This window comes from Qipengyuania oceanensis (genome assembly GCF_009827535.1).
GTDB classification, from domain to species: domain Bacteria; phylum Pseudomonadota; class Alphaproteobacteria; order Sphingomonadales; family Sphingomonadaceae; genus Qipengyuania_C; species Qipengyuania_C oceanensis.
In genome coordinates, this window is sequence record NZ_WTYN01000001.1 from 1704765 (window position 1) to 1756473 (window position 51709).

General features: G+C 65.1%; 66 protein-coding genes (2 of these 66 only partly in view). 28 read left to right on the forward strand and 38 right to left on the reverse strand.

Features of this window, described 5'->3' with window-relative positions; genetic code table 11:
- The 4 genes from GRI48_RS08140 to GRI48_RS08155 form a co-directional block, all read left to right on the forward strand.
- Window positions 1–632 carry the 3' portion of a LytR/AlgR family response regulator transcription factor gene (locus GRI48_RS08140; RefSeq protein WP_160673832.1) on the forward strand. Its footprint begins 166 nt before the window's first position, so only the last 632 of its 798 coding nucleotides appear in the window; its start codon lies beyond the left edge, outside the window; its stop codon occupies window positions 630–632.
- Complete coding sequence (gene nadC, locus GRI48_RS08145) at window positions 632–1492, forward strand: carboxylating nicotinate-nucleotide diphosphorylase (RefSeq protein WP_160673835.1); 861 nt, start codon at window positions 632–634, stop codon at window positions 1490–1492. Before GRI48_RS08140 ends, nadC begins: the two co-directional genes overlap by 1 nt.
- Window positions 1493–1562: 70 nt before the next feature.
- Window positions 1563–1982, forward strand: coding sequence for a hypothetical protein (locus GRI48_RS08150; protein WP_160673838.1), 420 nt, complete (start codon window positions 1563–1565; stop codon window positions 1980–1982).
- Between the two features lies 1 nt (window position 1983).
- Entirely contained in the window at window positions 1984–2691 is a 708-nt protein-coding gene (locus tag GRI48_RS08155) for a ribonuclease T2 family protein (RefSeq protein ID WP_160673841.1), read from the forward strand.
- Here the strand turns inward: GRI48_RS08155 and tadA are convergent.
- Window positions 2688–3143: a tRNA adenosine(34) deaminase TadA gene (gene tadA / locus GRI48_RS08160; RefSeq protein ID WP_160673844.1), complete on the reverse strand. Its 456-nt coding sequence runs from the start codon at window positions 3141–3143 to the stop codon at window positions 2688–2690. The genes GRI48_RS08155 and tadA overlap by 4 nt on opposite strands.
- Before the next feature lie 148 nt (window positions 3144–3291).
- Here tadA and rpmB point away from each other — a divergent pair, with 148 nt between their 5' ends.
- Window positions 3292–3582: a 50S ribosomal protein L28 gene (gene rpmB / locus GRI48_RS08165; protein ID WP_160673847.1), complete on the forward strand. Its 291-nt coding sequence runs from the start codon at window positions 3292–3294 to the stop codon at window positions 3580–3582.
- A 13-nt stretch (window positions 3583–3595) separates the two neighbouring features.
- Here the strand turns inward: rpmB and GRI48_RS08170 are convergent, their stop codons facing one another.
- The 4 genes from GRI48_RS08170 to xseA are packed head-to-tail and all read right to left on the reverse strand — an operon-like array spanning window position 3596 to window position 7341.
- Window positions 3596–4615, reverse strand: coding sequence for an esterase-like activity of phytase family protein (locus tag GRI48_RS08170; RefSeq protein ID WP_160673850.1), 1020 nt, complete (start codon window positions 4613–4615; stop codon window positions 3596–3598).
- Window positions 4616–4666: 51 nt separating this feature from the next.
- Window positions 4667–5566 carry a M23 family metallopeptidase gene (locus GRI48_RS08175; protein ID WP_337190792.1) on the reverse strand — a complete coding sequence of 300 codons (900 nt, stop codon included), beginning with the start codon at window positions 5564–5566 and terminating at the stop codon, window positions 4667–4669.
- A gap of 59 nt (window positions 5567–5625) precedes the next feature.
- Window positions 5626–5829 (reverse strand): DUF2093 domain-containing protein, encoded by a 204-nt coding sequence (locus GRI48_RS08180; RefSeq protein WP_160673856.1) that lies wholly within the window; start codon window positions 5827–5829, stop codon window positions 5626–5628.
- Between the two features lie 24 nt (window positions 5830–5853).
- Window positions 5854–7341, reverse strand: a complete 1488-nt coding sequence (gene xseA, locus GRI48_RS08185) for an exodeoxyribonuclease VII large subunit (RefSeq protein ID WP_160673859.1) — start codon at window positions 7339–7341, stop codon at window positions 5854–5856.
- On the opposite strand from xseA, the gene purD reads away from it, so the two are divergent.
- Window positions 7340–8632 carry a phosphoribosylamine--glycine ligase gene (gene purD, locus GRI48_RS08190; protein ID WP_160673862.1) on the forward strand — a complete coding sequence of 431 codons (1293 nt, stop codon included), beginning with the start codon at window positions 7340–7342 and terminating at the stop codon, window positions 8630–8632. The two genes, xseA and purD, sit on opposite strands and share 2 nt — an antisense overlap.
- Here the strand turns inward: purD and GRI48_RS08195 are convergent.
- On the reverse strand, window positions 8629–9417 hold the full coding sequence (locus tag GRI48_RS08195) for a COG4705 family protein (RefSeq protein WP_237451767.1): 789 nt from the start codon (window positions 9415–9417) through the stop codon (window positions 8629–8631). The two genes, purD and GRI48_RS08195, sit on opposite strands and share 4 nt — an antisense overlap.
- A 109-nt stretch (window positions 9418–9526) precedes the next feature.
- Here GRI48_RS08195 and GRI48_RS08200 point away from each other — a divergent pair, with 109 nt between their 5' ends.
- Window positions 9527–10024, forward strand: coding sequence for a helix-turn-helix transcriptional regulator (locus GRI48_RS08200; RefSeq protein ID WP_160673868.1), 498 nt, complete (start codon window positions 9527–9529; stop codon window positions 10022–10024).
- A gap of 89 nt (window positions 10025–10113) precedes the next feature.
- The gene (locus GRI48_RS08205) at window positions 10114–10485 is read left to right on the forward strand and encodes a hypothetical protein (protein WP_160673871.1); all 372 of its coding nucleotides are present in this window, start codon (window positions 10114–10116) and stop codon (window positions 10483–10485) included.
- A 7-nt stretch (window positions 10486–10492) separates the two neighbouring features.
- Here the strand turns inward: GRI48_RS08205 and GRI48_RS08210 are convergent, their stop codons facing one another.
- On the reverse strand, window positions 10493–11488 hold the full coding sequence (locus GRI48_RS08210) for an adenosine kinase (protein ID WP_160673874.1): 996 nt from the start codon (window positions 11486–11488) through the stop codon (window positions 10493–10495).
- Window positions 11489–11607: 119 nt separating this feature from the next.
- Here GRI48_RS08210 and GRI48_RS08215 point away from each other — a divergent pair, with 119 nt between their 5' ends.
- Both GRI48_RS08215 and GRI48_RS08220 read left to right on the forward strand, forming a co-directional pair.
- Window positions 11608–12312 (forward strand): EI24 domain-containing protein, encoded by a 705-nt coding sequence (locus GRI48_RS08215; protein WP_237451769.1) that lies wholly within the window; start codon window positions 11608–11610, stop codon window positions 12310–12312.
- The gene (locus tag GRI48_RS08220) at window positions 12309–12740 is read left to right on the forward strand and encodes a hypothetical protein (protein WP_160673877.1); all 432 of its coding nucleotides are present in this window, start codon (window positions 12309–12311) and stop codon (window positions 12738–12740) included. Before GRI48_RS08215 ends, GRI48_RS08220 begins: the two co-directional genes overlap by 4 nt.
- Here GRI48_RS08220 and GRI48_RS08225 read toward each other — a convergent pair.
- The 11 genes from GRI48_RS08225 to GRI48_RS08275 all read right to left on the reverse strand — a co-directional run bounded on the left by GRI48_RS08225 (window position 12737) and on the right by GRI48_RS08275 (window position 20395).
- Complete coding sequence (locus GRI48_RS08225) at window positions 12737–13093, reverse strand: HesB/IscA family protein (RefSeq protein ID WP_160673880.1); 357 nt, start codon at window positions 13091–13093, stop codon at window positions 12737–12739. The genes GRI48_RS08220 and GRI48_RS08225 overlap by 4 nt on opposite strands.
- Window positions 13093–13614 (reverse strand): SUF system Fe-S cluster assembly protein, encoded by a 522-nt coding sequence (locus GRI48_RS08230; protein ID WP_160673883.1) that lies wholly within the window; start codon window positions 13612–13614, stop codon window positions 13093–13095. The genes GRI48_RS08225 and GRI48_RS08230 overlap by 1 nt, the downstream gene beginning before the upstream one ends.
- A gap of 10 nt (window positions 13615–13624) precedes the next feature.
- Window positions 13625–14812, reverse strand: a complete 1188-nt coding sequence (locus GRI48_RS08235) for an aminotransferase class V-fold PLP-dependent enzyme (protein ID WP_160673886.1) — start codon at window positions 14810–14812, stop codon at window positions 13625–13627.
- Window positions 14809–15561, reverse strand: coding sequence for a SufD family Fe-S cluster assembly protein (locus GRI48_RS08240; RefSeq protein WP_160673889.1), 753 nt, complete (start codon window positions 15559–15561; stop codon window positions 14809–14811). The genes GRI48_RS08235 and GRI48_RS08240 overlap by 4 nt, the downstream gene beginning before the upstream one ends.
- Window positions 15558–15980 carry a hypothetical protein gene (locus GRI48_RS08245; RefSeq protein ID WP_160673892.1) on the reverse strand — a complete coding sequence of 141 codons (423 nt, stop codon included), beginning with the start codon at window positions 15978–15980 and terminating at the stop codon, window positions 15558–15560. Before GRI48_RS08245 ends, GRI48_RS08240 begins: the two co-directional genes overlap by 4 nt.
- Complete coding sequence (sufC, locus tag GRI48_RS08250; protein WP_160673895.1) at window positions 15980–16729, reverse strand: Fe-S cluster assembly ATPase SufC; 750 nt, start codon at window positions 16727–16729, stop codon at window positions 15980–15982. Before sufC ends, GRI48_RS08245 begins: the two co-directional genes overlap by 1 nt.
- 9 nt (window positions 16730–16738) lie before the next feature.
- The gene (locus GRI48_RS08255) at window positions 16739–16939 is read right to left on the reverse strand and encodes a hypothetical protein (RefSeq protein WP_160673898.1); all 201 of its coding nucleotides are present in this window, start codon (window positions 16937–16939) and stop codon (window positions 16739–16741) included.
- Entirely contained in the window at window positions 16932–17441 is a 510-nt protein-coding gene (locus GRI48_RS08260; protein WP_160673901.1) for an endonuclease domain-containing protein, read from the reverse strand. The genes GRI48_RS08255 and GRI48_RS08260 overlap by 8 nt, the downstream gene beginning before the upstream one ends.
- Complete coding sequence (gene sufB, locus GRI48_RS08265; RefSeq protein WP_160673904.1) at window positions 17438–18934, reverse strand: Fe-S cluster assembly protein SufB; 1497 nt, start codon at window positions 18932–18934, stop codon at window positions 17438–17440. Before sufB ends, GRI48_RS08260 begins: the two co-directional genes overlap by 4 nt.
- A complete protein-coding gene (locus GRI48_RS08270; RefSeq protein ID WP_160673907.1) occupies window positions 18931–19341 on the reverse strand; it encodes an SUF system Fe-S cluster assembly regulator in 411 nt (136 codons plus the stop codon). The genes sufB and GRI48_RS08270 overlap by 4 nt, the downstream gene beginning before the upstream one ends.
- Before the next feature lie 103 nt (window positions 19342–19444).
- Window positions 19445–20395, reverse strand: a complete 951-nt coding sequence (locus GRI48_RS08275; RefSeq protein ID WP_160673910.1) for an AraC family transcriptional regulator — start codon at window positions 20393–20395, stop codon at window positions 19445–19447.
- Between the two features lie 205 nt (window positions 20396–20600).
- Between GRI48_RS08275 and GRI48_RS08280 the strand changes: the two genes are divergently transcribed.
- From GRI48_RS08280 to GRI48_RS08290, 3 genes are all read left to right on the forward strand, one after another.
- Window positions 20601–21629 (forward strand): quinone-dependent dihydroorotate dehydrogenase, encoded by a 1029-nt coding sequence (locus GRI48_RS08280; protein WP_160673913.1) that lies wholly within the window; start codon window positions 20601–20603, stop codon window positions 21627–21629.
- Between the two features lie 10 nt (window positions 21630–21639).
- Entirely contained in the window at window positions 21640–23364 is a 1725-nt protein-coding gene (gene ggt, locus GRI48_RS08285) for a gamma-glutamyltransferase (protein ID WP_160673916.1), read from the forward strand.
- 84 nt (window positions 23365–23448) lie between these two features.
- Entirely contained in the window at window positions 23449–25251 is a 1803-nt protein-coding gene (locus GRI48_RS08290; RefSeq protein ID WP_160673919.1) for an AMP-dependent synthetase/ligase, read from the forward strand.
- A gap of 6 nt (window positions 25252–25257) precedes the next feature.
- Here the strand turns inward: GRI48_RS08290 and GRI48_RS08295 are convergent, their stop codons facing one another.
- From GRI48_RS08295 to GRI48_RS08305, 3 genes are all read right to left on the reverse strand, one after another.
- Window positions 25258–25785, reverse strand: a complete 528-nt coding sequence (locus tag GRI48_RS08295) for a hypothetical protein (protein WP_160675572.1) — start codon at window positions 25783–25785, stop codon at window positions 25258–25260.
- Between the two features lie 63 nt (window positions 25786–25848).
- Entirely contained in the window at window positions 25849–26856 is a 1008-nt protein-coding gene (gene thiS / locus GRI48_RS08300) for a sulfur carrier protein ThiS (protein ID WP_160673922.1), read from the reverse strand.
- A gap of 17 nt (window positions 26857–26873) precedes the next feature.
- Window positions 26874–27245 (reverse strand): MerC domain-containing protein, encoded by a 372-nt coding sequence (locus GRI48_RS08305; RefSeq protein WP_160673925.1) that lies wholly within the window; start codon window positions 27243–27245, stop codon window positions 26874–26876.
- Window positions 27246–27347: 102 nt separating this feature from the next.
- On the opposite strand from GRI48_RS08305, the gene GRI48_RS08310 reads away from it, so the two are divergent.
- The 4 genes from GRI48_RS08310 (at window position 27348) to rpsI (ending at window position 30408) form a co-directional block, all read left to right on the forward strand.
- Complete coding sequence (locus GRI48_RS08310) at window positions 27348–28409, forward strand: COX15/CtaA family protein (protein ID WP_160673928.1); 1062 nt, start codon at window positions 27348–27350, stop codon at window positions 28407–28409.
- A 68-nt stretch (window positions 28410–28477) separates the two neighbouring features.
- Entirely contained in the window at window positions 28478–29227 is a 750-nt protein-coding gene (locus GRI48_RS08315; RefSeq protein ID WP_160673931.1) for a hypothetical protein, read from the forward strand.
- Window positions 29228–29410: 183 nt separating this feature from the next.
- The gene (gene rplM, locus GRI48_RS08320) at window positions 29411–29890 is read left to right on the forward strand and encodes a 50S ribosomal protein L13 (RefSeq protein WP_160673934.1); all 480 of its coding nucleotides are present in this window, start codon (window positions 29411–29413) and stop codon (window positions 29888–29890) included.
- Window positions 29890–30408 carry a 30S ribosomal protein S9 gene (gene rpsI / locus GRI48_RS08325; protein ID WP_160673937.1) on the forward strand — a complete coding sequence of 173 codons (519 nt, stop codon included), beginning with the start codon at window positions 29890–29892 and terminating at the stop codon, window positions 30406–30408. Before rplM ends, rpsI begins: the two co-directional genes overlap by 1 nt.
- Window positions 30409–30493: 85 nt before the next feature.
- On the opposite strand, the gene GRI48_RS08330 is transcribed toward rpsI, so the two are convergent.
- The 3 genes from GRI48_RS08330 to GRI48_RS08340 form a co-directional block, all read right to left on the reverse strand.
- A complete protein-coding gene (locus GRI48_RS08330) occupies window positions 30494–30691 on the reverse strand; it encodes a hypothetical protein (RefSeq protein ID WP_160673940.1) in 198 nt (65 codons plus the stop codon).
- Between the two features lie 126 nt (window positions 30692–30817).
- On the reverse strand, window positions 30818–31678 hold the full coding sequence (locus GRI48_RS08335; protein ID WP_160673943.1) for a metallophosphoesterase family protein: 861 nt from the start codon (window positions 31676–31678) through the stop codon (window positions 30818–30820).
- Window positions 31678–32526, reverse strand: a complete 849-nt coding sequence (locus GRI48_RS08340) for a diacylglycerol kinase family protein (RefSeq protein ID WP_160673946.1) — start codon at window positions 32524–32526, stop codon at window positions 31678–31680. The genes GRI48_RS08335 and GRI48_RS08340 overlap by 1 nt, the downstream gene beginning before the upstream one ends.
- 302 nt (window positions 32527–32828) lie before the next feature.
- Between GRI48_RS08340 and GRI48_RS08345 the strand changes: the two genes are divergently transcribed.
- Window positions 32829–33125, forward strand: coding sequence for a UrcA family protein (locus GRI48_RS08345; RefSeq protein WP_160673949.1), 297 nt, complete (start codon window positions 32829–32831; stop codon window positions 33123–33125).
- Between the two features lie 145 nt (window positions 33126–33270).
- Here the strand turns inward: GRI48_RS08345 and GRI48_RS08350 are convergent, their stop codons facing one another.
- From GRI48_RS08350 to GRI48_RS08360, 3 genes are all read right to left on the reverse strand, one after another.
- Window positions 33271–34005: a LytR/AlgR family response regulator transcription factor gene (locus GRI48_RS08350; protein WP_160673952.1), complete on the reverse strand. Its 735-nt coding sequence runs from the start codon at window positions 34003–34005 to the stop codon at window positions 33271–33273.
- Entirely contained in the window at window positions 33998–35218 is a 1221-nt protein-coding gene (locus tag GRI48_RS08355) for a sensor histidine kinase (protein ID WP_160673955.1), read from the reverse strand. Before GRI48_RS08355 ends, GRI48_RS08350 begins: the two co-directional genes overlap by 8 nt.
- Before the next feature lie 75 nt (window positions 35219–35293).
- Window positions 35294–36820 (reverse strand): fumarate hydratase, encoded by a 1527-nt coding sequence (locus GRI48_RS08360; protein WP_160673958.1) that lies wholly within the window; start codon window positions 36818–36820, stop codon window positions 35294–35296.
- A gap of 153 nt (window positions 36821–36973) precedes the next feature.
- On the opposite strand from GRI48_RS08360, the gene GRI48_RS08365 reads away from it, so the two are divergent.
- Genes GRI48_RS08365 through GRI48_RS08380 form a run of 4 tightly spaced genes read left to right on the forward strand, consistent with a single transcriptional unit; the run spans window position 36974 to window position 39994 of the window.
- Entirely contained in the window at window positions 36974–37573 is a 600-nt protein-coding gene (locus GRI48_RS08365) for a protein-L-isoaspartate O-methyltransferase family protein (protein WP_160673961.1), read from the forward strand.
- Window positions 37561–39057, forward strand: a complete 1497-nt coding sequence (locus GRI48_RS08370; RefSeq protein ID WP_237451771.1) for a TolC family outer membrane protein — start codon at window positions 37561–37563, stop codon at window positions 39055–39057. The genes GRI48_RS08365 and GRI48_RS08370 overlap by 13 nt, the downstream gene beginning before the upstream one ends.
- A gap of 32 nt (window positions 39058–39089) precedes the next feature.
- A complete protein-coding gene (locus tag GRI48_RS08375) occupies window positions 39090–39611 on the forward strand; it encodes a DUF2497 domain-containing protein (RefSeq protein ID WP_160673964.1) in 522 nt (173 codons plus the stop codon).
- Window positions 39608–39994: a (2Fe-2S) ferredoxin domain-containing protein gene (locus GRI48_RS08380; protein ID WP_160673967.1), complete on the forward strand. Its 387-nt coding sequence runs from the start codon at window positions 39608–39610 to the stop codon at window positions 39992–39994. Before GRI48_RS08375 ends, GRI48_RS08380 begins: the two co-directional genes overlap by 4 nt.
- Here GRI48_RS08380 and GRI48_RS08385 read toward each other — a convergent pair.
- On the reverse strand, window positions 39991–40284 hold the full coding sequence (locus tag GRI48_RS08385; RefSeq protein WP_160673970.1) for a hypothetical protein: 294 nt from the start codon (window positions 40282–40284) through the stop codon (window positions 39991–39993). The two genes, GRI48_RS08380 and GRI48_RS08385, sit on opposite strands and share 4 nt — an antisense overlap.
- 84 nt (window positions 40285–40368) lie before the next feature.
- Between GRI48_RS08385 and GRI48_RS08390 the strand changes: the two genes are divergently transcribed.
- Genes GRI48_RS08390 through xth form a run of 3 tightly spaced genes read left to right on the forward strand, consistent with a single transcriptional unit; the run spans window position 40369 to window position 42012 of the window.
- Window positions 40369–40827, forward strand: coding sequence for a CBS domain-containing protein (locus GRI48_RS08390; protein ID WP_237451773.1), 459 nt, complete (start codon window positions 40369–40371; stop codon window positions 40825–40827).
- A 31-nt stretch (window positions 40828–40858) separates the two neighbouring features.
- On the forward strand, window positions 40859–41188 hold the full coding sequence (gene erpA, locus GRI48_RS08395) for an iron-sulfur cluster insertion protein ErpA (protein ID WP_160673973.1): 330 nt from the start codon (window positions 40859–40861) through the stop codon (window positions 41186–41188).
- 38 nt (window positions 41189–41226) lie between these two features.
- Window positions 41227–42012 carry an exodeoxyribonuclease III gene (gene xth / locus GRI48_RS08400; RefSeq protein ID WP_160673976.1) on the forward strand — a complete coding sequence of 262 codons (786 nt, stop codon included), beginning with the start codon at window positions 41227–41229 and terminating at the stop codon, window positions 42010–42012.
- Window positions 42013–42053: 41 nt separating this feature from the next.
- Here the strand turns inward: xth and GRI48_RS08405 are convergent, their stop codons facing one another.
- From GRI48_RS08405 to GRI48_RS08450, 10 genes are all read right to left on the reverse strand, one after another.
- Window positions 42054–42731 carry a cell wall hydrolase gene (locus GRI48_RS08405; RefSeq protein WP_160673979.1) on the reverse strand — a complete coding sequence of 226 codons (678 nt, stop codon included), beginning with the start codon at window positions 42729–42731 and terminating at the stop codon, window positions 42054–42056.
- 200 nt (window positions 42732–42931) lie between these two features.
- Window positions 42932–43267, reverse strand: coding sequence for a DUF1491 family protein (locus GRI48_RS08410; protein ID WP_160673982.1), 336 nt, complete (start codon window positions 43265–43267; stop codon window positions 42932–42934).
- A gap of 10 nt (window positions 43268–43277) precedes the next feature.
- Window positions 43278–43781 (reverse strand): PaaI family thioesterase, encoded by a 504-nt coding sequence (locus GRI48_RS08415; protein ID WP_160673985.1) that lies wholly within the window; start codon window positions 43779–43781, stop codon window positions 43278–43280.
- Window positions 43756–44217, reverse strand: a complete 462-nt coding sequence (locus tag GRI48_RS08420; protein ID WP_160673988.1) for a PTS sugar transporter subunit IIA — start codon at window positions 44215–44217, stop codon at window positions 43756–43758. Before GRI48_RS08420 ends, GRI48_RS08415 begins: the two co-directional genes overlap by 26 nt.
- A gap of 120 nt (window positions 44218–44337) precedes the next feature.
- Window positions 44338–44910, reverse strand: a complete 573-nt coding sequence (gene hpf, locus GRI48_RS08425) for a ribosome hibernation-promoting factor, HPF/YfiA family (protein ID WP_160673991.1) — start codon at window positions 44908–44910, stop codon at window positions 44338–44340.
- A gap of 38 nt (window positions 44911–44948) precedes the next feature.
- On the reverse strand, window positions 44949–45638 hold the full coding sequence (dnaQ, locus tag GRI48_RS08430) for a DNA polymerase III subunit epsilon (RefSeq protein ID WP_160673994.1): 690 nt from the start codon (window positions 45636–45638) through the stop codon (window positions 44949–44951).
- 55 nt (window positions 45639–45693) lie between these two features.
- The gene (gene coaE, locus GRI48_RS08435; RefSeq protein WP_160673997.1) at window positions 45694–46293 is read right to left on the reverse strand and encodes a dephospho-CoA kinase; all 600 of its coding nucleotides are present in this window, start codon (window positions 46291–46293) and stop codon (window positions 45694–45696) included.
- Complete coding sequence (locus GRI48_RS08440; RefSeq protein ID WP_160674000.1) at window positions 46290–47150, reverse strand: shikimate dehydrogenase family protein; 861 nt, start codon at window positions 47148–47150, stop codon at window positions 46290–46292. Before GRI48_RS08440 ends, coaE begins: the two co-directional genes overlap by 4 nt.
- Entirely contained in the window at window positions 47147–47734 is a 588-nt protein-coding gene (locus GRI48_RS08445; protein ID WP_160674003.1) for a Maf family protein, read from the reverse strand. Before GRI48_RS08445 ends, GRI48_RS08440 begins: the two co-directional genes overlap by 4 nt.
- Window positions 47731–48573, reverse strand: coding sequence for a pyruvate, water dikinase regulatory protein (locus GRI48_RS08450; protein WP_160674006.1), 843 nt, complete (start codon window positions 48571–48573; stop codon window positions 47731–47733). The genes GRI48_RS08445 and GRI48_RS08450 overlap by 4 nt, the downstream gene beginning before the upstream one ends.
- A 331-nt stretch (window positions 48574–48904) precedes the next feature.
- Here GRI48_RS08450 and hemE point away from each other — a divergent pair, with 331 nt between their 5' ends.
- The 3 genes from hemE to rho all read left to right on the forward strand — a co-directional run.
- Complete coding sequence (gene hemE / locus GRI48_RS08455) at window positions 48905–49930, forward strand: uroporphyrinogen decarboxylase (RefSeq protein ID WP_160674009.1); 1026 nt, start codon at window positions 48905–48907, stop codon at window positions 49928–49930.
- 58 nt (window positions 49931–49988) lie between these two features.
- Window positions 49989–50441, forward strand: coding sequence for a CopD family protein (locus GRI48_RS08460; protein WP_160674012.1), 453 nt, complete (start codon window positions 49989–49991; stop codon window positions 50439–50441).
- Window positions 50442–50608: 167 nt separating this feature from the next.
- A protein-coding gene (gene rho / locus GRI48_RS08465; protein ID WP_160674015.1) for a transcription termination factor Rho crosses the window boundary here: on the forward strand, window positions 50609–51709 show its 5' portion. 165 nt of this gene lie beyond the right edge of the window; 1101 of the gene's 1266 nt are visible here — the first part of the coding sequence; the start codon lies at window positions 50609–50611; its stop codon lies off the right edge, out of view.

The window sequence follows — 51709 nt, forward strand, 5'->3', positions numbered from 1 at the left end:
TCCAGATGCCCGGGTTCGACGGGTTTTCCGTGGTGAAGGGCGTGATGGAGATTCAGCCGCCGCTGTTCGTCTTCGTCACCGCGTACCAGGAACACGCGATCCGCGCGTTCGAAGCCAATGCGGTCAATTACCTGATGAAGCCGGTCGACGAGGACAAGCTCGCCGACACCATCGAGCGGGTCCGTCGCCGGATCGCTCAGAAGGGCGCCATCGAGGAAGCAGAAAAGCTCAAGACCGTCCTAACCGAGGTCGCGCCGGAGGCCGCCGAGGAGTTTGCCGACAGCGAGGCGGAAACCTCCGGCCGGTACGAGAAGCTCATCAACGTGAAGGATCGTGGCCAGATCTTCCGCGTCGAGACCGATTCGATCGAGCACATCGAGGCGGCGGGCGACTACATGTGCATCTACACCGGCGACAATTCGCTGATCCTGCGCGAAACCATGAAGGACCTCGAACGGCGGCTCGATCCGCGCAAGTTCCAGCGCGTCCACCGCTCGACGATCGTCAACCTCGACCAGGTACGGCAGGTCAAGCCGCACACCAACGGCGAGTGCTTCCTGGTGCTCGACAGCGGCGCCGAGGTAAAGGTGAGCCGCTCCTACCGGGATGTCGTGGCGCGCTTCGTCCACTGATGGCTTTCCAACTCACCGGTTTCGACCTCGACGCATTCGTTGCCGATACGCTCGCCGAGGATCTCGGCGAAGGATTGCCGGGCGGTGGGCGCGACGTCACCAGCGAGAGCGTGATCCCCGCCGACGCGCGTTTCTCGGGAGTCATGGACACCCGCGACGCGATCCATGTCGCAGGCCTGCCGGTCGCCGAGGCTTTCTTCCGCAAGCTCGATCCGGGAATGCAAGTCGAGATCCTCATGGAGGAAGGCGCGCAGGTCCCTGCCGGCACCGACCTGATGCGCCTCGAAGGCAATGCCCGCGCCATGCTGACGGCGGAACGGGCTGCGCTCAACACCGTCCAGCACCTCTCCGGCATCGCGACCATGGTCGCGCAATATGTCCGCGCGATGGACAATCCGGATTGCACCCTGCTCGATACGCGCAAGACCATTCCGGGCCTGCGTCACCTCGAGAAATACGCCGTGCGCATGGGCGGCGGCTCAAACCATCGCATGGGCCTGTGGGACGCGGCCATGATCAAGGACAACCACGTGCTGGTAGCCGGTTCGGTGAGCGAGGCCGTGCGCCGGGCGGTCGAGGCGGGCGTCGAGGAAATCATCTGCGAGGTCGACCGGATCGACCAGATCGAACCGGCGCTGCAGGCGGGTGCGACGCGCCTGCTGCTCGACAACATGGAGCCTGAACGGTTGCGCGACGCGGTTGCGCTGGTGGCCGGTCGGGTCCCGACCGAGGCCAGTGGCGGGATCAATCTAGAGACCATCCGCGCCAAGGCGGCGACCGGTGTCGACTTCGTCTCGGTCGGGCGACTGACGCAGAGTGCGCCTGCCGCCGATATCGGGCTCGATTTCACACCATTGTAAGGCGCTCGCGCATTGCCAGCCGTGGGACGGCGTGGCAGGCTCGCGGTTTCAACAGGGGAGGAACAGGCCCGTGCGTCCGCAAGCTATCCGCAATTTCGACTATCTCTATCTCGGCTCGCTGGTGCTGGGCGTTATCAGCTTCGTGCTGAATTACGATGCGATCATCGCCGAAGTGCAACGCGAAACTGCCGCCAACGGGATGGAAATGGGCGGCGGCCTTGCCATCGGCAGCCTGATCTTCGGCCTCATCGTCAGTCTGGCCCTGTGGTTCCTCGTCTCGCGCTTGCGGATCGAGATCGTCAAATGGGTGCTGGTGCTGTTCTTCGTGTTCGGACTGATCGGAATGCCCGCCGTGTTCGCCCAGTTGCCGAGCCTTCATGCGGTCATCAGCCTGATCGTCACCGTGATGCAGGCGATCGCGATCTATTTCCTCTTCACCCCCGAAGCCAAGGCGTTCTTTGCCGACAAGGGCGGCAATCACATCGACTAGGATGTCGCGACGGGTCGTACCGTTTCTAGTTGCATTCGCGCTCGCCTTGCCCGCGCAGGCGATGGCGCAGGCCTATCAGTGCAAGCAGCCTTTCATCATGCAGGTCCCGAGCGTGGAGCGGGACGGGCCGGTGCGCGAACTGCCGGTCACCGGCTACACGCTCGCCCTGAGCTGGAGCCCGGAGTTCTGCCGCACGCGCGAGGGCCAGCAGCGCCATTCGGTACAGTGCTCGGGCACGGCCGGCCTGTTCGGCCTGATCGTCCACGGGCTGTGGCCTGAAAGCGGGCGCAGCTGGCCGCAATGGTGCCCGGCGAAGCGCGGCCCGCGCCCGAGCGAATTGCGCGCCAATATCTGCCTCACGCCGTCTGCACGGCTGCTCGCGCACGAATGGGCCAAGCACGGCAGCTGCATGACGAGCAATCCCGCGACCTACTACAAGGTCGTGCGCATCCTGTACGGAGCGCTCGCCATGCCCGATCTCGATTTCCTCTCGCGCCGCGAAGTGCTGACCGCGGGCGACCTGCGCGAGGCGTGGTTGACCGCCAATCCCGGCTGGCGCGGCAAACGCATCGGCATAGAGCTTAACGCGCGCGGCTGGCTGGAGGAATTGAGGCTATGCTACGGCAAGGATTTCATGCCGCGGCATTGTCCCGCGCAACAGCTCGGGGCGAAGGACGGCGAGCGGCTCCGGATCTGGCGCGGGCTCTAGCGCCGTTCGCGGAAGAACCCGCGCAGCAGCTCGGCCGATTCGTTTTCGCCCATCCCGGAATACAGCTCGGGCCTGTGCAGGCACTGCGGGTGCGCGAACACCCGGGCACCATGCTCGACCGCGCCGCCCTTGGGGTCGGGTGCAGCGTAATAGACCCGCGCGATCCGGGCATGGACGATGGCTCCGGCGCACATGGCGCATGGCTCGAGCGTGACGTAGATGTCGCACCCATCGAGCCGTTCCTGATGGAGTGCCGACGCGGCGCGCCGGATCGCCAGGATCTCGGCATGGGCGGTGGGATCGTGCGATTCGCGCGGTTCGTTGTGCGCTTCGGCCACGATCTCGTCCCCGCGCGCGACCACCGCGCCGATCGGCACTTCGCCCGCTTCGGCCGCCTTTCGTGCCAGTTCCAGCGCGCGCTGCATGGGATGGGGGATCGGCCAAGTCGCCATGAAATCGGCGCTACAACGCCCGTCGCCCGCCCGCAACGACGCGTGGTCCTGCGTCGGTCTTGCTTGACGGAATCGCCAGGCCCCGTTATGCGCGCGCCTTTCCGGACCTTCGGGCCCGTCGACAACCCATAACTGAACGAGATTCATCATGTCGCGTATTTGCGAACTGACCGGCAAGGGCCGCCAGGTAGGCCACAACGTGAGCCACGCCAACAACAAGACCAAGCGGGTGTTCCTGCCTAACCTGCAGAACGTCACCCTGATGAGCGAGAAGCTGGGCCGCAGCTTCAAGTTCCGCGTGTCGACCCACGGCCTGCGCTCGGTCGAGCACAATGGCGGTCTCGACAACTGGTTGCTCAAGACCCGTGACGAGAAGCTTTCGACCAACGCGCTCAAGGTGAAGCGCGAACTGAAAAAGGCGGCGAAGGAAGCCGCCTGAGCCTTTCAGGCTTTCAGCCCTGCTGGATTTTCGATGAAGCGCGCGGCTTTCCGCGCGCTTTTTCGTGCGTGCGTTCCTGCCAGCGCAGCTGAAGCAACAACGTCCGCTGGTGGCGCATGAAATTGTCGTCCGAGATCACCCAGACGGTGAACGATCCGTCGGCCCGCGGCCGGACGGCGATCCCCTCGTAGTTGTCGCTTGGTAGCGGTGGCTGCAGGCGCGCCACCACCCGGCCGGTCCAGACCTCGCCCGATGCGATCTGCGCTGGGTCGGCGAGCACTATCAGGCATCGGAAAGCGGGTGGCACACCGAAGCGCCAGGTCCGCATGATCACCAGGAGCCGGCCATCGGGCAGCGCCGCCGCGCCAGTCGGGCTGTAGCCCTCCGGCCCCTTGAAGCGGAACGCGAGCGGTTCCCCCTTGCCGAGCGGATCGCCGGGAAAGAGCAGCGCGGGCGAGCCGGCATCGCCGCCGCGCGATTCGGCGATGACCACGAAGCGCCCATCGGGCAGCCGTTCGATCGCCTCTGCACCGGAGCGCGCAGGCCAGCCGCCCGTCCCGGGCAGTCTGGCAGTCTTCCGCTCGCCGTCAGCGGACACCCGCTCGATCGTGTTGAGGTTCTCGTAGGACCCCCAGATCATGCCCGTCTCCGGGTCATGCGCCAGCGCCTCGAGATCGGACAGGCGCTTGTCCTGCGCGCCGCCCGGTCGGAAATAGCCGAGTTCGCCAGCAGCGATGTTCCGGCCCGGCGGCACCGCGATACGCATGAACCGCGCCTTGTCGGACGCGGCCAGCAGCGTGGAGCCGTCGGTCATGGCGAGCGCCGAAAAGCCGCCGAAATGCTCGTTGCGGCTCTCCAGCTCCCACGCTCCCTCGACTTCCATCTCGCCGACCTTGGCGGGCAGGCCGCTCAACCGCGTGACGGTCACGCCCTCGTCGTGACGCAAGGGCGGCAAGGGCATCCGCCACCACAAGCCGGGGGCGAGGCCGGCAACCAGCAGCACGATCAGGAAAAGCCGGATTCGGCGCATCATGCCGTCGGCTTGGCCAGCGCCCGGCCACCGGTCAAGCCGTTGGCTGCCAGCCTAGCGATCGACGAACAGTAGTGGGTCTAGCCGTGCGTCGCGCCACATGATGCTCCAGTGCAGGTGCGGGCCGGTCGCCCTGCCGCTCGCGCCGACCGTGCCGAGCCGCTGGCCCTGCGTCACCCGCTGGCCCTCGCGCACGTCAATGCTGGCTGCGTGAAGGAAAGCGCTGTTGAGGCCCTGTCCGTGGTCGATGATGATGAGATGCCCCTCGAGGCTGAACGGCTCGGCAGCGGCAAGCGTCACCACGCCATCGGCCGGCGCGACGAAGGGTGTGCCTGCGCCGGGTGCGATGTCGAGGCCGGTGTGATAGCTGCCGGGTTCGCCGCGATAGATGCGCTGCGAGCCGAAGCGCCCGGAAATGCGCCCGCGTACCGGCCAGACGAAATCCTGCGCCCACCCACGGCTGTCGCTGCCGGTCGCGCGCGCTGCCTGGATGCGGTTCCACTCGGCCTCGCGCACGTTCTTCCAGAAGCTCTCGCTCATTCCGCCGGGAGTCTTGGCGACATTGACCCGCTCGATATCCCAAGCGCGCGGCTCGATCGTGTAGCGCTCCTCGCGGGTGCTCCCGTCTTCGAGCAGCGCCGAAAGTATCGCGATGCCGCCTGCGTCGCGATCGAAAGCGGCGAAGAAGCGTCCCTCTGCATCGACAACCAGCGTGTCACCGTTGAGCGTGGCGCGCTTCGTGTCCGCCGGCACGATACCGCGCAGCCAGCCCCCTTGCGTGAGCTCGGCGCGGATTACCGCGGAATCGGATTGCTCGAGAAAGCTCGTGCCGGTGCGCAACCCGCGCGGCGACGGCTGCGTCGCGGCGACGGGGACAGATGCCGTTCCTGCAGGTGCTCCGGCAGCTCGGGGTGTGGCCACGGTCGCGCTTGGTGCGGGAGCATCGGGGATCACGGCCTGACAGGCAGCGAGTGCCGACGCGGCGATGCAAGTCATTGAAAAATTGCGGGCTCTCATGCCCGGTCAATGAGTCTCCGGCTGGCGAGTTCCGGGCTGGCATAGGCTTCCTGCCGCTTCACGCTCCAGTAGCGCAGCTCCTCGAGCGGTACGGGCTCGCCCGAGACGGCGCAGATCACGTGCTGGCCGGGCCGCATGACGCGAAAGCCGTTCGGGCCGTAGACGAGCTTGGCTTCGGAATTTCCGGAATTCATCAACATGCCGCGGGTGATAGCAGCGCGCTGCTAGCCGAACAAATCATCTTGTGCCGAGGGCCCGGCAGGCTTTCGCTTTTGCGGTTGCGGCCTGGGCTTGCGCCGGAGCGGGTCGGACGGCGCGCCTTCTCCGGCGGGCACGACGGCGAGCGACCCGTCGGAAAAATCGATCGTCAGCCGGTGCTCCCTCGCAGCGATTTCACGACTGCGGACGAGATTGCCTTCTTCATCGGTCACCATGGCGAAACCGCGTTCGAGCGGGGCCTTGGGATCGAGCGAGGCGAGCAGACGGGTCAGCGAATCGAGCTTGCCCGCCTCGAGCGCGTAGCGCCGACCGAGCATGGCCGGATCGAGCCGCTGGCCGGCGAGCCGCTCGCGCGCACGGCGCAGCTCGCTCGTCAGCATGGCTGGCGACAGGCGCGCGGCCTGCAGGCGCTCGCGCCCCCTGGATGCTCGGTCCGCCAGCCCGCGCCTCATGCGTTCGGCCAGGTCGTCCAGCCGCTGCGCCTGCGGTTGCAGCAGCGCTTCGGGCCTTGGCAACCGGTCGCCACGCGCCTGCAGGCGTTCACGGCCCAATTGCACGGGGCGTAGGGCACAGCGCCGCTTGCGATGTGCGAAGTCCTCCAACGTCGCCTGGAGGTCCGCTCGCACCGGCACTGCCATTTCTGCCGCGGCCGTGGGTGTCGGGGCGCGCATGTCGGCGGCATAATCGGCAAGCGAGGTGTCGGTTTCGTGGCCCACCGCGCTGATCGTCGGGATCGGGCAATCGGCGATGGCCCGGACCACGACTTCCTCGTTGAACGACCACAGGTCCTCGATCGATCCGCCGCCGCGCGCGACGATCACGAGGTCGGGGCGCGGCACCGGACCGCCCGGCTCGATCGCCGCGAAGCCGCGTACCGCAGCAGCGACCTGCTCCGCCGCCCCCTGTCCCTGCACCAGCACCGGCCAGACGAGCACATGCGTCGGGAAACGGTCCGCCAAGCGGTGGAGGATATCGCGAATCACCGCCCCGGTCGGCGAGGTCACCACGCCGATCACCTTGGGCAGGAACGGCAGGCGCTGCTTGCGGGCGCTGGCGAACAGCCCCTCCGCCTCCAGCCGCAGCCGGGTCTTCTCCAGCAGCGCCAGCAGCGCGCCCTCGCCCGCCAGTTCGAGGCTGTCGATCACGATCTGGTATTTCGAGCGGCCGGGATAGGTCGTCAGCTTGCCGGTAGCCACTACTTCCAGCCCGTCTTCTGGCAGGAAGGTCAGCCGCTGCGTATTGCCGCGCCACATGACCCCGTCGATCACGGCCTTGTCGTCCTTCAGCGCGCAATACATGTGGCCTGACGCCGCCCGTTTCACGCCCGACAGCTCGCCGCGCAGGCGGACATGGCCGAAGCGATCCTCCACCGTGCGTTTCAGCAGGTTGGAAATTTCGCTGATCGACAGTGGCGCGGCGTTGTCGCCCGCCCTGTCACGCGCTACCAGCCCGCCCGAACCGTCGTCGTCATCGTAATCGGGAGAGCCTGCCATGAATGTCCTGCTGCTGGGGTCGGGCGGCCGCGAACATGCGCTGGCGTGGAAGCTGGCGCAATCCCCCTCCCTTACGAAACTCTATGCTGCCCCCGGCAATCCGGGCATCGCGCAAGAGGCCGAACTGGTTTCCCTCGATGCAACCGACCATGACAAAACGGTTCGTTTTTGCCAGGAGAACGCGATCGGCCTGGTAGTCATTGGCCCCGAAGCGCCGCTGGTCGACGGACTGGCCGATTCGCTTCGTGCTGCCGATATACCGACTTTCGGCCCGTCGAAGGCCGCTGCCCGGCTCGAAGGCAGCAAGGCATTCACCAAGGCGCTGTGCGACCGTGCCGGGATTCCCACCGCAGGGTACGCCCATACGAGATCGCTCGACGAGGCGATGGCCGCGCTCAACCGGTTCGAGGCACCCTACGTGCTGAAAGCGGACGGGCTCGCGGCGGGCAAGGGCGTGGTCATCGCGGGGACGCGCGCAGAGGCCGAGGCCGCATTGGCCGACATGTTCGACGGGCAATTCGGCGAGGCCGGCGCGGAAGTCGTGATCGAGGAATTCCTCGATGGCGAGGAAGCCAGCTTCTTCGCGCTGACCGACGGGGAAACCGTGATCCCCTTCGGAACGGCGCAGGATCACAAGCGCGTGGGTGAGGGCGACACCGGCCCCAACACCGGTGGCATGGGCGCCTATTCGCCCGCGCCGGTACTGACGGGCGAGTTGCAGGCCGAGGTCATGCGAACGATCGTGGAACCGACAGTGCGGACCATGGCGGCAGAGGGGATTCCCTATTCCGGCGTGCTCTACGCCGGGTTGATGCTGACCGAGAACGGCCCGCAGCTGATCGAGTACAATTGCCGTTTCGGCGACCCGGAATGCCAGGTGCTGATGGCGCGGCTCGAAAGCGACCTCGTCACGATCATGCTTGCCTGCGCCACGGGCACGCTGGCCGAGCTTCCGGCCGCGAATTTCTCGCACGACACCGCGCTGACCGTGGTCCTGGCCGCCAACGGCTATCCCGGTACGCCCGAAAAAGGCGGTGCGATCGACCTGGGCGATGCCGAGGCGAGCGGAGCCAAGGTGTTTCATGCAGGCACTGCCCTTGAAGAGGGGCAACTGGTCGCCAATGGCGGCCGCGTGCTCAATGTCACCGCGACCGGGGCGAACGTCACCCAGGCACAGGCGGGCGCCTATGCCGCGGTCGACGCGATCGCCTTTCCGACCGGCTTCTGCCGCCGCGATATCGGCCAGAAGGAGATCGCGCGCGAGCAGGCTCGCGAAGTCGCCCAGCCCTAGGCGGCGCCGACTTCCTTGCGTCCGGCCCGCTGGGGGACCAGCACCACCAGCAGGACGATGGCAGCCAGCAGCACGGCCGACGCAATTGGGCGGCTCAGATCGAGGCCGCCCTTGTCCACCGGCTTATCGAGAAGGTCTCCGACCACCGCGCCGAGCGGCCGGGTCAGGATGAAGGCCGTCCAGAACAGCGCCACGCGGCTGACATTTGTCGTCAGGTAAAGCACCGTCAGCAAGGCTAGCGCGCTGCCGAAGATTATCGCCGCCCCGGAATAGCCGAGCGAACCGTCCGCCACCCAGTCGCCCAGCGCCGTGCCCAGCGTCTGCGAAAAGGTGATCGTCAGCCAATAGTACAGTTCGGCCTTGGGCGTATGGACGGATTCGACCGAGATCGTACCAAGGTTGGTCCGCCAGACGACAAGGGAGGCGACGACGAGACCGAACAGCAGCAGCGAGCCACCCGGATAGCCGAGCCCGAGCGACCGGGTCGCGAAATCGGCCAGCGTCGTTCCCGCAGTGGTCGAGGCGATGATGGTCGCCCAGTAGAGGAAAGGGTGGAACGCGCGCGCCCTGATCTGCAGCCATACGAGCGCAGCCAGGACAGCGCCGAATATCAGCGTGCCCACGACGTAACCGTTGAGGCCCGATTGCCCGGCCGTCGCCGTCGTCTCGCCCAGCCAGCTCATGCTGACCGTATCGCCCATGGTCTCGCCGAAAGTGGTGGCGAGGATCTTGATGATCCAGAACCCCAGCGTCACCGCGGGCACTTTCGTCAGGGCGTCTTTCATCGCGGCATCCATCGTGTATCTCCTGCAGACCGGATGCGATCGATACGCGTGTTGCCCCGCGACAGCGCGTAAGCAGGAGTTGAAATGCCCCCAGTTCAGCGATTGTCCGATGAAGGCTGATCGCCTCCGCTGGCGAATTCCGATTGCCGAGGGCGTCGTCGCCTTCCAGCTTCTGGCGGCGATCTTCTTCCTCGCGGACAGCTGGAGCGAGCGCGATGCCGGCGGCTTAGCGCTGGTGGAGATCGCGGTTGCGCTCGCCCTGTTCGCCGGGGCGGTGTTCGGTGCCTACGCCTTGCGGACGCTGCTCGAGCAAGCCCGTCGGCAGGAAGAGGCGCTGACGATCGCGCGCGGCGCTCTGGGTGAATTGATCGAGCGGAAATTCACTGCGTGGCGGCTTTCCGGGGCAGAAGCTGCGATCGCGCTGCTGGCGCTCAAAGGCTTCACGGTGGCGGAGATCGCCGGGATGCGCGGATCGGCCGAAGGAACGGTCCGCTCGCAACTGAGCCAGGTCTACGCCAAGGCGGGCGTCTCCAGCCAGGTGATGCTGATGTCGCTCTTCCTCGACGATCTGCTCGACGACGAGCAAGCGGCACTGCTGCAGGAGTGATCGCGGACGAACATTTGCCGGATTTGACCCAGCGCAATGCAGTAGCGCCGGTGATGGGCCAGTACTGCGGGGCCATCAACGGAGGTCCCATGCGCACACGTCTCTTTCTGTCAGCCATGCTCGCCACAACCGCGCTCCTGCTCGGTGCCTGCCAGACCGCGGACGCGCAGGAAGCGATCGACAGTGCGACACCCGCGCCGACCTCGAGCTTTGCGCAGGGTGTATGCGGTGCGTGTCACGCGGTCGAAGCTCCTTCGCACTCGCCCAATCCGCAAGCGCCGACGTTCGTGGATATCGCCAATAGGCCGGGCATCAGCGAGGAATCGCTCGCCGACTGGCTGAAGGACGCGCACAATTATCCCGACGTGATGGATGTCGATCTCGGCGAAACCGACGCCGAGGAGCTGGCAGCCTACATGCTGACGCTGCGGTCGCCGGACTACGTTCGCCTGCCCGACTGATCGCGGGTCAGGCGAGCTTTGCCGCCATCAGCGCCTGCATGTCGGTTTCCGGACGCGGGCCATAGTGGCTGATCACTTCGCTGGCCGCGATGGCGCCGCGCCGCAGGCACCGCTCGAGCGGCTCGCCCGCGACATGCCCGGCGAGGAAGCCGGCAGCGAACTGGTCCCCCGCCCCCGTGGTGTCGACCACCTTGTCGACCGGCTCGGCAGCGACTTCGGCCCGCGCGCCATTGGCGACGGCGACGGCTCCCTTGGCGCTGCGGGTGGCGACGAGCACCGGAACCTTGCCCGCGACCTTGGCGAGACCTGCCTCGAAATCCGCTTCGCCGGTCAACGTCGCCAGTTCGTGTTCGTTGACGAACAGGATGTCGATCACCCCGTCTTCGATCATCTGGCGGAAATCGTCGCCGTGGCGATCGATCACGAAACTCTCGCTCGCGGTGAAGGCGACCTTGCGTCCGGCCTTGCGGGCGACGTCGATCGCCCGGCGCATGGCGCGGCGTGGTTCTTCCGGATCCCACAGATAGCCTTCGAGATAGAGGATCGCCCCGCTGGCGATGACGTCCTCGTCGAGCGCGCCGGCCGGCAGAAACTGGCCCGCGCCCAGGAAGGTGTTCATCGTCCGCTCACCGTCGGGCGTCACGAAGATCAGGCAGCGGCCCGTCGGCGGCTCGGAATCGCGCATCGGCGTGTCGAAGTCGATGCCGGCGGCGCGGATGTCATGCGCGAAGATCTCGCCGAACTGGTCCTTGGCAACCTGGCCGATGAATGCGCACCTGGTGCCGAGCTGTGCCAGCCCGGCCAGAGTGTTGGCCGCCGACCCGCCGGATTTCTCGGTGGCCTGACCCATGGCGGCATAGAGCGTGTCGGCTCCCTCGGCATCGACGAGCGTCATGCCGCCGCGATTGAGGCCGAGCTTGGCGATCGTCTCGTCCTCGCAAGAGGCAATGATATCGACGATGGCGTTGCCGATCGCGATGACGTCGTATTTCGTGTCGCTCATGGAAATTCCTGCAGGGAGGGGAAAGTTTGCGCGCGCCTAGCGGTTTGAACGGCGCAGGCCAAGACCGCCCTGTCGTCGCAGTGGCTGCGGGTGCGTTGACTAAGCCTGCGCAGCCCCCGATGAAGAGCGCCGTCATGGTGTCGCTTCCCGCATCCTTCGCGCGCGCTTTCGGGCAATTGGGCGACCCGGCGATCCTCCGGGTGCTGGGCAAGACGCTGGCGATTACGCTGGCGGTCTTCGCGGTGCTGGGCCTGGCACTGTGGTATGCCTTGTCGTCGGCGATCGAGGGCTGGGGCTATTCGCTCGGCAGCGAGATCGGCGCGCTGGTCGCCGTCCTGCTGACGGCCTTGGGCGGCTGGCTGCTGTTCCGGCTGGTGGCGCTGTTCGTCCTCCAGTTTTTCGCCGGCGAAGTGGTCGAGGCGGTCGAGGCACGTTTTTATCCCGAGAAAGCCGCGCAGGTGCGCGCAATTCCGATCCGCGAGGAAATGCAGCATGCCGCGCGCGGCGCGCTGCGAGCGCTGGCCGTCAATGCGATCGCCCTGCCCTTCGCGCTGGTCCTACTCGTGACGGGGGTCGGCACCGCGATCCTGTTCTGGGCGGTGAACGGCTGGCTGCTCGGCCGCGAACTGCAGGACATGGTCTGGCTGCGCCACCGTCGCTCGCCGGACGAGAAACCACCGGTCGGTGCGCTCCAGCGCTTCTTGCTCGGCGGAGCGACCGCCGGGCTGATGTTCGTCCCCTTCCTCAACCTGCTCGCCCCCGTGATCGGAGCGGCGAGCGCCACCCATCTCGTCCATCGCCGTCGGGAGGCGGCCTCCGCATGAAGCTGAAGACCTTGGGCACTCTTGCCATTGCCGCGCCGCTGCTCGCCGCCTGCGTTTCGCCGTCGCGCGAGCCGGTCGCCTATCCCTCGCGCCCGCAAGCGAACGTGCCGGCGCAAGTACCGGTGATGACGCCCGCCGCGCCGAGCGCGAGCTTCATTCCGCCGCAAGTGATGAGCGGCGCGGGGCTCGAGAGCGTGATCGGCCGCAACGAGACGGCGCTCGCCAATTTGTTCGGCTCACCCGCGCTGTCGGTCGTCGAAGGCGATGCGCGCAAGCTTCAGTTCCGCGGCCCGCAATGCGTGCTCGACGTATTTCTCTATCCGCTGAAACCGCGCGCCGAGCCGAGCGCCACGTGGATCGAGGCGCGCCGTGCCCAGGATGGCCGCGATGTCGACCGCGCCGCCTGCGTGGCGGCGCTGCGACGTTAGACCATGAAGCTTTCGCCGCAGCCGCACGCGCCCTTGGCATTGGGATTCTCGAAAACGAACCCGGCGGTGAAATCATCCTCGACCCAGTCCATCGTGCTGCCGACGAGATAAAGAACCGACGCGCCGTCGATGTAGAACACGCCGCCGGGCGTCTCGATCTTCTCGTCCATCGCGACTTCCTCGGTCACGTAGTCGACCGAATAGGCAAGGCCCGAACAGCCGCGCCGCGGAGTCGACAGCTTGACGCCGATCGCATCGGCGGGAGCCTTGGCCATCAGGTCGGCGACGCGCTGCTCGGCGGCAGGCGTCAGCATGACGGCGGCGGGGCGCTGGCGCAGTTTGGTTTCGGTCATCAGAGCATTCCCAGTTCGAGGCGGGCCTCGTCGGTCATCTTGTCCGGACCCCACGGCGGATCCCATACGAGATTGACCTCGGCATCGCGCACGCCCGGCACGCTGGCGGCGCGCAATTCCACTTCGCCGGGCATGGTCTCGGCGACCGGGCAATGCGGAGTGGTCAGTGTCATGGTCACCGTGACCGACGATTCGTCGTCGACCTCGACGCCGTAGATGAGGCCGAGATCGTAGATGTTCACCGGGATTTCCGGATCGTAGATTTCCTTGAGAGCCGCCACGACCGCTTCGTAGAGATCGCCGCCAGGCTCGCCCGCTTTCAGCCCTTCGGGCTTCTGCTGCAGGAAACCTTCGAGGTAATCGCGCTTGCGCTCGAGTTTTTCGCTCATGGTTTCGGCCGGTGCCTCGTCCGGATCGACCGCGTCTTCGACCCGCGCGCGCGGCGGCTTGGCCGGGGCGACGACATCCTCGGTGGGCGACGGGGCCACGATGTAGTCCTTGTTGTTGGTCTGGTCGTCCATTGCCTTCGTCCTAACCGAAAATTGCCTTGGTCCGCTCGATGCCGCGGATCAGTGCCTCGACGTCGCTCTCGTCCGAGTAGAGGCCGAAACTGGCGCGCGCGGTGGCGGGTATGCCGAGATGGTCCATCAGCGGCTGGGCACAGTGGTGGCCGGCGCGGATGGCGACGTTCTCTTCGTCCAATATGGTGCCGAGATCGTGCGGATGAACCCCGTCGAGCGCGAAACTGACGATCCCGGCGCTTTCCTCCGGGCCGAACAGCGTGATATCGTTCATCCGGCGCAGCGCGTCGCGGGTCCGGGCGACGAGCGCGCGCTCGTGCGCCTCGATCAAGGCCAGACCGATGTTCGAGACGTAATCGCAGGCGGCGGCAAACCCGATCGCCTCGACGATCGCGGGTGTCCCTGCCTCGAACCGCTGCGGCGGCGGAGCATAGGTGCTGCCCTCGAAAGTCACGCGTTCGATCATCGCGCCGCCACCCTGCCACGGCGGCATCGCATCGAGCAGGTCTGCCCGGCCCCACAGCGCCCCGATACCCGTCGGGCCGTAGAGCTTGTGCGCGCTGAAGGCATAGAAATCGCATCCGAGCGCGGCGACATCGACCGCGAGCCTCGGCACCGCCTGGCAACCGTCGACCAGGAGCCTTGCGCCGACAGAATGCGCCAGAGCGGCTGCGCGGGCGACATCCAGTTCGCTGCCGAGCACGTTCGAGACATGCGCCAGCGCCACCATCTCGTGATCGCTGGTCAGCATGGCTTCGGCTGCGTCGAGATCGATCCGCCCGTCCTCGGTCAGCGGGCATACGTCGACCTGCCATCCGGCGAGTTGCCAAGGCACGATGTTCGAGTGATGCTCCAGCTGGCTGAGCAGGACGCGCCCCTTGGCGGGATAGCTGTAGGCGACGAGGTTGATCGCCTCGGTCGCACCGCGCGTGAAGACGATCTCGTCCTCCTGCGCGCCGATGAACTTCGCCACGGTCCGCCGCGCCGCCTCGTAGCCGAGCGTCATCTCGGCGCTGCGCGAATAGACGCCGCGATGCACCGTCGCGTAATCCTTGCCGAGCGCGGCAGCGACAGCGTCGATCACCGCGCGCGGTTTCTGCGCGGTCGCGGCGGTGTCGAGGTAATGCCACGGCTGCCCGTCGGCCGTCACCATGCCGGGAAAGTCGGCCTTGCGCGAAAGGACCCGCCCCTCGCTCATGGGCGCGAATCCAGCTTGGCGAGGGCGAGTTCCAGCAACCGCTCGCTCTCGGACTCGTCGTCGAGCGCCACGAAGGCATCGCCGAGGAAGGCCTGCACCAGCAGGCGACGCGAAAGTTCGGGCGGAATGCCGCGCGCGGCCATGTAATAGCGCGCCGTCTCGTCGAGCTGGCCGACGGTCGCGCCATGCGCGCATTTCACGTCGTCGGCGAAGATTTCGAGCTGCGGCACGGCATTCACGCTCGCGCCCTTTTCCAGCAGCAGGCCTTTGAAGCTCTGCGCCGCATCGGTCTTCTGCGCATCGCGAGCGACCTCGATCGTGCCGAGGAAATTGCCCGTGCCCTTGCCCCAGTGAACCGAGCGGACGACCTGGTTGCTGGTCGCCTCGGGCTCGGCATGGTCGAGCCGGGTCACGATTTCGCGGGTGCTCTCGCTTCCGCCCAGCGTCACGCCGCCGAGTTCGAAATGGGCACCGCGCGCAAGTCGAACCTCGACTTCGAGCCGGGTGTATTCGCCGCCGGTCAGCACCGCGAACAATTCTGCCCGCGCGCCTTCGCCCAAGGTGAGCCGCACGCGATGGACGCCGGCATGCTGGTCGCCGAGAACGAGCGCATGGCGACGGGTTTCCCCCGCGGCCAGCTCGATCTCCTTCCAGTTGTCGAGCGCCTCCGGCGTGAGCGCGGCCAGCCCTTTCGAGGAGGCATAGCGCCACGCCTCGTCGCGCGTGGTCGGGAGCGTGGCGAGCGTCACTTCGCGCCTACCCGCCTTTCGGCTAGGAACCGCATGCCGGCCTGATGCGCCGCGTCGAGGCACGGCTTGAGGCTTTCGGCATGCGCCTGCATCATCTCGCTGCGCTCCTTGCGCGGAATATCCATCGCCGCGATGCGGTCCATCGTCTCGACCTCGGGCGCGAAGCAGCGCAGCATCGCGCCGCAGCGGATCGCGTCGACGTCCTCGTCACCGCTGCTGGTCTTGATGCGGCAGCGCAGTTCGCCGTCCTGCTTGTAAACGCCGCCCTTCCATTTCTCGAGCTCGCGCCCGATCACGACGATTTCCTCGGCGACTTCCTCGCTCGGCGGGATCTCGAGCATCTCGTCAACCGGAATGCGCTGGGGCGTGGTGGCAGTGAGAGCCGCTTGCGCCAGCAGCAGGGAGAGAAACAGGCTCATCACGCAGTCTCCATCACGGCATCGTAACCTTCGTTTTCGAGCCGCAGGGCAAGTTCCGGCCCGCCGGTCGCGGCGATCCGCCCGTTGGCAAGAATACTGACCTTGTCCGGCTTCACCACGTCGAGCAGGCGCTGGTAATGGGTGATCAGCAGCACGCCCTTGTCGGGCTTGCGCATGATCGCATTGATGCCTTCGCCGACCACGCGCAGCGCATCGATGTCGAGCCCGCTGTCGGTCTCGTCGAGCACGGCGAACTTCGGATCGAGAATGCCCATCTGCACCATCTCGGCGCGCTTCTTCTCGCCACCGGAAAAGCCGACGTTCACATTGCGCTTGAGCATGTTCATGTCGAGCTTGAGAAGACCGGCCTTCTCCTTTGCCAGCTTGAGGAATTCGCCGCCGGTCAGCGGCTCCTCGCCGCGAGCCTTGCGCTGGGCATTGGCCGCCTCGCGCAGGAACTGCACGTTCGACACGCCGGGGATTTCGACCGGGTACTGGAAGCCGAGGAACAGGCCAGCAGCGGCGCGTTCGTGCGGCTCCAGGTCGAGCAGATCCTGCCCGCAGAAGCTGACCGACCCGCCCGTTACCTCGTAGCCGGGCCGCCCGCCGAGCACATAGGCGAGCGTCGACTTGCCTGCGCCATTGGGGCCCATGATCGCGTGGATTTCGCCCGCAGGCACGGTCAGCGTCAGCCCGTCGAGGATGCGCTTGCCGTCGATTTCGGCGGAGAGGTTTTCAATGTTCAGCATGCGAAAGGGTTACTCGTTGATCTCGTAAAGAATGTCGGCGACCTGGGGGACGAGGAATGCGGCGATCCCGGCGAACACCAGCGCGACGAAGATGCCGAAGCTCGATCCGCCGTGCTTCAGCGACTTAAGCAGCGAAGCGACCGAGATCGCGCAGCACAGGAAGAAGCCGACCAGTACGGTCGTCGGGTCGGCCAGGAATCCGCTAAGCATGGTGTCCCCCCTTGGACGGTTTGGAATTCTGGTGATGCCTGCGCCGCGCTTCCTGCTTGTCGCCGATGCGCATTCGCATCCCTGCAGTGATCCGCGCGAGCACGGCGTCCATGTCGGTGAGGATGTCGGACGCCTTGATCCGCATCACGCGGATGCCGACGGCCTCGAGGCTCTTGTCGCGCCGCTTGGCGAGCGCTTCGTTCTCGCCTTCCTCGTCGATGTCGATCGCCATGCCGAGGCTGTGACAGCCGAAGTCGACGATCGCGCTGCCGATGACCATGTGGCGGGTGAACTTGTGCCGGCCGAGATCGGCCTTGGCGAATTTCTCGGCGAGCGCCTTGTGCGCCTCGGTCGAGTGCCGCCGCATGTCGCGCGCACGCTCGTGCAGCGCATCGAGGCGGGACTCGCTGATTTCCCAACCGCGGCCCTTCTTCTTGATCGAAGGGGCTTCGTCGGCGGTCTCGGATGGATCCTTGAGCTTGAGGGTTTTCTTCTCGCTCATCCGACCGATCCTTCAAGGCTGATAGCCAGAAGCTTCTGCGCTTCGACGGCAAATTCCATCGGCAGCTCTTTCAGCACCTCTTTCGCGAAGCCGTTGACGATCAGCGCCATCGCCTCCTCCTCGTCCAGCCCGCGCTGCATGGCGTAGAACAGCTGGTCGTCGGAAATCTTGCTGGTGGTAGCCTCGTGCTCGATCTGCGCGCCGGGGTTCTTCACCTCGATATAGGGCACGGTATGCGCTCCGCACTGGTCGCCGATCAGCAGCGAATCGCATTCGGTGCGGTTGCGCACGCCGTCGGCATTGGCGGCTACGCGCACCAGCCCGCGATAGGTATTGTTGCTGTGGCCTGCCGAAATGCCCTTGGAGATGATGGTCGAGCGGCTGCCCTTGCCGTTGTGGATCATCTTGGTGCCGGTATCGGCCTGCTGGTAATTGTTGGTCACCGCGACCGAGTAGAACTCGCCCACGCTGTCTTCGCCGTTGAGCACGCAGCTGGGATACTTCCACGTCACCGCGGAGCCCGTCTCGACCTGCGTCCAGCTGACCTTGCTCCGGTCGCCCTGGCACAGCGCGCGCTTGGTGACGAAATTGTAGATGCCGCCCTTGCCGTTCTCGTCGCCCGGATACCAGTTCTGGACGGTCGAGTACTTGATCTCGGCGTCTTCCATCGCGACCAGTTCGACCACCGCGGCGTGGAGCTGGTTCTCGTCGCGCATCGGCGCGGTGCAGCCTTCGAGATAGCTGACGTAGCTGCCCTTCTCGGCGACGATCAGCGTGCGTTCGAACTGGCCGGTATTCTCCGCATTGATGCGGAAATAGGTGGAAAGCTCCATCGGGCAGCGCACGCCTTCGGGCACGTAGACGAAGGTGCCGTCCGAAAAGACCGCGCAGTTCAACGTGGCGAAATAGTTGTCGCGCTGCGGCACGACCTTGCCGAGCCACTTTTTCACGAGCTCGGGATATTCGCGGATCGCCTCGCTGATCGAGAGAAAGATGACGCCCGCGCGCTTCAATTCCTCGCGGAAGCTGGTGGCCACGCTCACGCTGTCAAAGACGGCATCGACCGCGACCTTGCGGGCGCCCTTCACCCCGGCGAGCACTTCCTGTTCGCCCAGCGGGATGCCTAGCTTGTCGTAGACGCGCTTGATCTCCGGATCGAGCTCGTCGAGCGATTCCAGTTCCGGCTTCTTCTTGGGCGCGGCGTAATAATAGGCGTTCTGGTAGTCGATCTTCGGATAGCCGAGCTTCGCCCAGTCCGGCTCTTCCATCTCCTGCCACATGCGGAAAGCCTTGAGGCGCCAGTCGAGCATCCATTCGGGCTCGTTCTTCTTGGCGGAGATGAAGCGGACGGTATCTTCCGTCAGCCCCTTCTCGGCGAATTCGGTTTCGATGTCCGACGACCAGCCGTGCTCGTAATCGGCGACCTTCTCGGCGGCTTCACGGGCTTCGGCGTCCATTTCCGGCTTGGCCTGGATATCGATGTCTTCGTTCATGCCATTTCTTCCATTCGCGCCAGCCGCGTCAGCGGGATGGCCGCCAGCGCTCCGCGCAATGCATCGTTTACGATCGGCCAATGCGGCTTGACCGAGCATTCATGCTCGACCGAACACTCGACCCCCTCGACGCAGGCGGTAAGCGCGATCGGCCCTTCGACTGCCTCGACGATGTCCGCGACACTTATCGCGGCTGCCGGGCGCGCGAGTTGCAAGCCGCCGCCTGCCCCGCGTGTCGAGCGCAGCAACCCGGCCCGCGACAGGACGCTGACCAGCTTCTGGACCGTCGGCAAGGGCAGGCCGGTCTCTGCCGCGAGTTCGGTCGCACTGGTCCGCTCCCCGCCGCAATGGCGGGACGCGGCGCACATCGTGACGACGGCGTAATCGGCTAGGTTGGACAGGCGCATGACTAATCGGACCAAATTGTTCCGATTGGCGAGTTAGTGGCGGAAAACCGCCATTTCAACCGAAATGCCCTTGTTGCGAGTCATTAGCAGCACGGCTTTCGACTCACTCGTCGGGCAGGGGAGCGACATTCGGCTTGATCTCGCGGAAATTCCTCACGTCGAGCAGTTTGGAGAGGATCGGACTCTCCGAATCGCCGAGCCGCGCGGGCGTGCGCCCGGCAAACAGCCTGACCTCGCGAATCAGGTGCGACTGGTCGTAGAACTGGTTGAGCAGGTCGGCGACCTGTTCGTCGGTCGTCGAAGGGTCCTGCAGCAGGGCGACCACGCGCAGCGCGCGATACTTGCGGATCAACAGCTTGGGCGAAACGCCGAAATAGCGCTCGACCAGCCGCTGGACCTGTCGGATGGAATAGCCGGTGCGTTCGGCGAGTTCGGCGATGTCGGGATTGTAGCTCGACGACATCCAGCCGGAGACCTCGCCCATGAGCGCCATGTGCCGCGGGTTCACGGGCTTGAACTTCGAGGCGATATGCCCTGCGAGTTCGCCACACAGGGCAGCCGGATCGCGCTTTTCGTCGACATAGTCGGCCCGCAGCCTGGCGCACAGCTCGATCATTTCCTCGCCGAGGATCGCGCCGGCATCGTAGAGCCTGTCGCGGGCGGTGTTGGCCGGCATGCCGGTCAGCGCGGCCCAGCCCAGCGGGGACAGCGAGGCGCCGATGCAATGGAATGGTCCTTCGACCTCGAACGGGGCGGCGTAAGTCAGGGGTGCGAGCAGCGAGACCGGGTACGAACGATCCGAATGCTTGTCGAAATGCATGACCCCCTTGCCGTGCATGTAGACCATCAGCGATCCGACCGCGGCAGGCTGGATATCGCGAATGTCCTGCTCGTCGCAGCGGAAGTAGAAGAAGGTCGTGACGAACGGGCGGAGAGCTTCGGGCGGCTCGATATATTCGAGCACGATTTCGCTCGCAGGGGTGAGCGCAGCGGAATCTCCGGAGAGATTCTCATCATCCGGATGCGACCCCGAATGTGCCCCTTTGGCGACCATGGCCGCCGCCCTTGCCACAAGTCGCCGGAAAGTCGAACAAAAAAAGGGCGGCCATCCGGTTAGGGATAAGCCGCCCCTTGAAGTAGAGGAACTCGTTGCTGAATGCCTCGAGCCCTTCGGGTCGCAGGGGCTCTTTACGGCCAACGGTGATTCGGAGATTGTATGGAATCGACACGGTAGGCCGTGCTTGCCATAGGCCGGAACGATGCTCTTCAAACTTCTCCGCGCGCCCGTGTTCGCACTCGATCCAGAAACCGCCCATGGCCTGACGGTCGCCGGGCTCAAGGCGCTGCCCGCGGGAAATCCGCCGGAACCCGGGCCGCTGGCGGTAGAACTCGCCGGCCTCCGGTTCGCGAACCCGATCGGCCTCGCCGCAGGCTTCGACAAGAATGCCGAAGTGCCCGACACCATGCTCGGCCTCGGCTTCGGCCATGTCGAAGTCGGCTCGATCACCCCCCTGCCCCAGGCCGGAAATCCCCGCCCGCGCCTGTTCCGGCTGGTCGAGGACCGGGCGGTCATAAATCGCATGGGTTTCAACAACGAAGGCGGCGAGGCGGCTGCCGCGCGGCTGGCCCGGCGTCACGGCCGGGGCGGCATCGTCGGGATCAATATCGGCGCGAACAAGGATTCCGAAGACAGAATCGCCGATTACGCGACCATGGCGCGGCTGATGGCCCCGCTCGCCGATTATCTCACGGTCAACATCTCGAGCCCCAATACGCCGGGGCTTCGCGCCTTGCAGGACGAGGCATCGCTCACTGCGCTGCTCGATGCGGTCATCGAGGCCAAGGGGGCCAGCGCGGTGCCGATCTTCCTCAAGGTCGCGCCCGACCTGCAGCCCGGCGATATCGACGCGATCGCCAGGATCGCGCTGGACAGGCATCTGGCGGCGCTCATCGTTTCCAACACCACGATCGCGCGGCCCGCACTCGGCTCGGTCCATCGCGACGAGACCGGCGGCCTGTCGGGAGCGCCGCTCAAACCGCTGGCGCTCGAGCGGTTGCGCGACTTTCGCAAGGCCACTGGCGGGCGACTTCCGCTGGTCGGCGTCGGCGGCATCGCCAGCGCCGAGGATGCGTGGGAGCGCATACGGGCAGGCGCGAGCCTCGTGCAGCTCTACAGCGCCATGGTCTACGAAGGGCCGGGCCTCGCTCGGCGCATCGCCAGCGGATTGGAACGCCTGATGCGCCGCGACGGATTTTCCTCGATTGCCGAAGCCATCGGAAGCGAATAGCGTCGCTGCCATGATACGCCAGACGATAGCATCGCTCGCCGCACTCGCACTTGGCGCCTGCGCGACTTATCCCGCCACCCAGGCAGACGCCGTCGGCACCACCGGCCCCGCCAAGCAGCTCGGCGCAGTCAGCGCCGCCGATCCTCGGGCGCAGGAAGCGGGCGAGGCCATGCTGATGGCCGGCGGCAGCTCGACCGATGCGGCGATAGCGGTGATGCTGGCGCTCACGGTTGTCGAGCCGCAAAGTTCCGGCATCGGGGGCGGCGGCTTCTACGTGCGCGGCAGCGCCGATGGCGCGATCGAGACGATCGACGGGCGGGAAAAGGCACCGTCCGGCGCCACGCCCGAGTGGTTCCTCGATGCGGAAGGCAAGGTGCCGCCCTTCATGGAATCGGTCCGCAGCGGATTGTCGGTCGGCGTACCCGGCAACATCGCGCTGGCGGCCAAGGCCCATGCCGATCACGGCAAGCTGCCGTGGGCGAAACTGTTCGAACCGGCGATCGCCCTCGCGCGCGACGGTTTCGAGATCAACAAGCGCCTGAATGCAACACTCGACGATGCCGAGAACCGCGCCGGTTTCAGCGCGGCCGGGCGCAAGATGTTCTACGACGCGGCAGGCGAACCCCTCCCGGCAGGCTCGATGGTGAAGAACGAGCGCCTGGCGCAGACCTTCGACGCGATCGCCAAGGCCGGGCCTTCCGCATTCTATTCGGGGCCGCTCGCGCGCGAAATCGCCGCGACCGTGGCCGCCGATACACCGCGCCCCGGCGCGATGACCGAGGCCGATGTCGCCGCCTATCGCGCGATCGAGCGCGACGGGGTCTGCGGCATGTACCGCGCCTACCGCATCTGTTCGATGGGCCCGCCGACTTCGGGCGGTGTCGCAGTCATCCAGATGCTCGGCCAGCTCGAGCGCTTCGATCTCGCGGCGCTGGGGGCGGAAAACCCGGTGACCTGGCACCTGTTCCTCGAATCGCAGCGGCTCGCCTATGCCGATCGCGAACTGTACCTGGCCGATAGCGATTTCGTGAAAGTGCCCGTCGCCGGGCTGATCGATCCCTCTTACCTTGCGAAGCGCAGCGCGCTGATCTCGCCCGATACGACCATGCAGGCCGTCCGCGCCGGAACGCCGGCCGGAGCGCCGAGCGCGCTCGCCGACGGTGACGAGCCCGAAGAACACGGCACGTCACATTTCGCGGTCGTCGACAGCGACGGGACGATGGTGAGCTATACCTCGACCATCGAAGGCTCGTTCGGCTCGGGCCTCGTCGCGGGCGGCTTCTTCCTCAACAACGAGCTGACCGACTTCAGCCGCGCGCCTGTCGTCGACGGACGCCTCGTCGCCAACCGGGTGGAAGCGAACAAGCGCCCGCGCAGTTCGATGTCGCCGACCGTCGTGTGGGACCCGCAGGGCCGTCCCTTCATGGCAGTCGGAGCGGCGGGTGGACCGACCATTCCGGTCCAGACGGCGCGCAGCATCATCGGCGCGATCGACTTCGGGCTACCGGCAGAAGAATCGATCGGCCTCCCGTTCACCATGGCTTTCGGCAATGCGATCATGCTCGAGGAAGGCACCTGGATGGCCGACGCCGTGGCCGCCTTCAAGGCGCTCGGCCATGCCGAGGTCAGCGTGCGGCCCGCACCGGTCAAGGGCGGCGCGGTCCTGCGCACCGAAGCCGGGTGGGAGAGCGCGCGCGATCCGCGTCTGCTCGGGATGCTGGGCTACACCCCCTGACACTTGCCGCTACGGTTCGTGGAGCCTAGAGCCGCGCACAGACGCCGGAAAGCGGCGGGTCGCATTGGGAGCAGGAGCGCCAATTTGCTGAACGATATCGATTCGGCCAGGAATCTCGTCGAGCTGTTCTTCAAGCGAGCCGACGAACGCAGGGACAGCCCCTTCCTGGGGGCGAAGCACGAGGGCGAGTGGCGCACGAGGACATGGGGCGAAGTCGCCAACCAGGTCTGCGTTTTCGCGGAAAACCTGCGCAAGCTGGGGCTGGGCGACGGCGACCGGGTCTGCCTCGTCAGCGAAAACCGGCCCGAATGGTGCATCGCCGATCTCGGCATCATGGCCGCAGGCTGCATCACCGTGCCCGCCTACACCACCAATACCGAGCGCGATCACGCACATATCCTCGACAACTCGGGCGCGAAGGCCGTGATCGTCTCGACCGACAAGCTGGCCCAGCCGCTGATCCCGGCGATCTTTCGTACCGGTATCGTCGAGCACATCATCCCGATCGACGAGGTGCGCGGGTACCAAGGCGGAAACCTGGAATGCCACAGCTGGTCGTCGATGATGGAAGGCGATCCGGTCGCTGCGCGCAGCGCCGTTGAGACGCGGCTTGCAGGCATCGACCGCAAGACGACCGCCTGCATCATCTACACCAGCGGTACGGGCGGAGCTCCGCGCGGCGTCATGCAGCATCACGGGGCGATCCTGTGCAATGTCGCGGGCGCGGCCGAAATCCTGATCGAGGACTTCGGCATCAGCAAGGACGAGCGGTTCCTGTCCTTCCTGCCGCTGAGCCACGCCTACGAGCATTCGGGCGGCCAGTTCCTGCCGATCGCGGTCGGCGCGCAGATCTACTACTCCGAAGGGCTGGAAAAGCTCGCGAGCAACATCGAGGAAACCAGTCCGACCATCATGGTCGTGGTCCCGCGCCTTTTCGAAGTGCTGCGGACGCGCATCATGAAGCAGATCGAGAAGCAGGGCGGCGCAGCCAAGACGCTGATGGACAAGGCGCTGGAGATCGGCGAGCGCAAGGCGGCCGGTAAGGCACGGCTGCGCGACAAGCCGGTCGATTTCGTCATCGGCAAGTTGCTCCGGCCCAAGATCCGCCAGAAGTTCGGCGGTAGGATCAAGGCGATGGTTTCGGGCGGCGCGCCGCTCAATCCCGATGTCGGCATCTTCTTCGAATCGATGGGGCTGACGATGCTCCAGGGCTATGGCCAGACCGAGGCCGGCCCGGTCATCAGCTGCAATCGCCCGGCCGCCGGCATTGCCATGCACACCGTCGGCCCGGCCATGCGCGGGGTCGAGCTGCGGATCGCGGAGGATGGCGAAATCCTCTGCCGCGGCGAGCTGGTCATGCACGGCTACTGGCAGAACGATGCCGAGACCCGGCGCGCACTGCAGGATGGCTGGCTGCACACCGGCGATATCGGACACATCGACGATCGCGGAAGGATCGTGATCACCGATCGCAAGAAGGACATGATCGTCAACGACAAGGGCGACAACGTCGCGCCGCAGAAGCTGGAAGGCATGCTGACGCTGCAGCCGGAGATCGCGCAGGCGATGGTCAGCGGCGACAAGCGGCCCTACATCGTCGGCCTGATCGTGCCCGATGCGGAGTGGGCGCTGGAATGGGCGAAGGCGAACGGCGAGAAGTTCGATCTCGCCGCCTTGCAGGATCTGCCCGCCTTTAGGACAGCGATCCGCGATGCGATCGATCGGGTGAACAAGGACCTCTCGGTGATCGAGAAGATCCGCCAGTTCACCTTTGCCGACGAAGGGTTCACGATCGAGAACGAGGAAATGACGCCGAGCATGAAGATCCGCCGTCACAAGATCCGCGATCGCTACCAGGACAGGCTCGACGGCCTGTACCGGCACTGAGCGCGGCTAGGCGGCCTCCGCCTCGATGAATTCCGGGTAGAAGCTGGGTGCCTGGGTCGACCACCCGGGCGCAGTCGCCGCGGCCTCGCTCAGCGACTGGAGAAGGATCTTGCGCCGCTCCGGCCGGATCTGCGGCAGCGCGGCGGCAGCGCAGAACGCGCTCGGCAGCCATGGCCTGGCGCTCGCGCCAAGCAGTCGTTCGTAGAGGAACCGGAAGGCCGCGAAGCTGGCGAGCCGTTCCTGCCCGAGATCGAAGGCGGCAATCCGGGTCAGCGCGCCCAGAAAGCCCTCGATGCCGTCGATGCTGCCCTCGGAAGGGATCGTGCTGCGGAGCGCCTTGAGATCCTGGTAGGCGACGTACTGCCGACGGATCGCGGCATTCTCGCCAGCATCGCGCGCCCATAGTTTGAAAGCGTCCTGCCGGCCCAGCCCGATATCCAGGCTGCGTCGGATGTAGCGCTGCTCGCACGGCGCGAAGCCTGCGAACTCGCGCATTTCGGCGATGGTCATCGAAGCGGTATTCGTGACAGCCATTGTCTGTGCCCCCATGTTGCAAGGGCACATTCCCGCAGTTTGGTTAACGAGCGGTAACCACGATCAAATTAATCCGGCGAGCGGGCTGGACGGGTCGGCATACTTGCGGGTCGCCATTCGGCCGGACAGATAGGCATGGCGTCCGGCTTCCACGGCAAGCTTCATCGCGCGCGCCATGCGAACGGGGTCCTTCGCCTCGGCAATCGCGGTGTTCATGAGCACGCCATCGCAGCCGAGCTCCATCGCGACCGCCGCATCGCTTGCGGTACCGACCCCGGCATCGACGAGGACGGGCACGCTCGCGCCTTCCTTGATGAGGCGGATCGTCACGCGGTTCTGGATTCCCAGACCCGATCCGATCGGCGCACCCAATGGCATCACGGCAACCGCACCCGCTTCCTCCAGCTGCTTCGCTGCGATGGGGTCGTCGACGCAATAGACCATCGGCAGGAAACCTTCGTTCGCGAGCGTCTCGGTCGCCTTCAGCGTTTCCCGCATGTCGGGATAAAGGGTTTTCGCCTCGCCCAGCACCTCGAGCTTCACGAGATCCCAGCCACCCGCCTCGCGCGCCAGGCGCAGCGTCCGGATGGCCTCGTCGGCGGTGAAGCATCCGGCCGTATTGGGCAGGTAGGTGATCTTCTTGGGATCGATGTAATCGGTCAGCATCGGCGACTTGGGATCGCAGACGTTCACGCGGCGGACGGCGACCGTCACGATTTCCGCGCCCGATGCCTCCAGCGCGGCGGCGTTCTGTTCGAAATCCTTGTACTTGCCGGTGCCGACGATCAACCGCGACCGGAAGGTGCGACCAGCCACGGTCCAGCTGTCGTCATCCAGCACTGCCTGGTGATCGCCGCCGCCGACGAAGTGCACGATCTCGAGCACGTCGCCGTCGCGAAGCTGCACTGACTGAAGGCTCGATCGCGGGGCTATCGCGCCATTGTGTTCGACCGCGACCTTTTCCGGCGCGAGGTCGAGCTCCCGCACGAAATCGGCGACGGTCGTCGCGCTCGTGCGGCGGCTTTCGCCGTTTACGGTCACTGTGATGGTCTGGATGTCGGTCGCGCTCATGCGCGCCGAGATAGCGTTCAATGCGCGCTGCGCAAGTTCAACACGTGCCCGACCGAGACCATGATGACGCCGATGATCGTCAGCACTGCCTCCTGGGCGCCGTGCGGAGAAGCCAGTGCGCCGCCCATGAAGGTAAGCCCCATCATCGCTACGACGAAGGGCGCTGCACGGCGATGCCGGATCGCGCCCCAGCCGATCGCGACGCCCGCGATCACGCAGGCCAGCGCCAGCCCGACTTCATGGATGACAGGCGCGAGCAGGAAGCTGCCGCCGATGCCCAGACCCGAAAGGATGACCAGGCTGGCTACGCAATGGAGCGCGCACAGGCCGGACAGGACCACGCCGGCGCGATCCATCCGGTCGCGAATCGAGTGCAGGGTGAAACGCATGCGGGCATTTATCTATGTGACGATGTAACATTCTTCAAGGGCTGTCGCTCGGTCGTCGCAATTGACTTGCGAAGCCGTGTCGGGATCACCACAGGAGTGGGCATGACAAGCAGCGTTCGATCTGCATCCGCAACCGACTTCGCCGTCGCCACCAGGCCTGCCCCGCGTGCGATGGCGATCTGGCTGTTCTGCGTCGCCGTCATGGTGGTCGCGATCGTCGCCGTCGGCGGCATTACGCGCCTGACGGAATCGGGCCTCTCCATCACAGAGTGGAAACCGGTCACGGGCGTACTTCCGCCGCTCAACGAAGCGCAATGGCAAGCCGAATACGCGGCGTATCGCCAGATCGGGGAGTTCCAGCAGGTCAACGGACCGGCCGGAATGACGCTGGCCGATTACAAGTTCATCTATTTCTGGGAGTGGCTGCACCGCCTGATCGGCCGGGCGATCGGCCTGGCCTTCGCACTCCCGCTCGCCTGGTTCTGGATCCGCAAGCAGATCCCCCAAGGTTACACGCCGCGCCTGGTCGCGCTGCTCGCGCTGGGCTCGCTGCAGGGCGTGTTCGGCTGGTTCATGGTTCGCAGCGGCCTCAACGGCACGATGACCGATGTGAGTCATTTCTGGCTATCGATCCACCTCTGCACCGCGCTGTTCACGCTGGCCGGCCTGATCTGGACTGCGCTCGACCTGCTGCGTCTGGACAGCATTCCCGACGCGCGCCCTGCACGAATCACCCTGTTCACCTTCGGTGTTGCGCTGGTCCTCTTTCTCCAGCTGCTGCTGGGTGCGTGGGTCGCCGGTCTGAACGCGGGCTACGCTTCGGACACATGGCCGCTCATGCAGGGCAGGCTCATTCCCGAGTTCGACCAGTCGCGCGGATTGTTGTGGGCCATGACCCACGATCCCTACCTCATCCATTTCATGCACCGTTGGTGGGCATGGGTCGCGGTTGCCGTGCTGGTCACTTTCGCCCGGAGGCTGCGATCGTTCGAACGCCGGGCATCCAAGGCGGTGCACACCACTTTCGGAATACAGATATTCCTCGGCATCGCGGTGGTCCTCAGCGGCATGTCGCTGTGGCTGGCCGTCGCGCATCAATTTGTCGGCGCGCTGCTCGTGGCGAGCGTAGCCTGGGGCGCGCATGTCCTGGGGCGCGTCAGATAGGCTGCGGCGAACGGGTCGCCCGGCATTCCCGGCTGGCATTGACTCATGGGTTTGATTAACACGCCGCCATGGGCAGCAAAGCTGACATGGCGGGCGCAAGCAGACGGCGGTTTCTCGAAGTTGCCGGGGCCGGCGCGATCGCGGGCCTGGTTGCTCTTGCACGGCCGCACCCTCTTGCGGCCCGCGACGTCCGCGCGATCACTCCGCCAACGGGCCGCCGGATCCTGACGCGCGGGCTCGAGCGTACGCTCTTCGACGGTAAGCAGATCGTCGTGCGGCGCAAGTGGGCGATCGACTTCGTGCCCGAGACGAACGGCTGGACGGTTGCCGGGGAGCTGATCGGCGTGGAGGTCGACGTGCCCCTGCCACTCGCTCCGCTGGCGAACATCGAGAAGAACAGGCCGGTGTCCGAAAGCTTTCCCATTCGCCTCGATGGCGAGGGCCTGATTCTCTACGGACAGGGCCGGGCGAGCAAGCTCGACATGGACCAGGTGGCCTCCGCTGCAAGCGAGGTCATCGCCTCGGCCGGCACGTCTGCGATCGACCAGCGTGCCGCGCGCATGTTCGTCGGCCAACTGGGTCAGGCTGCTAATTCGCTGATGTCGCTGTTCCCGCAGGACCTGTTCTTTCCCTCGACCGAGCCGGTCACCGATCGCCGGACGATGGATCTCGCCAATGGCCTCGTCGGCGAAATGGAGATGCGTTACGCGGCCACTGCGGATGGCGGCACCGGACTTCTCCGGACCAGCAGGCGGCTGGTGACGACCCGTATCGGCGGCGAGAGCATGGAATCGGCCGAATTGTGGGAGCTCGCCTGAGCCGGTTCTGGCGGCACCAATTTGCGCACGGTATTATTTTACCTCTCCGCAGACGCCCGGTTTTGCTTGACTGAATCGCCTTTCGCAGCCAATTGGCGCGCACTTCGCGAACCGGGCGTGCCCGGATTGCGATTCTGTCGCGCCCCGGCGTGATGCGAACATTCAGAAACGGAACATCAGCCCATGAAGGCTCTCAGCAAGATCACCCGGTCGATCAAGCCGGCCGAGGTCGAAAAGAAGTGGCACATCATCGACGCCGACGGCCTCGTCGTCGGTCGTCTCGCCGCGATCATCGCCAATCACCTGCGCGGCAAGCACAAGCCGAGCTTCACCCCCCACGTCGATTGCGGCGACCATGTCGTCGTCATCAACGCGGACAAGGTGCGGTTCACCGGCAAGAAGCTGCAGGACAAGCGCTATTACAAGCACACCGGCTACGCCGGCGGCATCAAGGAAACCTCGCCGGCCAAGGTGCTCGGCGGCCGTTTCCCCGAGCGCGTCCTCGAAAAGGCGGTCGAGCGGATGATTCCGCGCGGCCCGCTTGGTCGCCAGCAGATGAAGGCCCTTCACCTCTACAACGGCACCGAGCACCCGCATGACGGCCAGAAGCCCGAAGTGCTCGACGTCGCTTCGATGAACCGCAAGAACAAGGTCACCGCATAATGGCTGACGAAAACAACACCGTGTCCGATCTCGCCGATCTCAAGGACATCGCGGGCGACGCCCCCGAAGCCGACGCAGCAGATATCGCGCAGACCGCCGACGTTCCGCTGCGCGAGCAGGAACTGGACCAGCATGGCCGCGCCTACGCGACTGGCCGCCGCAAGGATGCCAAGGCTCGCGTTTGGATCAAGCCGGGCACCGGCAAGATCACGATCAACGGCCGCGACCAGGAAGTGTATTTCGCACGTCCGACGCTGCGCCTGATCATCGACCAGCCGTTCTCGATCACCGAGCGCCAGGGCCAGTATGATGTCATCGCCACCGTTCGCGGCGGCGGTCTCTCGGGCCAGGCAGGGGCCGTGAAGCACGGCATCAGCCAGGCTCTCACCAAGTTCGAGCCGGCGCTTCGCGGCACGGTCAAGGCAGCAGGCTTCCTGACCCGCGACAGCCGCGTGGTCGAGCGTAAAAAGTACGGCCGGGCGAAGGCTCGCCGCAGCTTCCAGTTCTCGAAGCGCTAAGCGCCTTCCCGAACTCTACATCCGATACGAAAAGGGGCGGCCTCGCGGGGCCGCCCTTTTTCATTCCGGAGTGCGTTGCGCCGGTTCAGCGCTGCATGACCAGCAATCCCCAGGCGAGACCCGTCCCCGCGAGGAACAACGGCCAGGACCACAGCATCGTCGCATCGCCCATGTGCAGGTTATGAATTGCGAGCTGCCCACCGGTCGAGCCCGTCGAACCGATGATCAGCGCGATCACCCAGGTCAGGATCACCCCGAGGGGCACGGCTTTCACAAATTCCATCACGACGCCCCCGTGGCTCGTTAGTGCGGTCTCCTGGTCGCCTTATCGGCCACCGGGCTTGCCCAATTGCAGCCAAAGCCGGTTAATACGGTTTTAGGGTTTCGATCCGGTTAGCGCCGCATCAGGTCAGTGTACGGGCGGATCGGTTCGTGGCACCTGGTTGACGGGGGCGACCGGCTCGCCGGGTACGCGCGGCGGCATCGCGTCTTCCGGCACGTCGACGATCTGCATGTCGGCGGTATCGACATTGTCGAGATTGCGTACGCACACCTCCAGCTTCTCACCATCCCAGTGGATCTCGTTGAAGCTGGGCGGCGTCGAGCGCACGCGTTGCGACAGCGTGCCCGCTCCGATCATCCGGACCGATCCGTGAACCGTCTCCTCCATGATATCGAAGGCATCGTGGACGTGGCCCGAGAGAACCGCGAGAACCGGGCGCTTCGACAATTCTTCCAGCGCATTCTGGCCGTGGCGGGTCAGGGCCGTACCCTGGGTGCCGACTTCGCGCAGCGGGTGATGCGCAGTGACCAGTGCCCGGGTGCCTTCGGGAAGGGCATCGATCGCGGTCAGGCATCTGGCGAGCGCTTCGTCGGTGATCCAGCCTTTCGACCAATTGAGCCGCGGCTGCCACCGGCGAACTGTCTTTAGGGGCACGATCGCGAGACCGGGCAGGTCGATTTCCTTCTCGACCTTGTCCTCTATCGCGCGGATCCGTCGATACGGATCGAAGAACCGTTCGATCGGGTTGAAATAGGGCATGTCGTGGTTGCCGATTTCGACCGTGACCGGCGCATCGAGCGAATTGATCCAGTGGGTTGCCGCATCGAATTCGCGATGCCGCGCACGCATCGTGAGATCACCCGTTATCGCGACGGCGGCAGGGCGTTTCTCGGCGATCTCCTGCTTTACCCAGTCGAGCGCGCGATTGTCCTCGAGGCCGAAATGAATATCGCTGAGGTGGAAAAGCACCGTGCCGGACTGGGTCATCAGGCGGTCGCTAGCAGATCGACGTCGGCTTCGGCCAGCACGACTTCCTCTACCGGTTCGCCCAGGGTCGGCTCGCCGTCGATCGACAGTTCGATGGGCGCTCCGGTGGCTCCGGCAAGGACCAGGCGGTCGAAAGTGCCAAGTGTTTCATGCGGGCCTTCGCGGAAACGGCGGATCAGCATCTTCCAGCCCTGGGCAATATAGTCGCCGAGCGTTTTGGGGTTGTAGGCAACCAGCCGCAAGCCGGCGTCGCACGGGCAGATCTCGACCAGCGGGTAGCCTTCGCGATCGCCCACATCGGGCTCGCGGATGCACAGCTGCGCTTCGTCGCCGACAGTCTTGGCATAGGCCTCGCCCGCCTCGTCGACCATCTGCTGGATGTCAGCCTCGCGCATGGCCTCGCGCACGGTGTACCACGACGTAGCGGGTCCCGCCGAGAGACCGACCAGTGCATCGCCGTGCGCGGAGCGTGCCACATTACGCCGCACGACCCGCGCCCCGCCACTAGCGACCTGCGCGACGATATCGGCCGGCTCCGCTTCGCCGTGCAGCTGGTGCGAGAGCAGGTTCATCGTGCCGCCGGGAAGTACGAGGACCTTTCCTTTCCAGCCGTAGAGGCCGGTCACGCAGCTGTTCACCGTTCCGTCGCCGGTGAAGATGGCGAGAATGTCGATGTTGGACCCGGCCAGCGTTTCGGCGGTCGGCAAGTCCTCGTCCGGAAAGCAGATCGAGCGGCACAGGTCGAAGCCCGCCCCGCGGAAGGCCGTGGCGAGGTCGTCGACCGCCTCGGGACTGTAGCTGCCGCTGGCCGTGTTCGCGACGAGGCAGACTGTCTGCTGGTTGTCCATGGTGATTGAGCGCAAAAATGGCGCAGGTGTTCCCGGAGCCCTTGCAGATTGCGCTTACGCGCCGAATCACGCGATTTCCGGCAATTATGCGTCGGAACATAACAGATCAGCGACATCGTGTTGCGCACGCAGCGCTGTTCGTCCGCCGAAACTTGCGGTTCGTCGGCGTCGCCATGCCGTCGGTCCAATCGCCGATTCGCTCGTCGAGCAGCGGATGCGCCCTCCCACCGTGCCACGTAAACAAGAGCTCATGAGGACTGCAGAAACGACCGGCCGGGCCGGTCCCGATCTGGAGAGAAACGATGAAAACCTATCTTGCAGCCTTCGCCGCCATTGCAGCCGTCGCATCGGCAGTTCCCGCTTCTGCGGAGACCCAGCCGTCCGAACGCGTCTATTTCGCCGATCTCAACCTCGATACCGCCCAGGGCCAGAGCGAACTGCGCCAGCGCCTCGATCGCGCAGCCTACAAGGTGTGCCGCTTCGATGCAGACGGCCAGCTTCGCTCGACCAACGCGGAACAGCAGTGCGTTCGCCAGGCGCGGACCGCAGCGAAGATCCGGGTTGCGCAGATCATGAAGGAAGAACGTCTCGGCGGCTGAATACCGCAAGCCGGACGCGATACCGGCGGGTGCGATGCACCCGTCACCTCAGGCCCGAGCCGGAAGCAGTCCCCCGGCTCGGGCCGTTCTTTTCGTGTCGCGAAGAGCGGCTGGGTGTGCAGGCAAAAGAAGCGGCCGGGTGGCGTCAGCGGCCGGCCATCGCCTTGACCTTCGGCAGATAGGTCCGCCCGATCCGCAGTTCCTCGTCATTGTCGAGCTCGACCATCCATACCCCGAGGCCATCGTGCCGCAGACCGCGGATCGCATCGCGCCTCAGGATGGTCGAACGGTGGATCCTGATGAACTTGGCCGGGTCGAGTTTCTCTTCCAGCCCGGCGATGGTTTGCAGCAGCAAATAGCTGCGATCCGCCACGTGCAGCCGCACGTAATCGCGTTCGGCGTCGATCCGGGAAACCTGTTCGGTTTCTATCCTGAGAAGTTCGGACTTGTGGGGAATCCACAGTTCCTCGAGCCATTCGCTCTCGCGGCGCACCCGGGTACCGCGACGGCCCTCGGCGCGTTCGATGGCCCTGGCCAAGCGCTTCCCGTTGACCGGCTTGAGCACGTAATCGACCGCATCGAGGTCGAATGCCTCGACGGCGTAGGAATCATGGGCGGTCACGAAGACGACCGCCGGGCTCGACGGGCGGCTGCTGAGTTTCTTGGCGACGGCCAGGCCATCCATTTCCGGCATCGTCATGTCGAGCAGGACGAGGTCCGGGTCGAGCGCATCGATAAGCCGCAGGGCACCCGCGCCGTCGTTGGCCGTCCCGACGACCGTGACCCCTTCGATCTTGGCGCATACGACCTGCAGGCGTTCGACCGCCAGCGGCTCGTCGTCGACGATCAGGGTGCGCAGAACTTCCTCACGATCAACCATGCGAAGCCTTCATCAGGGGAATGCGGATGTGGGTGGCATAACCGCTGCCGGTCGGCCCCGACGCAATCGAGGCATCGCGTCCGAAGCGCGCTTCTATCCGCTGCCGGACATTGCTGAGGCCGATGCCGTGACCGGACGGCTGCGCATCCGCGCCCGCCGGCCCGTCGTCCTCCACGCTCAGCACGACACGGCCGTATTCCTCGCGCGCCGAGATGGCGATCGTGACGGGGCGAGTGCTTTGCGCCACGGCATACTTGACCGAGTTTTCGACCAGCGGCTGAAGAATCATCCCCGGCACCAAAACGGCGGCAAGGTCGTCCGGCAGGCTGATCGCGACCCGCAGCCTGTCCGGGAAGCGGAATGCCTCGATATCCAGGTAATGCCGCTGCAGGGCGAATTCCTCGTCCAGCGTCACGTCCGCCGTCGGCTCGCTGGTGAGGCTCTGGCGATAGAAATTGGCAATCGAATCGACCATCGCTTCCGCCCGCTCGTTCTTGCCCGTGAGGATCAGCGCCGAGAGCGAATTGAGCGTGTTGAACAGGAAATGCGGATTGACCTGGTAACGCAGCGAGCGAAGTTCGGCCTCTCGTGCGGCCTGCCGGAAGGTCGCGCTCTTGCGCTCGGCTTCGCGAGCTTTCGCCCCGGCCAGCAGCGCGAGATACAGGGCGCCCCAGGACAGCAGGAGAAAATACCGCCCGAGAGCCACGTCGGAGACATAGCGCCAGTATTCCAGCGTATCGGGGCTGTCGATCTTCTGGAGATCCTCGCGAGTCTTACGTTCCAGCTCGCGTAGACGGCTGGTCTCGTCGTCCGAAACCGTCTCGTCCAGCATGTCGCCGGCATCGGAGCCGCTGAACGTCTTGTCGATCTCCGCCTCGATGAAGCGCTTGTTGATCGGCGCGAAGGCCTGGACGTTGAAATGCGCGGTCAGCAGGGCGCCCGGCATGGAAACGATCAGGATGGCGGCAACCTTCTGCCACAGGGGGCTGGCCCACATCGCGCGCAGGACCAGCCACAGTCCCAGAGTGACCACTATGCCGAAGCCGGTAACGGCCAGCCGGATGAGAAGGATTTCCGATGTTAGGTCGAGCCCGGTCAGCAGGCCGCGCAGGGTCGCGAGCAGGAAGTAGGTAGCCCACAGACCGACCATCGAACCGAAAACGATCCGGAAGCCGACGCCATCGCGTTCGCTGGTTTCGTCGGAAACGATCATCAGGTCCTTCTAGCCGCTCCGGCGCCCCGTCGGCCATCCCCGCGGTCGAGGCGAATCACCCGTTGGTCGAGCCGGTCAGGCGTCCTGCAGAAGCCCTTCATCGGCAATCCGCCGCTTCCATTCGGCGGGCGCGAGCGTGTGGACGTTGTTGCCCGCGCTGTCGACCGCAACCGTAACCGGCATGTCCTTCACCGTGAATTCGTAGATCGCCTCCATGCCGAGATCCTCGAAGCCGACGACTTTCGCTTCCTTGATCGCGCGACTGACGAGGTAGGCCGCCCCGCCTACCGCCATCAGGTAAGCGACCTTGTGCCTGGCGATGACGTCGACCGCACCCTGCCCGCGCTCGGCCTTGCCGATCATCGCGAGCAGACCCTGTTCGAGCATCATGTCGGTGAACTTGTCCATCCGCGTTGCGGTGGTGGGGCCGGCCGGGCCGACGACCTCGCCGACCACCGGATCGACCGGGCCGACATAGTAGATTGCGCGGCCGCGGAAATCGACGGGCAGCTGCTCGCCCTTGGCCAGCATGTCCTGGATGCGCTTGTGCGCGGCATCCCGCCCGGTGAGCATCGAGCCAGAGAGCAGCAGGCGATCGCCCGCCTTCCAGCCCTGCACCACCTCGGGGGTCAGGCTGTCGAGATCGACGCGCTTGGCGCTCGCATCGGGCGCCCAGTGGACCTTGGGCCAGGCATCCAGGTCGGGTTGCGGCAGGTAGGTCGGCCCCGAACCGTCGAGCGTGAAATGCGCATGCCGGGTCGCCGCGCAATTGGGGATCATCGCGATCGGCTTGTTCGCGGCATGGCACGGCGCATCCATGATCTTGACGTCAAGCACGGTCGAAAGGCCGCCCAGCCCCTGCGCGCCGACGCCGGTCGCGTTGACCGCATCGAAGATGTCGATCCGCAGCTGTTCGAGATCGGTTTTCGCACCGCGCGCCTTGAGCTGGCCCATGTCGATCGGATCCATCAGCGACTGCTTGGCGAGCTTTACGCAATGTTCCGCCGTACCACCGATGCCGATGCCCAGCATTCCGGGCGGACACCAGCCTGCGCCCATCTGCGGGATCATCTCAAGCACCCAGTCGACGATGTTGTCCGACGGGTTCATCATCTTGAATTTCGACTTGGCCTCGCTGCCACCGCCCTTCGCCGCGACGTCGATCGAGACCGTGTTGCCCGGGACCATCTCGACCGAAAGCACGCACGGGGTGTTGTCGCGGGTATTGCGGCGGGTGAAGGCAGGGTCGGCAAGAACCGAGGCGCGCAGCTTGTTCTCGGGGTGCGCATACGCCTTGCGGACACCGTCATCGATGACGTCCTGCAGGCTGCGATTCGAACCGAGGCGACAATCCTGCCCCCACTTTACGAAGACGTTGACGATGCCCGTGTCCTGGCAGATCGGCCGATGCCCCTCCGCGCACATCCGGCTGTTGGTCAGAATCTGCGCGATCGCGTCCTTGGCAGCGGGGCCCTGCTCCGCTTCGTAGGCCTCGCCCAGCGCGGTGATGTAGTCCATCGGGTGATAGTACGAGATATACTGCAGAGCATCCGCGACGCTCTCGATCAGGTTCTCTTCCGCGATTGTCACCATCTCGTTCATCGCCGGTTCGCTCCTTCGTTTTACGATGCGCCCATAGAACCCCAGGTCGCTGATCGTAAAGCGCTTGGCGCAGCGCCCGATAATCCCTAGATAGCGCGCGCTCCGGATTGACGGGCTGTATTATTCCCGTAAAACAGCGTATCAGGATTCCCAATGACCTCTACCGCCACCCAGATCGATTTCGCAGCCGCACGCCGTGCGATGGTGGACAGCCAGCTGCGCACGTCAGGGGTTAACGAAGATTACGTTCTGGCTCGCATGGGCACCGTCCCGCGCGAGGATTTCGTGCCTGCGACCGCTCGCGGCACCGCCTACATGGATCGCGCCATCCCTCTGGGCGAAGGCAAGTTCCTCAGCGCGCCGCTGGTTCATGCCCGCATGCTCGTCGAGGCAGAGCCGCGCGCGTCCGACCGGGTGTTGCTGGTCGATGGTGGCAGCGGTTATCTGCCCGAACTCATCCGCCCGTTGGTCGGCAAGCTCGACGTGATCTCGCCCGACGAGGCGACCGGCAGCTCGCGCAAGCGCGCCACCTACTCGCTGCTGCTGGTCGACGGCGCGATCGAGGATTTCCCCGAAGCGCTGGTCAAGCGCGTCGAACAGGGTGGCCGCGTGGTCACCGGCATCGTCAAGAAGGGCGTGACACGCCTCGCGGTCGGCCGCCGTGTCGGCGCGCGCGTGTCGCTCCTCCCGCTCGCGGAGATCGGCATCGCCCTGCTGCCCGAATTTGCGAAGCCGAAGGAATGGAGTTTCTGAACATGCCCAAGGGGGGGCTTCGGACCGGATTGCTGCTCGGCGCCGCAATGGGCCTTGCAACCATGGCCGCACCGGCAAACGCAGACACGCTGCGCGAGGCACTGGCGCAGGCCTACGTCAGCAACCCCTCGCTGGAAGCAGCGCGCGCACAACAGCGGGCCGTCGACGAGGGCGTTCCGATCGAGCGTTCGGCAGGTCTTCCCGATGTCGCGGCGACCGGCAGCTATACCGAGTTTCTCGAGGGCGCCTCGCAATTCGGACCCGACCGCCTGTTCACCGGAGGGCTGGACCTCGGCGTGCCGCTCTATTCCGGGGGTGCGGTCAAGAACTCGATCCGCGCCGCCAAACAGCGCGTGACTGCCGGGCAAGCGGACTTGCGCGCGACCGAGAGCGCCATCTTTACACGTGTCGTCGCCGCCTACATGGACGTGCTGCGCAACCAGGCAATCGTCGGCCTGTCGACGAACCAGGTCGATGTCCTCGGCGTCAATCTGCAGGCGACCAGCGACCGGTTCGAGATCGGCGACCTCACCCGCACTGACGTGGCTCAATCGCAGGCACGACTGGCCGTCGCGCAAGGCGATCTCGAAGGTGCGCGGGCCAATCTCATCAGCGCGCGCGAGACCTATATCCAGCTGGTCGGAGAAGCGCCGACCAATCTCGAACCGCCGCCGCCGCTGCCGGGCCTGCCGGAAAGCGCCGAACAGGCCGTCCAGATCGCGCTCGAGAACAATCCCGACCTGATCGCCGCGGAAGAGCGCGCGGAAGCTGCCGGCTACGACATCCGGGTGGCTGGCTCGGGCAGACTGCCGCGCCTGTCGGCATTCGCCGGCTACGATTACCAGAACACGCTGAGCTCGCTGCGCAGCCAGGTGCCGGGCGGCAGCTTGCCGCAGAGCGACACTGCCGCGCAAGCCGGCCTGTCGCTGCGCATTCCGCTGTTCCAGGGCGGTCGCCCCGCTGCCCTCGAGCGGCAGGCCCAGGCGCGCGCATCAGCCGCGCTGGAGCAAGTGATCGCCGCCGAACGCGACGTGATCGCACAGGTCCGGGCCGCCTATTCGAGCTGGCTCGCCGCCAATGCCATCATCGAGAGTTCGCAGAGCGCCGTCGACGCCGCCGAGCTGAGCCTCGAAGGCGTCCGGGCGGAAAACTCGATCGGCAACCGCACGATTCTCGACGTGCTCAATGCCGAGCAGGAGCTTCTCTCGGCCCGCGTCCAACTGGTGACGGCGCGCCGCAACGCCTATGTTTCCGGCTTCAGCCTGCTCGCGGCGATGGGCCGCGCCGAAGCGCGCGATCTCAACCTCGACACCGGCGGGCCGCTTTACGATCCGCAGCTCAATTACGAACGGGTGCAGGGCAAGTTCTTCGACTGGAGCCGCGATCCCGATCCCGAACCGCAGGCGACGCGCACGATCGATATCGCCGCACCGGATGCATCGATCGTGCAAGTTGATGCAATCGAAGCCGATCCCGGCTTATAGTCGCCGCTCGCGATTCGATTCGGGGAGCATCAATGCGGCAACAGGGTGAAGCGTCGGTCGAGGAAATCCTGGACTCGATCAAGAAGGTCATCGCACGCGACAATCGCGACGGCGCGATAGCCGAGCGGCGTCGCCGCGCGATCGAAGGCGTTCCCGAACCGGTCGACGAGGACGAGGCGGAAGAGGTCTTCGACCTGTCCGATGCCGAGCTGGTCGACGAAGCGCAGGGCGACCAACCGGACGACGGCTTCAATGACGATTTCGAAGCGGAAGAAGCTGCCGCAGCCGCTACTCCCGGACACGACCAGGCCGAATCGCCGCTGATCACCAGTCGCGTCCGCAGCTCCATGCAGGAAAATTTCGCCGCGCTCGCCATGCTCTCGGAACCGAGCGCGCGTCCGCGGATCGTCCGCTCGGGCGAAACTTCGCTCGAAGGCCTCGTGCGCGAGATGCTCCGCCCCATGCTCGCCGAATGGATCGATGCGAACCTGCCGGGCATGGTCGAGAAGATGGTCAAGGACGAGATCGCCCGGATTGCCCGCAAGCGCGGATGAGCGTTTCCCCCAAGGAGATTCGCAAGGCGCAGGCCGCGCTCGCCAAGATCGGTGGTGGCTCGCTCGACCGGCACATCTTCTTGTGCGGTATCTCGGAAAAGCAGAAGTGCTGCCGCCGTGCCGAAGGCGAGGAAGCCTGGAAATACTTGAAGAAGCGGCTCAAGCAGCTGGGGCTGGTCGGGCCCAGGCGCGAAGCAGGAGGTGGAATCGGGCGAACCAAGGCAGACTGCCTGCAGGTGTGCGAAGCAGGTCCGATCGCGCTCGTGCAGCCCGATGCGGTCTGGTATCATTCATGCTCGCCCGAAGTGCTCGAACGGATCATCCAGGAGCATCTGATCGGCGGCGTCCCGGTTGAAGAATACCGCCTCACCCCGCAGGACTAGAAGCGATCGCGATCCCGTTCGCTATCGGTCACGCTGGCATCGTGACCCGTGCCGCTCGAAAGGAAGACCAGCCCCATCAGCGCGCTCATCAGCAGCATGGCGAAGCCGATGCCGAGGCCGGTGGCCAGGTAGAAGTGCCAAGATACCGGCCCGACGTAGAGGTAGAGGCCCACCAATGCGACAAGCACGACGAGGAGCGTGACCGCCACCATGAAGCGCATCAGGCGCTTGTAGCGTCGCCACGCGAAACTTGCGTTTTCTGGCTCGTCGAGAGGCGAAGGTGCGGCCATGGCGAAGCTCATGCGGCAGGGTGCCTGCGCTGGCAAATGCTTTCCCACGCGCGCGATTCGCATTCTGGCCCGAAAAATGGCATTATGGCGGGAAAGGGAAAGGGTGGAACCATGCAGATCGCGCATATTCTGGTGCATCGATCGCCGGGCGAGGTGATCACGATCGATGCGGAAGCGAGCGTCGCCGATGCAGTCAAGCTGCTCGCCGAAAAGAGGATCGGGGCCATGCCGGTGCTCGCCAACGGCTCGCTCGCCGGCATTTTCTCGGAACGCGACCTGCTTTACCGACTGGCACACGAGGGTTCGGCGTGCCTCGGTTCAAAGGTGGGCGACGTGATGACATCGCCCGCCATCACCGTCGAGAAAAGCGCGCGCGCGGACGAGGCGCTCGGCCTGATGACCCGCCGCCGGATCCGGCACCTCCCGGTGACCGAAAACGGCGCCATGTGCGGGTTCGTTTCGATCGGCGACCTGGTCAAATCCCGGATCGTCGAGGTCGAACACGAAGCCGAAGCGCTCAAGGAATACATCGCCCACGGTTGAGCATGGGTGACGCGCTCCCTACATCGCACTCATGACCCATCCACTCATCCTGACGCCGGCAGCCGCCCAGCGCGTGGCCGCAATCGCCAGCAAGCAGGCGAAGCCCGCGATCCTGCGCCTGTCCGTCGAAGGTGGGGGATGCTCCGGCTTCCAGTACAAGTTCGACCTGGCAGAAGCTGCGGACGCGGACGATACCGTCAGCGAAACCGAAGGCGTCCAGCTCGTGGTGGACCCGGTCAGCCTGGACCTCGTCGGCGGGAGCACTGTGGATTTCGTCGAATCGCTGGGGGGCGCGGCCTTCAAGGTCGAGAATCCCAACGCGGCAGCAGGGTGCGGGTGCGGATCGAGCTTCGGGATTTAGATTAGACCCGCCGGGCCACTTCGGGCATCACGCAGGCCATGCGTATCGCCAGCTTTAACATCAACGGAATCAAGGCGCGCTTGCCGCGTCTCATCGAATGGCTCGAGGAAACCCGGCCCAAGGTCGCCTGCCTGCAGGAAATCAAGACCATGGACGACGGCTTCCCGGCCGATGCCTTCGAGAAGATCGGCTACAAGGCGATCTGGCACGGCCAGAAGAGCTTCAATGGCGTGGCGATCCTGGCCGACGGGATCGAGCCGGTCGAAACCAGGCGCGGTCTCGGCATCAACGGGCCGAACGAGGGCGAAGGCGAGCAGGCCCGGTATCTCGAAGCCGATATCGACGGCGTGCGGGTCGGCTGTATCTACCTGCCCAACGGCAACCCCCATCCCGGACCGAAGTTCGACTACAAGCTGGCATGGATGAAGCGCCTGCGCGAACGGGCGACCGAACTATGGGCGCTGGAAATCCCCTGTGCGCTGGTCGGCGACTATAATGTCATTCCCGAAGACAAGGATGTCTGGTCACCCAAGGCGATGGCGGGCGACGCACTGATGCAGCCCGAATCGCGCGACGCCTATGCCCGGCTGCTCGCGGACGGCTGGACGGATGCAATCGATACGCTCAATCCGCGTGGCGGCGTCTGGACCTACTGGGATTACCAGGCCGGCGCATGGCAACGCGACCATGGCTTTCGTATCGATCACCTGCTGCTGAGCCCCGAACTGGCCGATGCCATGACCGCGGCCGGAGTCGACAAGGAATATCGCGGCCGCGAAAAAGCGAGCGACCACACCCCGGTATGGGTGGAGATCGCTCGCTAGAGTTCGCAGGTTTCGGGACCATCTTGGGTCCCATGAAACCTTTATCGGTAGAAGATGTGACTATCGATCGTCGCGCGGGCGATCTTCTTGTTGGCCCAGCCCGGGCGCACGTATTTCGCATGGAAATACAGCGAATCGGCGGCCTTGCTGTCCCACATGCCTTCATGCGCGATCCTGGCGATGGCACGGGCCTTGCGCCAGGCGTTCGATGACGTCCGGATCTGAGGCATCGCCCCGTTCTTCACGAAGGAGAACTGCGACCGCTGATAGACGACGCTGCAATAGCTGGCGGGAAACTGCCGCGATTCGGCGCGATTGATGATGACCTGTGCGACGGCGAGCTGCCCGTCGAGCGGCTCCCCGCGCGATTCGAAATAAACCGCACCGGCAAGGCACTGCATCTCTTCGGAAAGCTGCTCGGACACTTCGGTATGCGCGACCAGTTCGTGCAGGCTCGAGGCCACGCGCACCGACGGCCGATCCTCAGCCGTATCGTCTTGCGGAAGGGGCTGGACCACGGGTTGTGAAACGGTGACCGGTTCTTCGGCTGCCGCGCTCGCCGGGACGATTTCGTCCGTCAGCGCGATTTCGGCAGATTGTGCTGGCGTTGCCGAATCGGCAGCCTGTGCATTGGCGCCGGAACCATCGACGCTCGAGAAGATTACGAAAATACCTGCAGCGATTGCTGCAAGACTTGCTTTGGCAGTTTTACGACTCATGATCCCGATGATCTGAGCGGTGAACGGACCTGTCGCAGGCTGGAACCAGTTGCGCGTTGTTTGCGTCGAAAAATGTAGGTTCTTGCTGGCCTGCCGGCCATTCCCCGTCTGCGTGCTAGCCAGTCGACCCCAATGCCGCCGTGCCGCCTACGCTCTTACGAAGTGGGCGGGCAAATAACGGGTGAAATCCTTAAGTCAACTCAATGCTGCAGTGCAGCGATGAAGCGTTCTCCATCTGGGACATCCAGTTCGACGATCCATAAATCCGGATCCTGAACGCCCCTCCGCACCAGATATTCGGAGAAATCTTCTTTATTTTCAGATGTTTCTTCACGCGTACAGGTAAAGCTGCGCGAACCGTCGAGTTGCGGCATCCTCTCGTGCAACCGCGCATTCCCGCCGCGCTCCATGGTTAACACCGCGAGGGTACCGGCCTCCCGATGCCCACGCGAAATCACAGTCGCGAATCCTCCAGCCGCCTCTACCGCGCGGATCAAGCCACTCACTTCCAGGTGCGTCGGGAGGCGAGCTTCCACCTGTCAGGACTCAGCCGGGCCGGTAGCCGGGAAGGCCCGACAGGGCGATCCGCGAACGCATGAACGTGCCGGTACCACGCCCGATCTCGTCGCCCTCGGCATCGACCAGCCGCGATTCCGCGACGAAAACCCGCCGTCGGCCGCTGATCCACTTGCCTTCGGCCACCACCGCGCCTTCGCGGACGGGCTTGGTGAAATGCAGGTTGAACGAGGTGGTCAGCAGGAAACGGTCGGTCGCCAGCGTGTTGGCCGCGTAAAAGGCCGCGTCGTCGAGCATCTTGAAATAGATCGTCCCGTGCGCCGCGCCGGCTGCGTGAAAGACCTCGCTCGTCACCTCGAACCTGATCCGCGCCAGGCCCTCGCCGGTGATTTCCAGTGTCGACTGGAAGAGCTGGTTGATCGGCGCTTGGCGATACAGGTTTTCCAGCGCGCGGTGATGCTGGTCGGCGCCGGAAGGACCCGCTTCCCGATCAGGCCCCGTTTCCCCTTCAGGCAGCGTCACGATCGATCGCATTCGTCAGCATGGCATAGAGCGCATCGTCGTCGGCTGCGTCCATCAGGGCCGCGTGCCGCTCGTCGTCGCGAACCATGCGCGAGATCGCGGCCAGGGCATGGAGATGGGTCGCACCCGAATTGGCGGGCGACAGCAGACCAATCACCATGTCGACCGGCATGGCGTCCGCCGCCCGGAAGTCGACCGGCGAAGTCAGCCGAAGGACCGCAGCGACCGGCCGGTTGATGCCGTCTATCCGGGCATGCGGCAAAGCGACCCCACGCCCGAAGCCGGTCGATCCGAGCTGCTCGCGCTCCTCCAGTGCATCGAGAACGAGCGCCGGATCGAGCGCGTAGCTGCGCGCGAACAGGCCGGAAAGCGCGTGCAGGATCCCGTCCTTGTCCTTCGCCGCGATCGTGTCGATCGCTGCGGGCACGAGATTGAACTTGGCATTCATGGCTATCGGTCTGTGTCCGGTCAGTCGCAGGACGGGCGATGGCAAGGGCGAGGCCGAACGCCACGCCTGCTCAGATTCCCGTCGGTTTGAAACGCGCCCCGCGAACCGCATCGCCGAGCGCTATCTTGGTTCGACCCAGCCGATCGAACCATCGCGGCGGCGATAGACCATATTATGGCTGCCCGTACCAGCATTTTTGAAAAGCAGTGCGTTCGTGTCGCGCAGGTCGAGCATCATCACCGCGTCCGCCACGCTCGCCTCCGGGATGTCTGCGGTCGTCTCGGCGATGATCGGCGGCGCATCGCTGGTCTCGATCTCGTCGTCCGAATCATCCTCGATCGGGGCGAAGATGGTATAGGCAGCCTCCTCCTCGCGCAGGGCATAGGATTGCTGCTGATGCCGGTCCTGAATTCGCCGCTTGTAGCGCCGCAACTGCTTCTCGGTCTTGCCGCAAGCCTGGTCGAACGCCTGGTGTACGTCGTGCGCGGTGCCGTGCGCCTTCACGATCATGGAGTGCATCACATGGGTGACGATGTCGCAGCTGTAGGCGCCGCCGGGTTCCTTCCCGAAAGTGACATGCGAGGAAATCGCGTTGGCGAAAAACTTCTCGACCGATGACGTGAGGCGCTCGGTCACGTGCTCCTGCAGAGCGGCGCCGGTTTCGATCTGGTGCCCGGATACGCGAATTTCCATCGTCTTGTTCACTCCAGTGTGTTCTGCGACCCCTGCCTTCAGGTCTGCCAGATCGGCTTCTCGATCCGCGACAGGAATTCGGCGTGCCGTGCCAGTTCCACCGCACTCGGCGCGTGCGGCCGTGGCTCGCGGCGGGGGCGATCCGAGCGCACGATCTGCACTGTGGTGGTAATCCGGCTCGCGGTCACGGCCTCTGCAGCGAGTTCGAGGCCGATCTGCCGCCCGCCGTTCAATTCAAGATAGACCTGCGCGAGCAATTCCGCGTCCAGCAGCGCCCCGTGCTTCACCCGGTGGCTGCGATCGATGCCGTAGCGGGTACACAATGCGTCGAGCGACAACTTCGCGCCCGGATGCCGCTTGCGCGCGATCGCTACCGTGTCGACCATGCGGGTCAGGCAGACCGCCGCCATGCCGCAATTCTCGAGCTCGAAATTGAGGAAGCCGAAGTCGAACGAGGCATTGTGCGCGACCAGCCGCGAATCCTCGATGAAGTCGAGCAGCTCATGCGCCTTCTCCACGAAGCGCGGCTTGTCGGAGAGGAAAGCCGCGGAAAGGCCATGCACAGCCTCGGCGCCTGCGGGCATGTCGCGATCGGGGTTGAAATAGGCGTGGTAGGTGCGCCCGGTCGGCATCCGGTCGATCAGTTCGACGCAGCCGATTTCGACCATCCGGTCCCCCGTCTTGGGATCGAGGCCGGTGGTTTCGGTATCGAACACGATTTCACGCATTCTGGAGACTATCGGACCGAAAGCGCCCGCTGGCAAGGGGCGAGCTGAGCGTTTTTCAATGCCGCGTTTCGCGCAGGCTGGCGACCAGCTCGCGTACAGCTGCGCGCGTTTTCTCGAGCGTCGTGCCCGTATCGATGACGTGGTCGGCGCGCGCGCGCTTTTCGGCATCGGGCACCTGCAATTCCAGGATATGCGCGAATTTCTCGGGCGTCATGCCGGGGCGGGCAAGCACGCGGCGGCGCTGGACGTCGGCGGGCGCGGAGACCACGATGACCCGGTCGACTGCCTCTTGGCCGCCTTTCTCGAAGAGAAGCGGAATATCGAACACGACGATCGGCGCGCCGGCATGTTCGATCATGAACGCCTCGCGCTTGCGGGCGACGGCGGGATGCACGATGGCCTCAAGCGCGGCGAGCGCATGGGGATCCCCGAAAACCTGTGCGCCGAGCTCCTCGCGCCGGACGCCCTCAGGGCCCGTCGAGCCTGGGAAACGCGCTTCGATCGCTTCGTTGAGCGCGCCGCCGGGCCCCTGCATTACGCGCACTTCGTGATCGGCATCGAAGACAGGAACACCTTCTTCCAGAAACATCTCTGCCACGGTCGACTTGCCCATGCCGATGGATCCGGTGAGGCCGAGGATCACGGGGCGGGTCATGCCGTTAGCCTTTCGCGCAACTGGGCATCTCCATCATCGCGCGGCGCCGGTTGACCGAAGAAGCGCTCGAATGCGACAGCCGCTTGGCCGATCAGCATCGAGAGCCCGTCGATGGTCCTGAAACCGGCTGCCTCGGCATTCTCCAGGAATTCGGTACGAACCGGATCGGTTACTACATCATATGCAATCGAATCAGGGGGCGCATGGCTCCAGTCGAAGACAAGCGGCGGCTGGCCCCGCATGCCCAGCGGACTGGCGTTCACGACCAGATCGCAACAGCCCTCGCGATCGTCGAAGGCGAAGTCGGTGGGATCTGCGAAAAGCGCCAAGTCTACTGCATGATGCTCGCCATCGGGCGCGAGTTCGTCGAGCAGCGCCCGCGCCTTGTCGGGATTGCGGCCGGCAACGACGAGCGTGAACCCCTCCCCCGCCAGCGCCGCGATGATCGCACGCGCCGCTCCGCCCGTCCCCAGGATGCGCGCCATGCGAAAGTAGTGAGTGCGTTTCAGATCGTGCTGCAAGGCCTCGAGGAAGCCGGGCGCATCGGTGTTGGTCCCGGTCAGGCCGCCCTTCCCGTCCGGCGTGATCGTATTGACTGCACCAATCGCGGAGGCAATCGGATCGGTTGTATCGAGCAGCGGCAAGACCGCCTGTTTGTGCGGCATGGTGACGTTGCACCCGCGCCAGTCCGGGTCGGCGCGCCGCGCCGCCAGGTAATCCGCGAGTCCGTCGGCGGTGACGTGGCATGCACGGTATTCGGCATTGATCCCGAGCTTGTCGAGCCAGCAGCCGTGAATCGCCGGGGACTTCGACTGGGCGATCGGATCGCCGATCACTTCTGCATAGACGCGCGTCATGCCTCGAGCACTCCGCGGCCCCGCAAGGCCGACAGCACCTGCAGCAGCGGCATTCCGAGCACTGTGAACTGGTCGCCGATGATCCGGTCGAACAATTGCACTCCCCTGCCCTCGATCCGGAACACGCCGACACAGTGGGAGACTTCGGGCCATTCGGCATCGAGATAACGCCCGATGAAATCCTCGCTCAGTTCGCGCACATCGAGCCGTGCCTCCGCATGGCCGACCCAGTCGACCTTGCCGCCGCGGGCCAGTGCGGCCGCGCTGTGCAGGTGCATCGGTTTGCCGGAAAAGAAGCGCAGGTGGTCCGCCGCCTGCTCGCGGCTGTCCGGCTTGTCGAACCGGCGGCCACCGCACACGACCAGCGAGTCGCTGCCGAGCACCCAGTCGCCGGCGCGCTGTCCGGAAATCATTGCAGCCTTGGCCGCAGCAAGCGCCTGCGCGATTTCGGACGCATCGGCATCCTCCATCGCCGTTTCGAGCGCACGTTCGTCGATCTCGGCGGGCTGGCTCTCGTAAGCGATGCCCGCCGCATTTAGCATCGCCCGGCGCGAGGCGCTTTTAGAAGCGAGGACCAGGCTCATACCGGACCCTGGTGCACCAGCGGCGCATCCTCGCCCTTGCGCTGGCCGAGCAGCCGGATCGCTGCAGCAGCCGTTTCCTCGATCGACCGGCGGGTCACGTCGATCACCGGCCAGCCGTTGTCGGCGAACATCCGCCGGGCGTATTTCAGCTCGGCCTGGACGCGGTCGTCCTGGACGTAACTGGTGTCGGTATCCTCGTGCAGGCTGAGCAGCCGGTTGCGGCGGATCTGGACCAGCCGGTCGGCCGCTGTGGTCAGTCCGATGACCAGCGGCTTTCTCAAGCGGAACAGCACGTCCGGTGGCGGGCTCTCGACCACGATCGGGATATTCGCGGTCTTGTATCCGCGATTGGCGAGATAGATGCTGGTCGGCGTCTTCGAGGTACGGGACACGCCGGCAAGGACGATATCGGCCTCTTCCCAGTCTTCCCAGCCGACCCCGTCGTCGTGGGCGATCGTGTACTGGATCGCTTCAACTCGCTCGAAATAGGCCTCGTCCATTGCGTGCTGCCGCCCCGGCCGCCCGTGCGCTTCCTGTCCCAGCTGCGATTCGAGCGCCTCGGTCACGGCATCGAGCGCCGGCACGGCGGGCAGCCCCAGCGCGCGGCATTGCTCCTCCAGCCGCTTGCGCGTGTCCTCGTTCACCAGCGTGAACAGCACGAGGCCGGGATTTTGCCCGATCTCGGGGATAATCCGGTCGAGATGCTGGCGCGAGCGGACCATCGGCCAGAAATGGCGGGTCACGTCGGCATCGTCGAACTGGGCGAGCGCCGCCTTGGCGATCATCTCCAGCGTCTCGCCGGTGGAATCGGACAGGAGGTGGAGGTTGAGGCGGGTCATGGAGTTCTGTTCGGCCGGGTCGGGGAGGGTGTGGACAAGCACCGGCATAAACCACGGGACAGGGCGGCGGACAAGTTCGGCACGCGATTCCACCCCCATTGCGAGTCCTGCTCAGGGCAAACCGTCGACAGGCTGGGCCTTCCATGCACAGCCTGTTGGTAACGAGGAGAACTTCGGCTTGACCATGGATGGCTCGCGAGTCCCGTCATGCGCCAAGCGGGTTGAGGGACGGGCAAATCGGGCATAGAGCGCTTTTGCCCGCTTTCCACAGGGCCAACAGACTCCATCATACCTTATATAAATATATATTATTTGGATTGGACACGACGCGATGCCCGGCCTTCTCCTCGATACACTGCGCGGAAAGCGGGACGACAAGGTGCCCATGTGGCTCATGCGCCAGGCAGGCCGCTACCTGCCCGAATATCGCGCCTTGCGGGCCGAGAAGGGCGGTTTTCTCGATCTCGTCTACGACAGCGAGGCCGCGGCCGAGGTCACGGTGCAGCCGCTGAGGCGCTTCGGTTTCGATGGAGCGATCCTGTTTTCCGATATCCTGATCGTTCCCCATGCCATGGGGCAGCACCTGGAATTTCTCGCGGGCGAGGGTCCCAAGCTCTCGCCTCCGCTGACCGAGGCACGGCTCGACCAGTTCACGTCGCATCCTGAACGCTTCGAGGCCGTTTACGAGACCGTGCGCCGCTGCCGTGCGCTGATCGATCCGGCGGTGACGATGCTCGGTTTCGCGGGATCGCCGTGGACCGTCGCGACCTACATGGTCGCCGGCGAGGGCAGCCGCGACCAGCATGCGACGCGCGCACTCGCCTACACCGATCCGGCACGGTTCCAGTCGATCATCGATGCCATCGCGGCTTCCACCATCGGCTACCTGCGCGGCCAGATCGATGCAGGCGCCGAGGCCGTGCAATTGTTCGACAGCTGGTCGGGCAGCCTCGCTCCCGACGAATTCGAGCGCTGGGTGATCGCGCCCAATGCGGCGATCGTCGCTGCGCTGGGGGAATCGCACCCCGATACGCCGGTAATCGGATTTCCCAAGGGTGCGGGCGAGAAACTGCCTGCCTATGCGCGCGAGACGGGCGTCGGCGCGGTCGGCGTGGACGAGACGATCGATCCACTATGGGCGATGCGCGAATTGCCTGCAGGCATGCCGGTGCAGGGCAATCTCGATCCCCTGCTTCTGCTGGCCGGTGGCGACCGAATGCTCGAGCGGGTGCGGCTCATCCTGCGCAGCTTTGCAGGCCGCCCGCATGTCTTCAATCTGGGACACGGAATCGGCCAGTTCACGCCGATCCCGCATGTCGAGGCTCTGGTCGCAGAGGTGCGCGGCTGGCAGGGCTGACGCACGGATTTGGACGCTGGCCCTTTCATCGGCTAGCTGACCGTCCTATCTACCATTCATGCTCGAGGTGCTCGGCTTGCTTTATCCCTGGCTCAAGGTCGGACATCTCGTGTTCGTCATCTTCTGGATGGCCGGCCTGTTCATGCTGCCACGTTTCTTCGTCTACCACCAGGAAGCGCCGGCGGGGTCCGACGAACGGGCCCGCTGGGTCGAGCGTGAAGCACGTCTTCGCAGGATAATCCTCAATCCGGCCATCGTGCTGGTTTGGGTCTTCGGCCTGCTGCTGGCATGGACGACACAGGCGTGGAGCGCGCCGTGGTTTCATCTGAAGCTGCTGCTGGTGGTGCTTCTGTCGGGTTACCATGGCTACATGAGCGCCTATTCCAAGAAGCTGGCGCGCGGCGAGGAAGCGCTGTCCGGCAAGGCCTTGCGGCTGCTGAACGAAGTGCCAGGTATCGCCGCGATCCTGATCGTGACCACGGTGATCGTGGGGCGGCTCTACCTTTCCTGAACGTGGCCCGGGCATCCCGGAAATAGCCAATTGCCGAATTGACGCGCCGCCGCTGCAGGCGTAATTCACCCGTTCTCCTTCCGGTTGGGCATCGTCCACAGATGCCCTGGTCCGCTTTCCCCAAGCCCCATGACCATCGGCCGGACATCCCACCTGGAAATACCGACATGCATCTCAAAGATCTCAAACTGAAAACCCCTGCCGATCTCGTCTCGATGGCCGAAGAACTGGGCGTCGAAGGCGCGTCCACCATGCGCCGGCAGGACCTCATGTTCTGCATCCTGCGCGAACTGGCGGAAGACGAGGAATACGAGGAAAAGATCATGGGCATCGGCACCATCGAGGTGCTGCAGGACGGTTTCGGCTTCCTGCGCTCGCCCGAGGCGAATTACCTTGCCGGTCCCGACGACATCTACGTCTCGCCCAACCAGGTGCGCAAGATGGGCCTGCGCACGGGCGACACGGTCGAAGGCGAGATCCGTGCGCCGAGGGAAGGCGAGCGGTATTTCGCGCTGACGAAGCTCACCAGCGTGAACTACGAGGATCCCGACCAGGTCCGTTTGCGGACGAATTTCGACAACCTCACTCCGCTCTATCCTGAGGAGAAGCTGTCGCTCGACACGCTCGATCCGACGGTGAAGGACAAGTCCGCCCGCGTGATCGACATCATCTCGCCGCAGGGCAAGGGGCAGCGTGCGCTCATCGTGGCCCCTCCGCGCACCGGTAAGACCGTGTTGCTCCAGAACATTGCCAAGGCGATCACGGACAATCACCCGGAAGTCTTTCTGCTGGTGCTGCTGGTCGACGAGCGTCCGGAAGAAGTCACCGACATGCAGCGCAGCGTGAAGGGCGAGGTGATTTCCTCGACCTTCGACGAACCGGCGCAGCGTCACGTGCAGGTCGCCGAAATGGTCATCGAGAAGGCCAAGCGCCTGGTCGAACACAAGAAGGACGTCGTGATCCTGCTCGATTCGATCACCCGCCTTGGTCGCGCCTACAACACCGTCGTGCCGAGCTCGGGCAAGGTGTTGACCGGCGGTGTCGACGCCAATGCGCTGCAACGCCCGAAGCGCTTCTTCGGCGCGGCGCGCAACATCGAGGAAGGCGGCTCGCTTTCGATCATCGCCACCGCGCTGATCGATACCGGCAGCCGGATGGACGAAGTCATCTTCGAGGAATTCAAGGGAACGGGTAACTCGGAAATCGTCCTCGATCGCAAGGTCGCCGACAAGCGCATCTTCCCGGCTCTTGATGTCGGCAAGTCCGGT

Excerpts from the sequence above, each read along its gene's own strand:
- nadC (WP_160673835.1), top strand. The coding sequence starts at position 632 with ATGGCTTTCCAACTCACCGGTTTCGACCTCGACGCATTCGTTGCCGAT.
- GRI48_RS08155 (WP_160673841.1), top strand. The coding sequence starts at position 1,984 with ATGTCGCGACGGGTCGTACCGTTTCTAGTTGCATTCGCGCTCGCCTTG.
- tadA (WP_160673844.1), bottom strand. The coding sequence starts at position 3,143 with ATGGCGACTTGGCCGATCCCCCATCCCATGCAGCGCGCGCTGGAACTG.
- rpmB (WP_160673847.1), top strand. The coding sequence starts at position 3,292 with ATGTCGCGTATTTGCGAACTGACCGGCAAGGGCCGCCAGGTAGGCCAC.
- GRI48_RS08170 (WP_160673850.1), bottom strand. The coding sequence starts at position 4,615 with ATGATGCGCCGAATCCGGCTTTTCCTGATCGTGCTGCTGGTTGCCGGC.
- GRI48_RS08180 (WP_160673856.1), bottom strand. The coding sequence starts at position 5,829 with ATGTTGATGAATTCCGGAAATTCCGAAGCCAAGCTCGTCTACGGCCCG.
- purD (WP_160673862.1), top strand. The coding sequence starts at position 7,340 with ATGAATGTCCTGCTGCTGGGGTCGGGCGGCCGCGAACATGCGCTGGCG.
- xseA (WP_160673859.1), bottom strand. The coding sequence starts at position 7,341 with ATGGCAGGCTCTCCCGATTACGATGACGACGACGGTTCGGGCGGGCTG.
- GRI48_RS08195 (WP_237451767.1), bottom strand. The coding sequence starts at position 9,417 with ATGAAAGACGCCCTGACGAAAGTGCCCGCGGTGACGCTGGGGTTCTGG.
- GRI48_RS08200 (WP_160673868.1), top strand. The coding sequence starts at position 9,527 with ATGAAGGCTGATCGCCTCCGCTGGCGAATTCCGATTGCCGAGGGCGTC.
- GRI48_RS08205 (WP_160673871.1), top strand. The coding sequence starts at position 10,114 with ATGCGCACACGTCTCTTTCTGTCAGCCATGCTCGCCACAACCGCGCTC.
- GRI48_RS08210 (WP_160673874.1), bottom strand. The coding sequence starts at position 11,488 with ATGAGCGACACGAAATACGACGTCATCGCGATCGGCAACGCCATCGTC.
- GRI48_RS08215 (WP_237451769.1), top strand. The coding sequence starts at position 11,608 with ATGAAGAGCGCCGTCATGGTGTCGCTTCCCGCATCCTTCGCGCGCGCT.
- GRI48_RS08220 (WP_160673877.1), top strand. The coding sequence starts at position 12,309 with ATGAAGCTGAAGACCTTGGGCACTCTTGCCATTGCCGCGCCGCTGCTC.
- GRI48_RS08225 (WP_160673880.1), bottom strand. The coding sequence starts at position 13,093 with ATGACCGAAACCAAACTGCGCCAGCGCCCCGCCGCCGTCATGCTGACG.
- GRI48_RS08230 (WP_160673883.1), bottom strand. The coding sequence starts at position 13,614 with ATGGACGACCAGACCAACAACAAGGACTACATCGTGGCCCCGTCGCCC.
- GRI48_RS08235 (WP_160673886.1), bottom strand. The coding sequence starts at position 14,812 with ATGAGCGAGGGGCGGGTCCTTTCGCGCAAGGCCGACTTTCCCGGCATG.
- GRI48_RS08245 (WP_160673892.1), bottom strand. The coding sequence starts at position 15,980 with ATGAGCCTGTTTCTCTCCCTGCTGCTGGCGCAAGCGGCTCTCACTGCC.
- sufC (WP_160673895.1), bottom strand. The coding sequence starts at position 16,729 with ATGCTGAACATTGAAAACCTCTCCGCCGAAATCGACGGCAAGCGCATC.
- GRI48_RS08255 (WP_160673898.1), bottom strand. The coding sequence starts at position 16,939 with ATGCTTAGCGGATTCCTGGCCGACCCGACGACCGTACTGGTCGGCTTC.
- GRI48_RS08260 (WP_160673901.1), bottom strand. The coding sequence starts at position 17,441 with ATGAGCGAGAAGAAAACCCTCAAGCTCAAGGATCCATCCGAGACCGCC.
- sufB (WP_160673904.1), bottom strand. The coding sequence starts at position 18,934 with ATGAACGAAGACATCGATATCCAGGCCAAGCCGGAAATGGACGCCGAA.
- GRI48_RS08270 (WP_160673907.1), bottom strand. The coding sequence starts at position 19,341 with ATGCGCCTGTCCAACCTAGCCGATTACGCCGTCGTCACGATGTGCGCC.
- GRI48_RS08275 (WP_160673910.1), bottom strand. The coding sequence starts at position 20,395 with ATGGTCGCCAAAGGGGCACATTCGGGGTCGCATCCGGATGATGAGAAT.
- GRI48_RS08280 (WP_160673913.1), top strand. The coding sequence starts at position 20,601 with ATGCTCTTCAAACTTCTCCGCGCGCCCGTGTTCGCACTCGATCCAGAA.
- ggt (WP_160673916.1), top strand. The coding sequence starts at position 21,640 with ATGATACGCCAGACGATAGCATCGCTCGCCGCACTCGCACTTGGCGCC.
- GRI48_RS08295 (WP_160675572.1), bottom strand. The coding sequence starts at position 25,785 with ATGGCTGTCACGAATACCGCTTCGATGACCATCGCCGAAATGCGCGAG.
- thiS (WP_160673922.1), bottom strand. The coding sequence starts at position 26,856 with ATGAGCGCGACCGACATCCAGACCATCACAGTGACCGTAAACGGCGAA.
- GRI48_RS08305 (WP_160673925.1), bottom strand. The coding sequence starts at position 27,245 with ATGCGTTTCACCCTGCACTCGATTCGCGACCGGATGGATCGCGCCGGC.
- GRI48_RS08310 (WP_160673928.1), top strand. The coding sequence starts at position 27,348 with ATGACAAGCAGCGTTCGATCTGCATCCGCAACCGACTTCGCCGTCGCC.
- GRI48_RS08315 (WP_160673931.1), top strand. The coding sequence starts at position 28,478 with ATGGGCAGCAAAGCTGACATGGCGGGCGCAAGCAGACGGCGGTTTCTC.
- rplM (WP_160673934.1), top strand. The coding sequence starts at position 29,411 with ATGAAGGCTCTCAGCAAGATCACCCGGTCGATCAAGCCGGCCGAGGTC.
- rpsI (WP_160673937.1), top strand. The coding sequence starts at position 29,890 with ATGGCTGACGAAAACAACACCGTGTCCGATCTCGCCGATCTCAAGGAC.
- GRI48_RS08330 (WP_160673940.1), bottom strand. The coding sequence starts at position 30,691 with ATGGAATTTGTGAAAGCCGTGCCCCTCGGGGTGATCCTGACCTGGGTG.
- GRI48_RS08335 (WP_160673943.1), bottom strand. The coding sequence starts at position 31,678 with ATGACCCAGTCCGGCACGGTGCTTTTCCACCTCAGCGATATTCATTTC.
- GRI48_RS08340 (WP_160673946.1), bottom strand. The coding sequence starts at position 32,526 with ATGGACAACCAGCAGACAGTCTGCCTCGTCGCGAACACGGCCAGCGGC.
- GRI48_RS08345 (WP_160673949.1), top strand. The coding sequence starts at position 32,829 with ATGAAAACCTATCTTGCAGCCTTCGCCGCCATTGCAGCCGTCGCATCG.
- GRI48_RS08350 (WP_160673952.1), bottom strand. The coding sequence starts at position 34,005 with ATGGTTGATCGTGAGGAAGTTCTGCGCACCCTGATCGTCGACGACGAG.
- GRI48_RS08355 (WP_160673955.1), bottom strand. The coding sequence starts at position 35,218 with ATGATCGTTTCCGACGAAACCAGCGAACGCGATGGCGTCGGCTTCCGG.
- GRI48_RS08360 (WP_160673958.1), bottom strand. The coding sequence starts at position 36,820 with ATGAACGAGATGGTGACAATCGCGGAAGAGAACCTGATCGAGAGCGTC.
- GRI48_RS08365 (WP_160673961.1), top strand. The coding sequence starts at position 36,974 with ATGACCTCTACCGCCACCCAGATCGATTTCGCAGCCGCACGCCGTGCG.
- GRI48_RS08370 (WP_237451771.1), top strand. The coding sequence starts at position 37,561 with ATGGAGTTTCTGAACATGCCCAAGGGGGGGCTTCGGACCGGATTGCTG.
- GRI48_RS08375 (WP_160673964.1), top strand. The coding sequence starts at position 39,090 with ATGCGGCAACAGGGTGAAGCGTCGGTCGAGGAAATCCTGGACTCGATC.
- GRI48_RS08380 (WP_160673967.1), top strand. The coding sequence starts at position 39,608 with ATGAGCGTTTCCCCCAAGGAGATTCGCAAGGCGCAGGCCGCGCTCGCC.
- GRI48_RS08385 (WP_160673970.1), bottom strand. The coding sequence starts at position 40,284 with ATGGCCGCACCTTCGCCTCTCGACGAGCCAGAAAACGCAAGTTTCGCG.
- GRI48_RS08390 (WP_237451773.1), top strand. The coding sequence starts at position 40,369 with ATGGCGGGAAAGGGAAAGGGTGGAACCATGCAGATCGCGCATATTCTG.
- erpA (WP_160673973.1), top strand. The coding sequence starts at position 40,859 with ATGACCCATCCACTCATCCTGACGCCGGCAGCCGCCCAGCGCGTGGCC.
- xth (WP_160673976.1), top strand. The coding sequence starts at position 41,227 with ATGCGTATCGCCAGCTTTAACATCAACGGAATCAAGGCGCGCTTGCCG.
- GRI48_RS08405 (WP_160673979.1), bottom strand. The coding sequence starts at position 42,731 with ATGAGTCGTAAAACTGCCAAAGCAAGTCTTGCAGCAATCGCTGCAGGT.
- GRI48_RS08415 (WP_160673985.1), bottom strand. The coding sequence starts at position 43,781 with ATGCGATCGATCGTGACGCTGCCTGAAGGGGAAACGGGGCCTGATCGG.
- GRI48_RS08420 (WP_160673988.1), bottom strand. The coding sequence starts at position 44,217 with ATGAATGCCAAGTTCAATCTCGTGCCCGCAGCGATCGACACGATCGCG.
- hpf (WP_160673991.1), bottom strand. The coding sequence starts at position 44,910 with ATGGAAATTCGCGTATCCGGGCACCAGATCGAAACCGGCGCCGCTCTG.
- dnaQ (WP_160673994.1), bottom strand. The coding sequence starts at position 45,638 with ATGCGTGAAATCGTGTTCGATACCGAAACCACCGGCCTCGATCCCAAG.
- coaE (WP_160673997.1), bottom strand. The coding sequence starts at position 46,293 with ATGACCCGCCCCGTGATCCTCGGCCTCACCGGATCCATCGGCATGGGC.
- GRI48_RS08440 (WP_160674000.1), bottom strand. The coding sequence starts at position 47,150 with ATGACGCGCGTCTATGCAGAAGTGATCGGCGATCCGATCGCCCAGTCG.
- GRI48_RS08445 (WP_160674003.1), bottom strand. The coding sequence starts at position 47,734 with ATGAGCCTGGTCCTCGCTTCTAAAAGCGCCTCGCGCCGGGCGATGCTA.
- GRI48_RS08450 (WP_160674006.1), bottom strand. The coding sequence starts at position 48,573 with ATGACCCGCCTCAACCTCCACCTCCTGTCCGATTCCACCGGCGAGACG.
- hemE (WP_160674009.1), top strand. The coding sequence starts at position 48,905 with ATGCCCGGCCTTCTCCTCGATACACTGCGCGGAAAGCGGGACGACAAG.
- GRI48_RS08460 (WP_160674012.1), top strand. The coding sequence starts at position 49,989 with ATGCTCGAGGTGCTCGGCTTGCTTTATCCCTGGCTCAAGGTCGGACAT.